Below are 57,671 nucleotides of genomic sequence, written 5' to 3'. Positions count from 1 at the left end.
GTATCACTGCACGTCACATTCGTCAGTTAGAAAAAGAAGAAGTGAATAGCATCGAAGTTCCTGTTGAATATATCGCAGGTAAAGTCGTTGCTAGAGACTATATTGATGAAAGTACTGGTGAGCTGATTTGTGCAGCGAACATGGAACTTTCTTTAGATATGTTGGCACGTCTGAGCCAGTCTGGTCATAAAACAATCGAAACATTGTTTACCAATGACTTAGACCACGGTGCTTACATTTCTGAAACCGTTCGTGTCGACCCAACTAACGATCGTCTGAGTGCATTGGTAGAAATCTACCGCATGATGCGTCCTGGTGAGCCGCCAACCCGTGAAGCCGCTGAAAACCTGTTCGATAACTTATTCTTCTCTGAAGATCGTTACGACTTGTCTGCAGTAGGTCGCATGAAGTTCAACCGTTCACTGAACCGCGAAGAAATCGAAGGTTCAGGTATCCTGAGTGAAGAAGACATCATTGATGTTATGCGTAAACTCATCGATATCCGTAATGGTAAAGGCGAAGTGGATGATATCGACCACTTAGGTAACCGTCGTATTCGTTCCGTTGGTGAAATGGCAGAGAACCAATTCCGTGTCGGTCTGGTTCGTGTTGAGCGTGCAGTGAAAGAGCGTCTTTCTCTGGGCGACCTCGATGCATTAATGCCACAAGATATGATCAACGCGAAACCAATTTCAGCCGCAGTTAAAGAGTTCTTTGGTTCCAGCCAGCTGTCCCAATTTATGGACCAGAACAACCCGCTGTCTGAAATTACGCACAAGCGTCGTATCTCTGCGTTAGGCCCAGGTGGTCTGACTCGTGAGCGTGCGGGCTTCGAAGTACGTGACGTTCACCCAACTCACTACGGTCGCGTTTGTCCAATCGAAACGCCTGAAGGTCCAAACATCGGTCTGATCAACTCATTATCTGTTTATGCACAGACCAATGAGTACGGTTTCTTAGAAACCCCATACCGTTTAGTCCGCGATGGCTTAGTAACAGACGAAATCCATTATTTGTCTGCAATTGAAGAAGGTAACTTCATCATTGCTCAGGCGAATACCGTTTTAGGTGATGATGGTAGCTTTGTTGAAGAACTGATTACTTGCCGTAACAAAGGTGAATCAAGCTTATTCAGCCGTGAACAGGTTGAATATATGGACGTTTCGACTCAACAGGTTGTTTCTGTTGGTGCGTCACTGATCCCATTCCTTGAACACGATGACGCCAACCGTGCATTGATGGGTGCGAACATGCAACGTCAAGCGGTTCCTACTTTACGTGCCGACAAACCATTAGTTGGTACAGGTATGGAACGTGCAGTAGCGGTTGACTCTGGTGTTACTGCTGTTGCAAGACGTGGTGGTTCGGTTCAGTACGTTGATGCTTCTCGTATCGTTATCAAAGTTAACGAAGATGAGATGTACCCAGGCGAAGCTGGAATCGATATTTATAACCTGACTAAATATACCCGTTCTAACCAGAACACCTGTATTAGCCAGATGCCTTGTGTATCTTTAGGTGAACCTGTTGAACGTGGTGACGTGTTAGCGGATGGTCCTTCAACAGACCTCGGCGAATTAGCACTTGGTCAAAACATGCGCGTGGCATTCATGCCATGGAATGGTTATAACTTCGAAGACTCCATCTTAGTTTCTGAGCGTGTTGTTCAAGAAGACCGTTTTACAACTATTCATATTCAAGAGCTCTCTTGTGTGTCTCGTGACACTAAATTAGGGCCTGAAGAAATCACTGCAGATATTCCAAACGTCGGTGAAGCTGCTCTGTCTAAACTTGACGAATCCGGTATCGTGTATATTGGTGCGGAAGTGAAAGGCGGCGACATTCTGGTTGGTAAAGTAACACCTAAAGGTGAAACTCAACTGACTCCAGAAGAGAAACTGTTACGTGCTATCTTCGGTGAAAAAGCATCAGACGTTAAAGACTCTTCTTTACGTGTTCCTAACGGTGTATCTGGTACGGTTATTGATGTACAAGTATTTACCCGTGACGGTGTAGAGAAAGACAAACGTGCATTAGAGATCGAAGAAACTCAGTTACGTGATGCGAAGAAAGACTTAACAGAAGAGCTGCGTATTTTCGAAGCTGGCCTGTTTGCACGTATCCGTTCTGTACTGGTTAACGGCGGAATTGAAGCTGAAAAACTGGACAAACTGCCTCGCGACCGTTGGTTAGAGTTATCTTTAGCAGACGAAGAGAAGCAAAACCAGTTAGAGCAATTAGCTGAACAGTATGACGAACTGAAATCTGAGTTCGAGAAAAAACTCGATGCAAAACGTCGTAAAATTACTCAAGGTGATGACTTAGCACCGGGTGTACTGAAAATTGTTAAGGTTTATCTGGCTGTTAAACGTCAGATCCAACCGGGTGATAAAATGGCGGGTCGCCATGGTAACAAAGGTGTTATCTCAAAAATCAACCCAGTTGAAGACATGCCTTACGATGAAAACGGTAACCCAGTTGATATCGTTCTGAACCCGCTGGGCGTACCATCACGTATGAACATCGGTCAGATTTTGGAAACCCACTTAGGGATGGCAGCGAAAGGTATTGGTGAGAAAATCAATGCTATGCTTAAACAGCAAGAAGAAGTTGCCAAACTGCGTGAGTTTATCCAAAAAGCATACGATTTAGGTGATGATCCACGCCAGAAAGTTGATTTGAACACTTTCACTGACGAAGAAGTTATGCGTTTGGCTGAGAACCTGAAAAAAGGTATGCCAATTGCAACACCAGTATTTGATGGTGCGAAAGAGAAAGAAATCAAAGAACTGCTGAAACTGGGCGGTCTGCCGACTTCAGGTCAGATTACATTATTCGATGGTCGTACTGGCGAGCGTTTTGAGCGTCAAGTTACTGTCGGCTACATGTACATGCTGAAACTGAACCACTTGGTTGACGATAAGATGCATGCCCGTTCAACAGGTTCTTACAGCTTGGTTACTCAGCAACCGCTGGGTGGTAAAGCGCAGTTCGGTGGTCAGCGTTTCGGGGAGATGGAAGTGTGGGCACTGGAAGCATACGGTGCAGCCTATACTCTTCAAGAAATGCTTACAGTTAAATCGGATGACGTTAACGGCCGTACGAAGATGTATAAAAACATCGTCGATGGTAGCCATCAGATGGAACCTGGTATGCCGGAATCTTTCAACGTATTGCTGAAAGAAATCCGTTCACTGGGTATCAACATCGAGCTGGAAGACGAGTAATTCGTTTTATGCCGGAAAGCTTGCTTTCCGGCACATGTAAGCACTGGGATTTGGGGAGAGTGTCTTTGAATACTCACCTGACAGGTCTAACTCCGACAGGAGCATTTTGTGAAAGACTTAATAAAGTTTCTGAAAGCGCAAACCAAGACCGAAGAGTTTGATGCTATCAAGATTGCTCTGGCATCACCTGATATGATCCGTTCATGGTCATTCGGTGAAGTTAAAAAGCCAGAAACCATTAACTACCGTACGTTCAAACCTGAGCGTGACGGTCTTTTCTGTGCGCGTATTTTCGGGCCAGTAAAAGACTATGAATGTCTGTGCGGTAAGTACAAACGTTTAAAACACCGCGGTGTGATTTGTGAGAAGTGTGGCGTAGAAGTTACACAGACCAAAGTCCGTCGTGAGCGCATGGGTCACATTGAACTTGCATCTCCGACTGCACACATTTGGTTCTTAAAATCACTGCCATCCCGTATCGGTTTGCTGCTTGATATGCCACTGCGTGATATCGAACGCGTTCTGTACTTTGAATCATATGTGGTTGTTGAAGGCGGTATGACTAGCCTTGAGCGTGCACAGATTCTGACAGAAGAGCAATATTTAGATGCGTTGGAAGAGTTCGGTGACGAATTTGATGCGAAAATGGGTGCGGAAGCAATCCAAGGCCTGCTGAAAAACCTCGATCTTGAGAACGAGTGTGAAACGCTGCGTGAAGAGTTAAACGAAACTAATTCTGAGACTAAGCGTAAGAAGCTGACTAAGCGTATCAAACTGCTGGAAGCATTTATTCAATCTGGTAACAAACCAGAGTGGATGATCTTAAACGTATTACCAGTATTACCACCGGATCTGCGTCCATTAGTTCCACTGGATGGTGGTCGTTTCGCAACATCAGATCTGAACGATCTGTATCGTCGCGTAATCAACCGTAATAACCGTCTGAAACGTCTTCTGGATCTGGCTGCGCCAGACATCATCGTACGTAACGAAAAACGTATGCTGCAAGAAGCGGTTGACGCCCTGTTAGATAACGGTCGTCGTGGTCGCGCAATCACTGGTTCTAACAAACGTCCTCTGAAATCTTTGGCCGATATGATCAAAGGTAAACAAGGTCGTTTCCGTCAGAACTTACTTGGTAAGCGTGTTGACTACTCAGGTCGTTCTGTTATCACCGTAGGTCCATACCTGCGCCTGCATCAGTGCGGTCTGCCGAAGAAAATGGCTCTTGAGTTATTCAAACCATTTATCTATGGCAAATTAGAATTACGTGGTCTGGCTACAACCATTAAAGCTGCGAAGAAAATGGTTGAGCGCGAAGAAGCGGTTGTTTGGGATATCTTGGATGAAGTCATCCGTGAACACCCAGTCATGTTGAACCGTGCACCAACACTTCACCGTCTGGGTATCCAAGCTTTCGAACCTATTCTTATCGAAGGTAAAGCTATCCAATTGCACCCACTCGTTTGTGCGGCATATAACGCCGACTTCGATGGAGACCAAATGGCGGTACACGTTCCTCTGACTCTGGAAGCTCAGTTAGAAGCACGTGCGTTGATGATGTCGACTAACAACATCCTGTCACCTGCAAGTGGTGAGCCGATCATCGTTCCTTCTCAGGACGTTGTATTGGGTCTTTACTACATGACACGTGACTGCGTAAACGCGAAAGGCGAGGGCATGGTATTAGCCGGTCCTAAAGAAGCTGAGCGTGTTTACCGTTCAGGTCATGCGTCACTGCATGCCCGCGTTAAAGTCCGTATCACTGAAGAAGTAAAAGATTCGGAAGGTAACATTACAATCAACACTGGTTTAGTTGACACTACTGTTGGTCGTGCAATTTTATGGATGATCGTACCGAAAGGTCTGCCTTATGCTCTGGTAAACCAAGCGTTAGGTAAGAAAGCTATCTCCAAAATGCTGAACACCTGTTACCGTGTTCTGGGCCTGAAGCCTACTGTTATTTTTGCTGACCAAATCATGTATACCGGTTTTGCCTATGCGGCACGTTCTGGTGCATCAGTTGGTATCGACGATATGGTTATTCCAGAGAAAAAAGCTGGGATCATCGCCGAAGCAGAAGCCGAAGTTGCAGAAATTCAGGAACAGTTCCAGTCTGGTCTGGTTACAGCAGGCGAACGTTACAACAAAGTTATCGATATCTGGGCAGCAGCAAACGAACGTGTTGCTAAAGCGATGATGGAAAACTTGTCGACTGAAGCGGTTATTAACCGTGATGGCGTCGAAGAACAACAAGTTTCTTTCAACAGTATCTTTATGATGGCCGACTCCGGTGCTCGTGGTTCTGCAGCTCAGATTCGTCAGCTAGCAGGTATGCGTGGTCTGATGGCTAAGCCAGATGGCTCCATCATCGAAACACCAATCACGGCAAACTTCCGTGAAGGTCTGAACGTTCTCCAGTACTTTATTTCTACGCACGGTGCGCGTAAAGGTCTTGCCGATACCGCATTGAAAACAGCGAACTCCGGTTATCTGACTCGTCGTTTAGTTGACGTTGCACAGGACTTGGTTGTGACTGAAGACGACTGTGGAACTCACGAAGGTATCCTGATGACTCCGGTTATCGAGGGTGGCGACGTTAAAGAACCACTGCGTGAGCGTGTATTGGGTCGTGTGACTGCAGAAGATATCCTGATCCCAGGAACGGCAGACATTCTGGTTCCACGTAATACATTACTGCACGAAAAACTGTGTGACCTGTTAGAAGCTAACTCAGTCGACAGCGTTAAAGTTCGTTCAGTTGTAAGTTGTGAAACTGACTTCGGTGTGTGTGCTCACTGTTATGGTCGTGACCTTGCTCGTGGTCATATCATCAATAAAGGTGAAGCTATCGGGGTTATCGCGGCACAGTCAATCGGTGAGCCGGGTACACAGTTAACGATGCGTACGTTCCACATCGGGGGTGCGGCATCTCGTGCGGCGGCAGAATCTAGCATTCAAGTCCGTAACACAGGTACCCTGAAACTGGTTAACGCTAAATTCGTTACGAACTCAGAAGGCAAACTGGTTATTACTTCACGTAATACAGAACTGCGTCTGATTGATGAATTCGGTCGTACGAAAGAAAGCTATAAAGTCCCTTACGGTGCGCACTTGACGAAAGGCGATGGCGATGCAGTAACGGGCGGTGAAACTGTTGCGAACTGGGATCCACATACAATGCCAGTTGTCAGTGAAGTATCGGGTATTATCAGCTTCTCTGACATGCTTGATGGCCAAACAATGACGCGTCAGACTGACGAATTAACCGGTCTGTCTTCAATCGTTGTTCTGGATACTGCGGAACGTACCAGTGGTGGTAAAGACCTGCGTCCTGCACTACGTGTTATTGACGCAAATGGTAACGATGTTCTTATTCCTAACACGGACATGCCTGCTCAGTACTTCTTACCGGGTAAAGCAATTGTTCAGTTAGATGATGGCATCGCAATCAACGTCGGTGATACCTTAGCGCGTATTCCACAAGAATCTGTGGGTACTAAAGATATCACGGGTGGTCTACCACGCGTAGCTGACTTGTTCGAAGCACGTCGTCCGAAAGAGCCTGCAATCTTGGCTGAAATCAGCGGTATTATCTCGTTTGGTAAAGAAACCAAAGGGAAACGTCGTCTGGTTATCACACCATTAGATGGTAGCGATCCGTACGAAGAGATGATCCCTAAATGGCGTCAACTCAACGTGTTCGAAGGTGAGATCGTTGAACGCGGTGACGTGGTTTCCGATGGTCCAGAATCTCCACACGATATTCTGCGTCTGCGTGGTGTCCATGCTGTTACGCGTTATATCACTAACGAGGTTCAGGAAGTTTACCGCTTACAAGGCGTTAAGATTAACGATAAACACATTGAAGTTATCGTTCGTCAGATGCTGCGTAAAGTGACTATCGCGGATGCAGGAAGTTCTGAATTCCTCGAAGGTGAACAAGTCGAGTACTCACGTGTTAAAGTTTCTAACCGTAAACTGGAACAAGAAGGCAAAATTCCAGCGAACTTTGCTCGTGACCTGTTGGGTATTACTAAGGCATCTCTGGCAACAGAATCCTTTATCTCAGCAGCATCGTTCCAAGAAACGACACGCGTACTGACTGAAGCCGCAGTTGCGGGTAAACGTGACGAATTACGTGGTCTGAAAGAAAACGTAATTGTTGGACGCCTGATCCCAGCAGGTACTGGTTTTGCGTATCACCAAGACCGTATCCGCCGCCGTCATCTGAACGACGTTGTGGATGCACCACAAGTCAGTGCAGACGAAGCAACAGCAAACTTAGCTGAGCTGTTAAATGCAGGTTTTAGCAGTGACAACCAGAACTAATTTCTGATTTCACTGTAAAACGCCTGACAAAAGCCAGTGCCGAAAGGTACTGGCTTTTTTTATGTCTTAGGTTTATCTGAATATGTAACGCGTATTTCTATTTTTAAAATATATCCAGCAGTAAAAAAAATGAATAATAAATTGCTTGGCTAAAAATAAACGGTAATAAAAATTATTTTTAAATTATTTAATAGGAATATGCGATGGATAAAAAAAAGACAAATGAACAGGTTGATGTGAATCAAGCTAATCTCTCGGCTTATCATGGAATATTATCAGACTCATTAGGGGCCATAAATACATCTCAGATAGTGACGGGAAACGGGCAAATTGCATTAGATTTAGTTGTTGTTATTGATACTAGTGGCTCAATGTCTGATGAGGCAGGGGATTTAAGTAAACAGATTGATGCGACGATTGAGGCGGCATCAGCAAAGTGTCCATCTCACCTTCGGGCGACATTTTTAGGTATCGAAGGGACTTGGGCAAATACGAAGTTTGATCAATCTGCCAGTGAATATTTAATTAAGATCGGTGCGAACGAAAGGGATCTACAAGCAAGATTGCCGTTTAAAGAATCCGATGGACGAGATCATGCTGGAAATAAAGAAGATTTATGTCGCGCGGTTATTGATATTAGTAAACATTTTGATTGGCGTGATGATGCGCGTAGGGCTATTTTTGTGTTGGGTGATGAAGGGATGGAAGGTGGCGGCGGAATTCTTACTCGTGCTGCGATTGCAAAAAATAATGAAGCCATATCTGTCGCTCAAGAAAGAGGAATTAAGGTGTATACCTACCAAGGTACACCGGATGATAGCCCAACAAATCTAGATCGTTTTCCGACTCTTGCTGATAGAGATAACGTGACGAGGGAGTATGAACGACTAGCCAAAGAAACCGACGGACGTGCGTACATTTACACCACAGGGATTGCAAATTTCTCGTTGGTTTTACAGGAAATATTATGTGATAGCTTAATACCACCAGCCAAACCAGATCGAAGGCTTTCAGAGTGTGATTCTGTCTGTGAAAACTTGCCACTCATTATAAATACTGTGAATACATTGTCTGATATTATAAAAAAGACCATAGATTCTTGCTGCCCTGATCCCAAGCATGATGACCACTCAGATTGTCAGTGTAAACATTAGAATTGGTTAGCTAGAAAAAGTAAAAGCGGGAATATTTCCCGCTTTAATTATGTGAATGATAAATATAGTAATTAGTAAAAAATACCAATGATCGCACAGTGAGCCACAAAACCTACCATCAGCGGCACGGCGGTTCGTTTTACCACATCAAATGGCTGCAGTTTTGCACCACTGGATACGGCAATGATTACCCCCGCGACTGGGGACATACCTCGGCCCATGTGTGAGGCTTGTTGCATTGGTAAAATCATTGCAATAGGGTTAACGCCCATACTATGTGCAATTTGTGGAATTAACTCAACGAACGCGAGGAATGGCGCATTACCTGAACCCATAATAATAGCAGCGGCAAGTGTGACGAGTGCGAACACAATCGCCATGGCAAATGGTGGCAAGCCGACGGATTCAGCACCTAAAATCAGTTGGTCAATTGCTCCACTGACTTTAATACCATGAGCGAACACTCCAGCGGCAACCAATAAGCCGACCACATTACTGAATGCATGACCCATACCATTTAGAAATGTTTGGAAGCCATTACAAACCGCTTTAAAATTACGTACGCGAAGTGTTTCAATCACCATGCAAATGGCCATCGCAATCAGCACGATAGTCACAACATCTAAGTGAATACCGGAAAAGAACAAATTGGACGTTCCTACTGCCATAATAATGGGGAGCATAGGAAGAAGTGCATAATATCCAGGAACTGACTTAGTAATTTCTTCTTTTTCATGTGACTGAACGGCTTTACCAATTTCAGGTACGAAACCTTGTTTTCGGTCACAGTGACGTTGCCAGAAAATATGGGTAATACCGACGACCAATACAGTGGCTAATGCCGCTGGCCCTTGATAGTAAAGCACATACTCAACGACAGACATATCGACCGCTTTCGCACCACGAATGGCATCAATCGCGGTTGGTGTATAAGCCACCCCAAGAGAAGTTGCGATAACCCCAGCCGCAGAAGCAGGTGATAATCCCAAACCAATCATAATTGGGAACATGGTTCCCATTAATAATACGGCTAAGCCTGTTGCTGATGGGATAGCTAATTGCAAGATACTTGCCAGCAAGAAAGAGAAAAATAGCAGTACATAAGGTGAACGCATATTTTTCAGTGGTTTAGTTGCAACACGTACTACCGCTTCATTGGCACCGATATGGTCCATATAGTGCGCAAAGCCCATCAATGCCATGATCATTAAACCGAGATCCGCTGCGCGGCTACTGAATAAATCTCGCATGACTTCAAATGGGTCGAGCCAAGTGATACCGGTGGTGGCGACATTTTTAGGGAGGATAGGACCCCAGCCAAGGGCTAGGGTGAATATCATCAATACTAAGCCAGCGATTAATAGTACTGGCTCAGCTTTGTACCCCTTCAAAATAAATCGCGCAACCAAAACAACGATAATCAGAACCGTTAGAATTGGGATCATGCTTTAGCTCCTGGTTTGAAGCGTTCTGCGGTGATTTGTACCACTTGTTTTAATACATCGCTGGCGGCATGTAGGGATTTAACGGGTAAATATTCATAGATTGAATGGAAGTTATGTGCGCCTGTGAAGATATTAGGGCAAGGCAATCCATTTTGCGATAATGCAGCTCCATCATAACCCCCACGCATAGGAATGACTTTTGGAGTGATACCACAAGCTTGGTAGGCATCAACGGCAATATCAATAGGGTAACGGTTATCACCTTGTAGGCTATTGTAAACGTTAGAGTAGCGGTCTGATAGCTTACAAACAACACTTTCGCTTCCCCAAAGGCTTTCGCAGCTCTCTGCTAATTGTTTTAAGAAAGCCATACGTTTGCGATAGCCGTCTTCGGTAAAATCACGCACATCCATTTTTAAAACAGTACGGGCGCTGTTACCTGACATTTGTTTCACCCAATAATAGCCTTCGCGTCCATCGGTATACTCAGGAGCTTCACCACCCGGTAACATGGCAATAAATTTTTGTGCCATTAATAATGAGTTAACCAGTTTGCCTTTTGCGGACATTGGATGAGCCGATTTACCCGTAAAGATGATTTCGGCATCACCTGCGTTCCAGTTTTCATACACCAGTTCACCGATACCGCAGCAGTCCAAAGTATAGGCAAAATCAGCACCAAACTCTTTAACATCAAAGACTTTTGCGCCACGGAGGCCTTGCTCTTCATCTGGAACGAAACCAATTTTAATGGTGCCGTGCTTAATTTCTTGATTTTGCTTAAAGTATTGCAGCATATCCATGATAGAGGCAATTGCCGCTTTATCGTCAGCACCTAATAGGCTAGTTCCATCAGTGACAATTATGTCATCACCAATGTAATTCACTAATTCAGGGAACTCACTCTTACGTAGATAAATATTAAGTTCTTTATTCATGCATAAATCTTCACCGGTGTATGGCAAAATTTGTGCTTTAGTATCATTGGTTTGTTCTGCGCTAGTGTCTAAATGGCCGAAGAAAGCGACGGTTGGGACATCATAATCAAGATTGGAAGGCAAAGTTGCGGTGACAATAGCTGTGTCACGCAGCTTAATATCTTCAACGCCCAGAGCTTCTAACTCTTGGACCAGCTGTTTCGCAAGGACGCGTTGTCCTTCTGAGGAAGGCATAATTCCTGCCGCACCCTTTTCCCTATCAGTGGTGGTGTTAATTTTGGTATAAGAAATAAACCGCTCAACAATATTCATTCTTTTTATTCCCCAGCATCTTATAGAATGCGTTTTACATTAGTTATATCTGTGGCTGTAATTTCATTTCACAGTATTATTCTTGTATCACAATTAAAGATATTCTGAATATCAGACCTGTTGAATTTTTCTAAGAAATGTTAGTGAGAATATAAAATTGATAATTAATAGTGGCATTATTCGAATAATGAATTAAAATGGACGACTTTACTCCTGCCTTATTTTTCGTCTTAAATAATATTGTTAAATTATTGATATTAAATCGTAAGAATATTCTTTCGTGATGTGTTTTTGATTTAACACCTTATTTTAAGCTTATCCTATCCTATCCTATCCTATCCTATCCTATCCTATCCTATCTTAAATTTAATTAATATATATTGCTGTTAGATGTTCAAAAGATAATTTTTCCTAGAAATAAAAAATTTTAATTAGCAAAATTAATAGAAAATTAGATGGAATGAATGCTTAAAATCATATTTTGATATTTTATTTCTTTGCCTTTCATGTAGATAATTGAGTCAATTTTATAATGACTCTTATACTGACTGTTTTTTGCAGTATAGTGATAAAAATTTTCTTTTGTCTTGTTTCGTATCATCTCTACTTTTTTGCATTGAAAGCAAATGAAGATTTACTGGCAGGTATTTCTTCATCATTTGATATGTAATTTTCAAACAAAATTTTACTTCTGTGCTTAGCATCTCTGAATTATTTATTTTTATTAAAAATCAGTATGTTACTTTTGATTATCATAAGTTTGCATCATATCTTTATTGTGGGGCAATTGACTTGTTTTCTACGAATTGATTACTTTTTGTGATCTCCACTTGAATTTTGATATTTTCGATCACTTACTTTTTGATATTATGCAAAAGTATAAATAATATGTTCTAATCAGAAACGAAAGAAAACGTAAACAAAAGAGGATGAAGCAATGACTGTTTCGCGCAGAACCTTTATAAAAGGATTAGCAGCCAGCGGTGCAGCAATGTCGGTTTCTAGTCCCATTTTAGCCAATGATGGAAAACCTTCAAATATTAAGCCTTACCGACCCGATAACGCTCCTAACTTATTGATAGTATTCCCTGATGAGATGCGTGCCCACGCATTACAATTTATGGGAGAAGATCCGTCAATTACCCCTAATTTAAATAAGTTTGCCAAACAAGCGAAAGTCATGACGCAGATGGCATCCAATTACCCATTATGTTCCCCATTCCGTGGCATGTTTATGACTGGGCAATATCCTGTTCGTAACGGTATTACAGGCAACGCACATGATTATGGTGGAAAGGTAGGGATTGATTTATCACCTTATGCCAATTGTTGGTCTGATGTTTTGAAATCATTGGATTACAGCACGGGGTATATTGGTAAATGGCATTTAGATGCGCCATATGCACCTTTTATTGAAAGCTATAATAACCCAATGGAAGGTCGTTATTGGAATGAATGGGCAGCTCCAAACCGCCGCCATGGCTTTGATTTTTGGTACTCCTACGGCACATATGATCTGCATATGAAACCGATGTATTGGGCCAATAATACACCACGGGAAAAACCGATTTATGTAGACCAATGGGGACCAGAGCACGAAGCGGATATAGCCATAAAATTCTTACAAAATAAAAATGGGCAGTACCGTGATAATACCAAGCCATTTGCGCTGGTTGTTTCTATGAACCCTCCGCATTCACCGTATGACCAAGTTCCACAAAAGTATCTCGATGCCTATAAAGGAAAAACCTCGCAAGAGTTAAATACTCGGCCAAATGTTAAATGGGATGTGGAATACCAAGAAGGCTATGGACCTCAATATTTCAAAGAATATCTGGCGATGGTAAACGGCGTTGATGAACAATTTGGTCGCATCGTTGATGAGCTTGAAAAACAAGGGCTTGCGGATAATACATTGGTTGTTTTTTTCTCTGATCATGGTAGTTGTCTTGGCGCAAATGGCCAGCCGACAAAAAATAACCCTTATGATGAGTCGATGCGTGTTCCGATGATGTTTCGGTTACCGGGTAAAATTCAACCAGGGCAAGATGATGCATTAATGTCAGCGCCGGATATCTACCCAACGATTCTAGGTTTATTGGGGTTAGAGCAATGGATCCCTGGCTCAGTTGAAGGAAGTAATTTAGCTGAACGTGTAGTCACTGGTGAGGGGGAAGTCGCTAACTCTCAACTTTATTTATTTATTCCGTATGGTGAACCTTCGTTTGGTAAACGTGGCGTGAGAACGAAAACACATACATTGGTTATTGACCGTCAGGATGGGCAACCACTGAAATATACGCTTTATGATAATGTAAATGATCCTTATCAAATGAAAAATGTGGCAGATGAGAACAAACCCATTATTGATAAATTAATTAAAGAAGAGCTTATACCGTGGTTAGAAAAAACCGGTGATTCTTGGAGACCAACAGAGTTTATTACAGCAACAACAAATAAATTAAATAAAAAAGTTTCAGCTTGTGAAGTTAAATAAATCATTTTTTGCCACCTAATAAACTAGGTGGCATTAATTAAAAAAATGAAAATATTATTCTCTAATAAAACAGGGAATCACTATCCTCGTGCTTAAATAGTACACAGCTTTGGAATAAAGATAATGAAAAAATTAATTATTGCTAGTGCAGTGTTATTTTCAATTTCATCACAATATGCTCTCGCAAATAACTATAAAACAACAATTGAATATCGTCATCAATATTTAGATGCATCAGGGAAAAGCGGAGATAGAATTAAAGCTTTTTTGGATACAGGGAAAAATATTGGATTTGAGTTAGATGCACGCTATGGAAATAAAGATGGTGCTTATGACGCAATGAAAATTGATGGTTCGGAATTTTCAGCTTTTTATTATACAAAATTGAATCCAAATTTAGTGGGGCTTGTCGGTGCTTCTCTTGATTTCGATAAATTAGGTTTAGTTTATGTTCCTTATGTTCGTTTAAATTATACATTCGATAATGGTATTCGTTTACAAGGCCGTTATAAATGGAAAGTGTGGGATTATGGTCAAGTAGGAGAAAATGGCAGTAATTATCACTCTAAAATCCAAGAGTTTGATAGCTGGATAGGTTACAAATGGGGTAACTTAGATTTACAGTATCAATTGGATTTAATGTGGGAAATGGCTGACAACGCTCAACCTCTTTACAATGATAAAAAATTCGATTATCAACACAACGTTCGCCTTCGTTATGATATTAAAGCAGATGATGGTGCTTTATGGCGCCCATTTGTTGAAGTGGGCAATGTGAAAGAAAATAGGTTTTCAAGTGACCGTCAAACACGATTCCGTGTGGGTATTCAATATACTTGGTAATATCATTTGTCATATAAATATATATTTGCCCACGAGTGATCGTGGGTTTTTTATTGCCGGTTTGCAAAGAAGAGAAAAGAATAAATACTGAAAAACAAGAAAAATGGCCAATAAATTGGCCAAAAGAAAGTAATGAAATGACAACTTGAGCAATGGTAAATCGGGTTGTAATGAATTAAATTTTGAGTTTAATAACTTCACTTGCTGCTAATAAATAGGCTCCAGCTCCATAATCCATATTATGGTCATATTTGACATCTCGTGGGTTGAACGCCGGAAGCTGTACCCAACCTAGCATTCCATTGGGGTGAATACAGCTTTGTAGTGCACACCATGATTTTTCGAGCAAAGGCAAGTAGCGTGCTTCTTCCAGTAAACCTTGGTTTAAGCCCCACGCTAATCCATAGCAAAATAATGCAGCGGCACTACTTTCAGGGGCAGGGAAGCTTTGGGGATCAAGTAAACTAGTGCGCCAGAAACCGTCTTCTTGTTGGTATTGAATGACAGTTTCCATTAGCTCGGTAAATAAATTTACATATTGCTGGCGGGCAGGGAACTCTTTAGGTAACGATTGTAAAATACGTGGGATAGACGCAATGACCCAACCAATACCTCGGCTCCAAAATACTTTTTCACCATTTTTTTCACGTAATTCACCACCCTTGCCATCAGGAATGTAGCGATAATCGCGATAAATTAAGCCAGTTTCAGGATCACGCAAATGTTCTATCGCATCCCAATAAGCGGTATGCATGTAGTCTAAGTAGCGATTGTCATTTGTTTTAGCTGATAACGCGGCAAAAGCAGGGGGAGCCATGAAGAGTGCATCACACCACCACCAGTCTTCTCGACCTGGTTTTGGCTCTGCTAACATAAGGTTGAATGCATTAATAGTGGGTTCAAGGACTTCTGGATGATCAAATTGCGAACTTACAGCTAAATAGGCTTGAGTACAGACATGGTCATCGGCAAAACGTGGGTTAGGTCCTGTACGAAATCCAGTATGTAATGTGTAATCCAATACACCAGCGAGATATTCGTTATCCTGTGTTGCTTGCCATGCAGCAGCAACACAAGACCACAGAACACCACGTTCCCAGTCCGTATCTTTAATAAAACGGGTTTTGCCACTACGACGAAGTACACTGCGTACTTGGTTTTTTGATTGATAACGGTAAACCCGTTTCATATCATCTAAAACCGTATTACGTTGTAATGGTTTTGGTAATGATGATTGTTCCATTATTTTCTCCAGATGGGTTAGCGAGCTAACCAGCCACCATCAACAGCAATGGTATAACCATTAATATAGTCACTTGCTTTGGAGGCTAAAAAGATGGCTGGCCCTGCTAAATCCTCAGGAGTTCCCCAACGGCCCGCAGGAATGCGCTCTAAGATAGCTGCGTTGCGATCTGCATCAGCGCGCAGTGCTGCCGTGTTGTCTGTTGCCATGTAACCTGGGGCAATCGCATTCACATTAATGTTGTATTGGGAAAGCTCGGTAGCGAGAGCACGAGTGAGCCCCATGACGGCTGACTTACTTGCAGTGTAAGATGGAACCCGAATACCACCTTGGAACGAGAGCATTGAGGCAATATTAATAATTTTCCCACCATTACCTTGCTTCACGAATTGGCGTGCAACACGTTGAGATAAAAAGAATAAGGTTTTTTGATTAATATTAATCACATCGTCCCAATCTTTTTCACTAAACTCTAATAAATCTTCTCGGCGAATAATACCTGCATTATTAACAAGAATATCGATATGACCCATGGCGGATACCGCATCATCAACCAAAGTTTGTAACCCGTCTTGTTCCATTAAATTCATAATAATGTAGTGAAACTTACGGCCTAAAGCTTCGACTTGAGCGCGTGTATCAGGAGCATCTTGGATGCCAACTCCAACAATATCTGCGCCTGCTTGTGCTAAACCAATTGCCATTCCTTGACCTAAACCGGTATTACATCCAGTGACAATCGCAACTTTTCCTGTTAAATCAAATAAGTTCATCTGTACCTCACTTACGATGTGACAGTACTGCCACATCGTTTTTTATTATGTTAAAAAAGATAAAAGGGTTATTTCAGATCTTTCATGGCGACATGATCCATATCGTGGAACACCTGATTTTCCCCAACCATTCCCCAAATAAATGTATAAGCAGCAGTTCCCACGCCTGAGTGAATAGACCAACTTGGGCTAATGACGGCTTGTTCATTACGAACAACAATGTGGCGTGTTTCCGAAGGCTCACCCATATAATGGAAAACAACGTTGTCTTCTTTCATATTGAAATATAGATACACTTCCATGCGACGTTCATGGGTATGGCATGGCATGGTATTCCATAAGCTACCGGGCTCGAGTACTGTCATGCCCATTGATAATTGGCAGGTTGGTAAAATAGATGGGTGTAAGAATTTATAGATGGTACGAACGTTACAATTCTCTACATTACCTAATTTTTCTGGTGAAGCTTGTTCGATAGTAATTTTGCGTGTTGGGTAGGTATGGTGTGCAGGTGCACAGTTCATATAAAAACGTGCAGGGGTAGTCGTATCAGTACTGATAAACTCGACAGATTTGGCTCCCATACCAATATAAATAGCTTCTTTTGGTGCGATATCATAGGATTGGCCATCAACGATAACTTGACCTGCGCCCCCAATATTAATTGCACCCAGCTCACGACGCTCAAGAAAGAACTCAACGCCTAATGCTTTTCCTGCCATTAGAGCGAGTGGTTTTTGTGTTGGAACAATGCCACCCACAATAATGCGGTCGATATGGCTATAAGTGAGATTCATTTCCCCTTCACGGAACAAATTCTCGATCAGGAACTGTTTGCGTAAGCCTTCAGTATCAAGTGTTTTTGCATGCTCACTGTGAATTGGTTGACGAATTTCCATTATAAATACCTCATGATTTACTGATAGGTAACCGACTTTAATGGTCGGTATCCCCGAATACAGAGTGAACGTGTTCACCTCTGATGAATGTGTCTGTTAGATAAAAATTGTTATCAACAACGGCAAAATTAGCTTGACCCCCAACTCGGATGTAACCAAATTGGTCATCGATTCCAAGGTATTGAGCGGGAACCGAAGTAGCCATTTGTACGGCTTCCCATTCAGGAACATGCGCGAGTTGCACCATGTTGCGCAATGCTTTATCAAGGCTACATGTACTACCCGCAAGAGAGCCATCAGCTGTACGAGCTTGCCCTTGAGTGACCTTCACCGTCTGTGCCCCAAGGAGATAATCGCCATCCGGTAAGCCCCCAGCTCGCATACAATCTGTAATTAAAGCGAGCTGCTGATAACCTTTCATTCGATAAGCTAGCTGCATCATGACGGGGTGAACATGAATGCCATCGGCAATCAGCTCCGCAAGGACATCGTGGTACAACACTGAACCACAGCAACCGGGCTCTCTATGATGTAAACCCGTCATGCCGTTATAAAGATGTACGCCACAATCTGCACCATGTGAAAATGCGAGACTGGTTTGTATGAAATCAGCGGCAGTATGTGCAACACTGGTCTTAATATTGTGTTGTACTAACCAATCAATAGCCTCAATGGCACCTTCTGCTTCAGGTGCAACAGCAACTCGCAAAAGTGTGTGATTAGCACATTGCACAAGGTCTTCCAATTCATGAATGGTAGGCGATTTTAAGTACTTAACAGGATGTGAGCCTCGATGACGTTCAGTGAAGTAAGGGCCTTCTAAAAAACTGCCGACTAACTGGGCTCCTGATGTTTGCGGCTTGGCGATAAAGTCACTCACTTGGGTGAGTGCGCGTTTGATATCATCCATTGGTGCGGTGACGGTGGTTCCCACCCAAGCCACAACACCGGTTTTGACTAATGCATCAGCGATGGTTTGCAACCCTTGTTGGCTTGCATCCATGACGTCTGCGCCAGCACGACCATGAATATGGATATCAACAAACCCCGGTAGTAAGGAGCGCCCTTCAAGACGGATGACTGGGCAGTGTTCGGGGGCGGTATCCGTAATTTCCTGTATAACACCGTTGCACACTCGAACATACTGTTGATAGCGAATTCCCTCAGGTGTAAAGGTACGATCCGCTAAAATGGCATATTGCTGTTTCATAGGCCATCTTCTTCACATTCAGGCTCTGACATCATAGCCAGTTGTTGACGTAGATCTTGAATACTACTTGTGCCAATATCGTGTAAGATAGAAAGAAGTTCTTTTGCATCAACCCCTTCACGTTCCAATGCCGCATTGACAATCATCGGTAGATTAACGCCAGCTAAAACTTCAACGGATTTATCTTCCATCATAATTGCCATAGCGCGGTTACAAGGGGTTCCACCAGGAAGGTCGGTGAGAAAAAGTATTTGTTCACAATTCATGGCACTCATTGCTGCTCGCATTTGTTGTTCCAATTCGTCGGGAGAAAGGGTTTCAACAAAATCAATAAACACCATATTTTCCTGTTCACCTGCGATGGCTTTGACAGCGGAAGCCATACCGCTCGCAAAATTAATGTGCCCAGAAACAATCAAACCAATCATTGATAACTCCTTGCTGGTGGGTAACTTGGCTACCCACCTAAAAACAATTTAATACGATTCTGTTACATCACACCGAGTACATGGCCAATAACACCGAAGGCCAAGACAGAGAAGATAAGCACCGGCGGTTTTGCCCAGAAACCTGTCCCTTTCACCATTTTGAACATCAAAAAGACAAGGCACAGAGGGAGTAAGTTAGGCATGATTTTGTCGAACAAGGCGGTTTGTAGTTCGACCACCTTGCCACCTACCTCAACAGCAGCGGTGGTTTGTACTTTTATGAAAGTGGCGGAAAGTGCCCCAATCACAAAAATCCCCATGATGTTGGCGGCTTTCGCTAATTTTTCTGTTGCGTCGCTCATGTTAACCATCGCCGCAGTACCTGCGCGATATCCCATGAACATCAAGCCAAAATAGACAAAAAAGTGAACAATTTGGTACAAAAAGAAGAAAACAAATGGGCCGGCAATTGAGCCTTCCATTGCGATAGATGCACCTAATGCTAAAGTCAGTGGCATCAATGTCATATGGTCGATAGCATCGCCAATTCCACCTGTTGGCCCCATACCTGCCACTTTCATTACGTTGACAGTAGAAGGCTTCTCTTTGTTCTCTTCCATGGCAACGGCAGTACCAAGTAAGAAAGTAAATAATTTTGGACTCGCATTGAAAAACTGTAAGTGATTTTTCAGTGCAGTTGCATAATCGCGTTTGTTATTACCATGAATTTTGCGTAGGGCTGGGATGATGGAGAATGCAAAGCCTCCCCCCTGCATACGTTCAAAGTTAAAGTTACCTTCCATAAATAGCCCGCGAAATGCACAACGCCATAGATCGCCTTTCGTGATGACTTTGCGGACAGTGGTATCTTGGTACTCATCAATGCCATCAACGTAGGATTCCACTGGTAAGTTTTTGGTTTCTACTGCTGTCTTGTTATCAGATACCATCTTCAAAATCCTCATTTTGTTGTGAGTTATTCTTGTTGTTGTTACCGCTGAAGAAGTAATACAGGGCTGCCGCAGATGCGCCGAGTATTGCTACTGCCATAATTGGCAGTTTGAGATAAGTGGTCATAACGAAACCAACAAAGAACACACCAGCCACTTCTTTTGACCACATGATTTTCAACAACATCGCGAAGCCAATTGCTGGAACCATTTTGGCGCCAATACCTAAGCCTTCGAGGAGTACTTTTGGTGTATTTTCATCAATCCACTGTGCCGCGTGTTCACCGAAGTAAACCGTTACAAAGGCGACGATCGCGTAGAGTAAAGAACGAACGGTAATTGTGGCGATTAATAACCGGGAGATCCCCGCCGCATCGGCTTTTTCAGCGTAGCGATCAGCTTTCCCCATAGTGAATGCGGTGATCGCAAAAAAGCCAATAATGATCATTTGCATGAGAACGGCAATTGGCATACCAATTCCCATCGCTACCGCTGGTGATTGATTGGTCATAATGGCGAATGCAACGGCGGCGATAGTGCCTAAGGTAACATCAGGTGGCTGAGCCCCTGCATTTGGAACAAGCCCCAGCCAAGCTAATTCTAATGTTGCACCCGCAATTAAACCGACTTGCATATCACCCATAATCAGGCCGACAACAGGCCCTGTGATCAGTGGACGATGGATATTGAGTGCAACGTCATACTTATCTATACCGCAAAAGAAGGCCCATAAAGCCACGAGAGAAGCTTCATAAATCATAATAGTTTTCCTTAAACGCCTTAGTGTTAAGTTGTTATCTCAATCTGCTTATGCTGTTGCGAGAGTAAGAACATTAACGGGGGTTTGGTCTGGAGTATTTTGAATTGTGCAAGCTACTCCTTTGTCGACAAGCCGACGAAATGCTTCTAAGTCGCGCTCATCCACAGACACTGTTTTGGCAATTTGGCGTTTTCCTTCATGGAAGTGCATATTGCCAACGTTGCAGTGAGTGATAGGAACTCCACCTTCGACAAGGCGAGCAACATCTGTTGGGTTATTGCAAAGAATAAAGATTTTTTGACGAGGAGACGCTTTGTGAATGACATCGATAGTTTTTTCGATAGAGAAAAATCGGACAGCATATTCTCCACCTGCGGACGCTTTCATCCCTGCTTGCATAAAAGCAGAATTAGGACCTTCCGCAGCATCATCATTAGCGACAAGAATTAAATTTGCTTCAGTGTGTTTACCCCAAGTGATTCGAATTTGCCCATGTAATAAACGCTCATCGATTCGGGTCCAGACAATATTTGGTGCGTGCATATAATTGCTCTCTTATTATTAGCTATATTTATCATTAAGAAGGCATGAAGCCATCTTCTTGATATGAGAACGGGTAAATAGTGACACCTTGAACAACCCGATTAATTTCTCCAGTTGGAGATGGGTTATCTGGTGTATTCCCCAGTGCAATGGAACTATGGAATGCAAAGGCCTGCGCTAACATTAAATAAGGAAAAAATAGGGCTGAGTCTGAGCACTGCTCCATTTTTTTAATATAAACGAAACTTTCCTCTATTTGTGTGTCATCAGAAGAGGAGGTGACCGCGATCACTTTTGCTGAAGCATTATCGTGAATTACCTCTCTTAATAAGTCAGTCTCATACTGTCTGGTGTATTTATCGTTTGACAGAAACAGCACGACTAACGTTTCTTTATTGACGATAGATTTCGGTCCATGGCGAAACCCTAAAGGCGTGTCAAAGTTAGCAACGACCTTACCAGCCGTTAATTCCAACATTTTTAGGGCAGCTTCTTGTGCAAGACCCTGTAGGCCACCACTACCTAAATAAATGACTCGTTTAAATTTACCTGCATAATCTTCACGGATACGGCGGTTAAACTGAGTGTAACTGTCGTGATAATCTTGGAAATAGGGTTTAATTTCATTCAAATAGAAGGATTCGGTTAAGAAAATACACAGCGCAGCCATCATCATGGATGAAAAGCTTGACGTCATTGCTAATGAACGGTCATTTGATTCTTCTGGCATTAAAATGGCTAATGCATTGGTATTATTTTGGCAATAACGATATAGCTGCCCTTGCTCGTTGCAGGTTAAAACTAAGTGGTAACACTGGGTTAGGCATTTTTCTGCCACATTAAGAGCAGCAACACTCTCGGGACTATTGCCAGAGCGAGCAAAAGAAATTAGTAACGTTGGTACGTTTTCCGCTAAATATTCTTTTGGGTCGGCGACTAGATCCGTGGTGGCAATGGCATCAATACGGCGTTTTAAATGGCCTGTTAGAACGGGGGCAAGGGCGCGGCCTGCGAAAGCCGATGTTCCAGCTCCCGTCATGATAATGCGTGCGTCTGGTGCCTGAAGCACTTTAGCTAAAAATGTATCAATTTCAGCACGTTGTTCTTGTATTAGCTGGTTTGTTTTTTCCCAGCATTCAGGTTGTTGCTCAATTTCTTTTGCTGTCCAGAATGCGTTTAGCTTTTCGAGTTCAGGTGTTTGATAGCTTAAATATTCCATGTCAAACCTCAGTGACTAAATTTACATGCATCGGCATATACCGAAAGTACGTCGCGAATTTTTGCAAAAATAAAGGATTTCGCTGAGCCATCGATCATGCCTTCTCTTAATTGTTGGAATTGATGTGGCATGTATTGGCTTAAAAGTGGTAACGGGATCGGTTTTGAAGATAAGTTAGCCATCAGCGTTTCTATGGCTTGGTTAATTTCTTTATCAGGCCAGTAATAACGAATACGGTCACTAAAACTATAAACGCGTGCAAAAGCTTGCTGCTGGGCATCACCATGGTAGTATTTTTGCCAAAATTCGGGCTCACGGCACATCAACTGTTCCATTTTCTCTTTTAAGTGAGAACACTGTTCTGCTGGGAACATTTCATTCTCAATTTCACACAGAGAATAGAGGGCTTCTCGCATAGCAAATGTTAAAGCCGGGCCCACTTTTAAAATAGCAAAGTGGTCTTGAACGAGTTGCTTATAAGCATCTGGTGTTTGGTAATCGGTTGAGTGTGCTTCAAAAACAAGATGAGGGTAGTCATCAACAACTTTACTTAATGCTTGTGCTTTTTCGGGTTGATAATCAATAACACCGGTATGGTCAAATTCCACGCCAGGTTGGACGACGAGGCCAATAACACGTGTCCAGCAGTCACCGACACCTGCTTTTTCGAACGCTTTCGCATGGCAGTCTAAGGTTTTTCTCGCAGCTTGTGGGTCTGTGACTTCAACACCTTCAAGCGCTTCAGTTGCTCCACCTGGTACGGGAACTTCCGTACCAATAACATAAACGATATCGCTGTAGCCAAATTTTTCTTTGGCGGTTTTTTCTGCAATAACTGCGAGTCGGGCGGCACGTTGTGCAACGATTTCATCCGTGAGTGGAACAGGGTCATCTGCACAGGACATACTGCAATCAAGGTGGATTTTTTTGAACCCTGCGGCAACGTAATGTTCAATTAGGATATCGGCATTATCCATGGCGTCAGCGGCATTAAGCCCTTGCCAACGGTTAGGACCTAAATGGTCACCACCAAGAATTAGCTTATTTAGAGGAAAATTGATTTTTTCTGCTTTCTCAACCACATAATTGAAAAAGTCAGCCGGAGTCATACCCGTATAGCCACCAAATTGGTCAACTTGATTGGATGTGGCTTCAATTAAAAGAAAGGAATCATTATCCAGCGCTTGGTGCAATGAAGCTTCAATAACAAATGGGTTGGCTGAGCAAACAGAATAAATGCCATTCTGTTTACCAAGTTTATTTTGCTGAACAATCTTTTCTAAAGGATGCATTAATACTAACTCCACAATCAACACGGTTGTATTGTTAATGGAGTTAGCGAATTATTGCTCTTTATCGACGATGATTACTTCAATTTTATGGTTTTTCAACTCTTGGACATATTCATCAGGGATCCCAGAGTCTGTCACCAAAACATCAATATCAGCGAATTCACGGATCATATGACAGCTGCGCTTACCAAATTTCGTAGAATCAGCAACCGCAATAACAGTTTCCGAGATTTCACACATTAACCGGTTAAGGCTAGCTTCCTGTTCATTGTGTGTCGTGATACCAACGCGTAAATCGAACCCATCAACCCCAAGAAAAACCTTGTCAAAACGATAATTTCTGAGGCTATTTTCTGCTTGTGAGCCAGAAAACGATAAAGCATTTTTGCGCAATGCGCCGCCAGTCATTAGTACATCAACGCCAGCGGCTGTTGCTAACTCCATTGCGACATCTAAACCGTTAGTCATGACAACGACGCTATCCCGCGACTTTAAGTGTGTCGCAATTTCTCGTGTCGTTGTCCCCGAGTCTAAAATGATCGTATCGCCATCATTAATGAGCGCGGCGGCTGCTTTCCCTATTAATGTTTTTGTGCCCGCATTCTGCCCACGTTTTTCATGGATGCTAAGTTCAGCAATAAACCCAGTATTTGGAATTGCTGCCCCATGGGAGCGGACCACATAACCATTCTTTTCAAGAAAGCTTAAATCGCTACGGATGGTGACACTTGAAACTTTAAATATTTCGGCTAAATCTTCGACTCGTGCTTTACCTTGTTGGTTAATCATGTCGAGGATTTCCATGCGCCGTTCAACTGCCGCTTTCACTTTCATCTCCTTACGAAACCAAATGATTTTCTTTCATTTGATTTCGAATTAAGTTTACTACGCTAAAAAATACCGACAACGAAAAAAAACAAAACTTTTGATCTCTTTCACAAAGTTTCGATTCGTGTGTTGTTTGCTTACGGATATTTTCAAATTTTAAATATCATATCTTCGAATAAGAAAGTATCCAATCAATAAAGTAGCAATAATTGTACTTTTACTAAGCAACCCCTGTGTTTTGCATAAATATTAGCAATATTTGCAAAAAATTCGCTAAATATAAGCTCAAAAATTGGCATAAAGTGCGATGGTGGTAATTGAAGTTCGAAAGGAATAGAAGTTTCTTTAAAGCAAAAACAAAAGTTACTGGGCTACTGTGTGTTATTTATATGTTCTTCAACGTTTCTAACTCAAACTATCAGCTTTCAAATTCTTTCATTTATTGATTTTGTGATTTCAATCTCTTTTGATTTTTCGTGTTTTGCGTAATGCTATAAAAATAACCTGACTGTTTCGGATTAATTTAAATGCCTGCAAACCAACCCACTTATTTTCATATGATGGCGAAACCCACCAGTTATCGCTGCAATATTAAATGCGAATACTGTTTTTATCTTGAAAAAGAAAATGTGTTTCACGAGCAACCAAAGGAAGACCAGCATGACGTTATGCCTGATAACGTACTACGTCGTTATATCAAAGACTATATCCAGTCCCATGCTGGTGAACAGGTAGACTTTTCATGGCAAGGTGGGGAGCCAACCCTTGCAGGGCTCGAATTTTTTGAGCGTGTTGTTAAGTACCAAAAGCAATATGCCCAAGGAAAAATCATCACGAATAGTGTGCAAACTAACGCTATTGCGATTAACCGACAATGGGCGCAGTTTTTTGCAGACCACGGTTTTTTAATCGGTGTATCTATTGATGGCTTAGAAGCTGTTCATGATAAATATCGAATTTCCGTTAATGGTAACCCAACTTTTGAGCGTGTGAAGAAAGCGATTCAGCTCCTGATTGAATATGGTGTTGAATTTAATACCTTAACCGTTGTTAATGACCAAAATTGGCGAAAAGGAAAAGAAACGTATCGAGCTTTGAAAGCATTGGGTTCCACTTTTTTTCAGTTCATCCCCATTGTTGAGGTGGATAGGCGCTTTCCACATACTCAAGGTGGCCATTATGCCCCTGGGCCAAATGCCGCGATGGCACCATTTTCAGTACCCGCTGAGGGATATGGGCAGTTTATGGCTGATGTTTTTGATGAATGGATCCACCAAGGAGACATTGGCAAAATTTATATTCGTCTATTTGATAGCTTATTAGGCACTTGGATGGGCTATCCGGCATCAACCTGTGTGCAATCTAAAACGTGTGGGCAAGCGCTGATTATTGAATCTAATGGGGATGTCTACTCCTGTGATCACTATGTGTACCCTGCCAATCGGTTAGGTAACGTACAACAACACTCCCTTTCTCGTATTGTCTCCTCTAAACAGCAAGTCCGTTTTGGACAAAATAAATATGACAAGCTAACGAGTCTTTGCCAGCGCTGTGAGGTTCAAAGCCTTTGTTATGGCGGCTGCCCTAAGCACCGGATCACGGCGATAGAAGGTGAAAAATATCGCCATAACTATTTATGTCGTTCATATAAAAAGATTTTTCATCATACCGCTTTAGGTATGCAGTTAATGCGTCAAGCGATATCTGGTGGTGCTTTAGCTAGTGATGCACTTGGCGCAATACAGCGTGCTTATAAGCAATAATAATATTATCTGGAGATATTTTTGTGAGATTACCTTCTATGAAGAAAAGCCTATTAGCAGGGCTGATAGCAGCAAGTAGCTTAGTACCTCCCATTGCAGCGAATGCAGGTGGTACACCGGAAAAGCCGAATGTTTTACTGATTATTATGGATGACTTAGGAACAGGGCAGCTCGATTTTGTGCTTGATAGCCTTGATGTCAAAGAGCTTGCGCAGCGCCCATCACCACAGCGTTATCAAGGTGATATTAATAAGATGGTGGAAGCGGCCAGAACGGCGATGCCAAATGTTGCGGACATGGCTGCAGGCGGAATTAAGATGACCAATGCATTTGTGGCTCATCCTGTTTGTGGCCCATCACGAGCGGGTATTTTTACTGGGCGCTCTCCTGCAAGTTTTGGTACTTACAGTAACGATGATGCGATGTTAGGTATTCCTCAAGATATCAAACTATTACCCGCATTATTCCAAGAAAATGGCTATGCCACCGCCAGTATTGGAAAATGGCATAATGCGAAGGTATTGAAAAAACCTAAAATTGCACCAGAAAAGCAAACTCGCGATTATCACGATAATATGATTTCGACACCGGAGCCAGGTTTCGCTCCTCATGAAAGAGGTTTCGATTATGCATATAGTTTCTATGCATCAGGGGCGGCACTTTGGAACTCCCCCGCAATGTGGCGAAATGGTGAAAATGTGCCAGCTCCTGGCTATACCACGCATTTGTTAACGGATGAAGCCATTAATTTCATTGATGGGCACAAAGACAAACCTTTCTTTATCAATCTTTCATACAGCGTACCACACATCCCATTAGAAGAAGCTTCACCAGCGAAATACATGGATAAATTCAATACTGGTAATGTTGAAGCCGATAAATATTTTGCTGCGCTAAATGCGGCCGATGAGGGAATTGGTAAAATTATCAATACACTAAAGGAAAATGGTGAATTAGATAATACGCTAATTTTCTTTATTTCTGACAATGGTGCGGTGCATGAGTCGCCAATGCCAATGAATGCGATGGATAAAGGCTTTAAAGGGCAAATGTTTAATGGTGGCGTACGCGTTCCATTTGTTGCTTATTGGCCGGGGCATATTCCCGCAGGTAAACACAGTGATGCGATGGTTTCTGCGATTGATATCTTACCAACTGCATTACAAAGTGCAGGGATCACCATACCCGATAGCATGAAAGTAGAAGGCAAAAATATTATGCCACTATTAACGGGTAAAACAGAAAAGTCACCACATGACTATCTGTATTGGACAGGTCCAGGGACGAAACATTACAGCGAAGAAAACCAAGATTTTTGGCATGGCTACCATGAATGGATCACTTATCAACGCAAAGAAATTCCAAACAACCCTAATTTAGAAAAACTATCGAAAGGCTCATGGGCTATCCGTGATGGGGAATGGGCGCTTTATTTTTATGATGATGGTTCTAACCAGCTCCAATTATTCAATGATAAACAAAATCCAGCCGAATCGAATAATTTAGCAGCTCAATACCCAGAAAAAGTAAAAGAGTTGAAATCTGCTTATTATCAATGGATTAAGGATAAACCAAAACCTGTCGTATGGGGACAAGACCGTTACCAAGTCCTGATTGAATCAGCAAAATAAATACAAACTTTTGTTCTAATCTGCGCGCAAGGATGCGCCAGTTTGCATCATAGAGAAACACGTATGACAATACCGACTGAACGCCCAAAGCTGCCTTATGAGCACCCAGATATAAAAATTTATCAGAAGTTATTCAAAGAGAATATTATTCGAAGATTAATTAGAAAGTCAGCCTATCAATGTAACGATAACCACATCATCAAAGCCTTTCAAGATGAAAATCAACCACTTTCAGTTCTTTGCGAATTATTAGTGCGCTATACCACGGAAGCTTTTGTTCATTATCAAACATGGGGTTACTCTCACGCATACTATCCTGGCAGCCCAGGCCAGCAAACGGTGCGGACAGATGCCCTAGAAGGGGTTAGTAGGGTACTGCCTTTACTTGCTTCATGGCTAGTTCACAGCCAAAAAGCAACATTGAATGGGTTAAATTTAGCATCAATTGACCTTTCTGAAATCATCAAAAATGCATTTTTACATGGTACAGACCCTGCTCATAAAGGCTATTGGGGAAGGCTTGAAAATTATGACCAAAAAATTTGTGAATCTGCAGATTTAGCGCTGACTCTCTGGTTGAGTCGTGAGTGGGTATGGGATAAATTGGATAACTCTGAGCAACAACGCATTATTGAGTGGTTCGAACAGGTTAATCATTGCGATATAGTTGATAACAACTGGCACCTTTTCCCTCTTACCGTGCAATTTGTGATCCGAGCTCTCACAGGTCGAGATACCATTGCAATGTGGCGGTATGAAAGAGTGAAACAATTTTACGTGGGTGATGGCTGGTTTCGGGATGGCGCGAAAGGTAACTTTGATTACTATAATGCATGGGGCTTTTACTATTCATTATATTGGCTGAACCAAATTTGCCCCCACTTCGATGATGAATTCATTCGTAGTTCATTAAATCAGTTTAACCATCATTATCGTTATTTTATGACACCGCAAGGGATTCCATTTTTTGGCCGCAGTGCATGTTATCGCCTCGCGGTGTCCGCGCCTTTATTAGCCGGTGTTGATTTAGGAGGGGATGCTGTGAGTGTGGGGGAGGCTAAAAACGCACTAGAAAGTACTTTGCGTTATTTTATTGGTCATGGTGCCTTAAAAGCGGGAGCGCCAACTCAAGGTTTATTTAGCTATGATGCCCGCCTAGTCGATAATTACAGTGGTCCTGCGAGTAGTTTTTGGTCATTACGTGCTGTAATTATTGCTTTGTATTGTGGCAATCGAATTCAACTTTGGGATAGCCCTTGTAGCCCACTGCCAGTTGAAAGCTCAGACTTTCATTTCGAAATACCATCAATTGCGGTAACGGTTATTGGTGTGAAAGAAACACAAGAGGTCACCGTGATATTTCGTGAAGATTACCTCAAACAGCAATCCCCATTGACGCGCCGCTTAGAGAAACAATTATGCTCTCAGAAAGTAATTGAAACGCTACTAGGCCAATCAAAACGACCTAAAAACAACTTGTTACGTAAAGGAGTGACAAGTTATAGCTCTAAAATGACTCACTACTTCTAATCTTCCTTTCATTTGCTTTCAGTACGAAAGGAATAGAAATGTGATTTAGATCTTTTACCTTTCTGTTTCTTTCGTTTAATATTATTCGAAATCAATCGAAAGGTGAGAGGCGATTATGTACTTGGTATCTACCCGTAATATGTTGAACAGAGCCCAACTGGGAGGCTATGCAGTTCCCGCATTTAATATTCATAATTTAGAAACCATTCAAGTTGTTATGGAAACTGCTGCAGAAATGGCATCTCCGGTTATTTTAGCAGGCACACCGAGTACGTTTTCTTATGCAGGAAGTGACTACTTGATAGCTATTTGCCAGCAAGCGGCTGAGCGCTATAAAGTCCCAGTGGCTTTGCATCTAGATCATCATGAAGATATTCCAGATATTTTCCAGAAAGTCTCCGCGGGTGTGCGTTCTGCGATGATTGACGCTTCTCATTTTCCGTTTGAAGAAAATATTCAAATAGTTAAACGGGTTGTTGATTTTTGCCATCAATGGGACTGCACAGTTGAGGCTGAGCTGGGGCGTCTAGGGGGGCAAGAAGATGACTTAGTTGTTGATGCCGCAGATGCACTTTTCACCGACCCTGACGCTGCAATTACTTTTATTCAAAGAACTGGTATTGATTCCTTAGCTGTTGCAATTGGAACCGCTCATGGCATGTATAAAAGTGAGCCACATTTGGATTTTGCTAGGCTGGACGCAATCCGTAAGAAAACGAATTTGCCTTTAGTTCTTCATGGTGCTTCGGGGATCCCTGATGCAGATGTCAGGCATTGTATTGAGCTTGGAATTTGTAAAGTCAATGTCGCGACAGAGCTAAAAATCGCGTTTTCTGATGCAATCAAGCAGTATTTCATTGAGAACCCAGAAGCTACTGACCCTCGCCATTATCTGGTTCCAGGAAAGGCAGCGATGAAAGCGGTGGTGATGGATAAAATTCGTGTTTGCAAAAGTGATGGAACACTTTAACAAGTAAAAATCATCTAGATTTGCTGGGGTATAACCCAAATTTATTGTTGATAGTCCGCAATAAATCGTTTTGAAAATAAAAGGAATATTATGAAACAAGTTGCTGTTTTGCTCGCAGATGGCTTCGAGGAAGGGGAAGCGGTCGTTTTCATTGATATCATGCGTCGGTTAGATATTCATGTCGATGTCTTATCTTGCATGGATTCGCTTATTTTAAATACGTATTTTGGTACTAAAATTAGTGCAGATTATCTGTTAGTCGAAAAGTTATCCCATACTTATGATGCAGTTATGATGCCTGGTGGGCCAAAAGGAACTGACCGTTTGTATGCGAATGAAAAAGTAGTTGATTTCCTTCGGCGGCATATACATGAGGATAAGTATATTTGTGCGCTATGTTCTTCTGGTGCGAAAGTATTAGCAGCTCATGGGTTACTGGAAGGTAGGCATTATAGTACAGGGGACAAGTTGGCTGAGAAATTTGGTGATGGCATTTATGTTGACCAAGATGTTGTTGTTGATGGAAAATTTATCAGTGCAAAAGGGCTTGGTGTAAGCTTTGAATTTGCATTTACCGTCGCAAAACATTTGCTGGCTGACAATGTTGATAAAGTGGATTGGCAAGCTAAGCATATATATTTTAAGCATTGGCCACTTCCCTATCTATAACTTTTATTGGTGACTAAGCGTTTTTTATCGGTGATCAAGATAAAAAATAAAGCGGGAATGATATTTTTTCCCGCTTTATTAATATTAGATAGCAGAATAATGATCGAAAATCAGAGTTAATAGTGTATGAAGCTAGTTCTCATCATGATAAGAATTAATTGTAATTTATCAGTATTATAACAGCTGGATTTAAATTAGAAATTTTCCGTTATAAACATTAAGCTGGTCAGATACATAATCGCCGGTAAGGAATGAATATGCGGAATATTGCTATTACAAAAAATAATATTATTTCTGGTTTTCAATGGTTCTTTTTTATCTTTTGTAATACGGTTGTTATTCCTCCGACTTTACAATCTGCGTTTCATTTATCACCACAAACCACGTTTGTAATAACCCAATATGCTTTTTTATTAACGGCTCTGGCTTGCTTGTTGCAAGCGTTTATAGGCCATAAACGCTCTGTGATGGAAGGGCCAACTGGGCTGTGGTGGGCAACAATTTTAACCGTAACCTTGTCAGAATCTATGCAAGGAACTTCTCTTGAGACGATAGGATGGAGCTTGGCTATAGGGATTTTTCTATCTGGGATTATTACCATTTTTATTGGTTTAAGCGGTCTTGGTGGTTGGTTAGCTGGTTTGTTCAAGCCGGGAGTGCTTGTGGTGTTTATGTTTTTACTTGGTGCTCAACTGGTCACTATTTTTTTAAAAGGGATGTTAGGACTACCATTTGGTGTTGGCAGTGAAAATATTACAGTTAATTATCCTGTCTTCTTTTTAGCCCTCGCAGTACTGATATTTGTCATCGCGATGATCATTTATTTACCTATGAGTATCAGTAAATATGCATTATTGATTGGAACAATTACCGGATGGCTTGCTTATAGTGGGTTATTTGGCAGCACGATATCACCTGTTTCATCAGGGCAATGGGTGTTATTTCCATTAGGTAGATCCGATGAAATCAATATAAGTATTGTGCTGACAGCGATTTTGGCTGGAATATTAAACACATCCAATACGTTTGGAGCGATGCGAGGAACTGATGTTTTTTATCCCAATTCATTACCCGTTAAATCCTTATATCGGCGTAGTTTTATGATGTCAGGGGTTGTAACAATATTAGCAGCGCCGATAGGCGTAGTGCCTTTTTCACCGTTTGTCTCATCTATTGGTCTAATTACTCAAACAAAAGACAGTTCACGTATCTCTTTTACTATTGGCAGCCTTATTTTCTTATGTGTGGGGGGCATTGCGGTATTGACTCAATTTTTCCGCTCTTTGCCGTTAGCCATTGGTAGCGCGGTTATGTTAGCGACTTATTTGCCGCTGCTATTTTCTTCATTTTCATTTCTTGCGGATATGAAACTGAATGCACGTAATATTTATCGCCTCGCATTACCTATTTTTATTGGCATCTTTTTGATGTCAGCACCTGCTGCGGTATTAAATTCTTTGCCAACAATGTTTAGTTCTTTATTAGGTAATGGGTTACTCATGGGCATTATATTGGCACTTATTTTAGAAAATACGATCAAGTGGGATAACATTGCTTAATGTTTTGATAAAAAAAGCAAAGATGAAGGAAAATCTTTGCTAGAAAAGAAATTAAAAGGGATGTGATTTCATTTGGGCGTTTATTTTTTAGTATAAACCCAATTTTTTATATCAATAGGCTTAGTGATAATTTTGTTATCAATCAAAAATTGTTGAGTTTGCTTTAACTTACGGATGTCATTATCAGTAATATTAACGGAATAGCGTTTAGAAAAACTATCTATACTATGAAAATCATGTATTTTTTTTATGATTTCAATATTAGTATCGCTTTCTTTAGCAAGTAAAATTTCTGCCTGATCGGGGTTATTTTGCGCATATTTACTTGCTTTTAATAAAGCAATATTCATTGCTTTAATCACCTTCTCATTTTGATTTATGAATGCTTCTCGCCCTACGATAACAGAAATACCTGAGAGTTCAGGTTCAGTACGGGTTGAATAAAGTGTTGTAATCGTCGGAGATTTATTTTCTAAACGGGCGGTACTTTGCTCAGTCCATACCATCGCATCAATTGCTCTGTTTAATAATGCGGATTCAGCATCATTTGTCATTTGAATAATATTGAAGTCAGATAATTTATATCCTTGTTGTTCAATAAATAGCGTGAAATACCGTTGCATATACGTTCCTCGTGGTAATGCAACTTTCTTGCCTTTAAGGTCAGCTAACGAGTGAATATTGCTCTCTTTTCTTACTGCGATATTAGCATTGATGGAAGAATCCTCTGACATGATTAATTTTAAGGGAACACCTCTCGATGTGGCTATAATTCCCGGAAAATCAGCATAAACAGCAATATCAATAGCATTTGTCGCTAGGCCTTCATTGACGGCTGGACCTGCTCCTGCAAAACCAGAAATGGAATATTGGTAATCAACTTTTTGTAGCTCTTCTTCAAGATATCCTAGCTGTTTTGCTAAACCGAGCAAACCACTTAAACGACCATTATTATCTGCTGTACCAATACGAACAATTTTTTCATTATTTTTACTGTCAGGTAGCCTTTCATCCCCACAACCAACTAAAATGAAGGAAATTAATACTATGATAGGAAATTTGATATAATTTAATAATGTCATGGTATGTTCCTTCTAGATTTCATATTCACTTGAAAAAAGTTCTGCAGAATTATCAAAAAATTCTTGAAGAATAATTCTCTTATAATATGCAAAATCAGAACTACCTCGATTTCGTGGATAAGGAAGATTAATATCAATTATTTTTTTTATGTTTCCAGGGCGGGATGACATTATAATTACTCGATTTCCCAAATATATTGCCTCTTCAATATCATGGGTAACTAAAATCATCGTCAGTTGCTTTTCTTGTTTGATAGATAAAATCTCTCGTTGCATTTCAATTTTGGTTAAAGCATCAAGTGCGCCAAGCGGTTCATCCAATAACAATAGTTCAGGTTGGGTGATTATTGTACGGGCAATTGCTGCACGTTGTGCCATTCCTCCTGAGAGTTGTTTAGGATAAGCATTAGCAAACTCAGTCAAGTTTACGAGTTTTAAATAATTTTCAACTAAAATTTTCTTCGTTTTTTTATCTATATGGTCTAATCCGAAAGCGATATTATCAGCAATTGTTAACCAAGGTAGAAGCCTATTTTCTTGAAAAACCATTCCTCTTTCTATATTTGGTTCGGTTATCTCTTTATTTTTAAATAGTACACTTCCACTATTGAATTGGTTTAAGCCTGCAATTATGCGTAGTAAAGTACTTTTCCCACAACCACTATGGCCAACGATAGCAATAAATTCACCTTGTTGAACTTGAAGGTTAATATCTTCTAAAACAGGAAGTAACTTATTATTGATAGTAAAGTTTTTAAATCCATTTTTGATTGACAGCATATTTATTTCCTTTCTGTTCTTAACCATGGCAGCAGGTAATAAGATATAATTAATAAAATCTTATCTAATAATAAACCGACTATACCGATAACAAGAATACCCACTATAACGACTGGGGAATCTAGCATAATTCGGGCATCATTGATGCGATAGCCAATACCTGAGTTAGCTGCGATCATTTCTGCTGCAACGACTGTTGCCCAAGATAACCCCATTGCAAGCCTTAAACCTGTAAATAGGTTGGGAAGTAGTGATGGAATATAAATTTTTCGTAATTTTTGCCAGATATTGAATTGATAAAGATTACCTAATTCAATATAAGTCATAGGTGTCGTTTGTATTCCATTGATGGTACTTAGTAATATAGGGAAAAAGGCACTTTTTATAATAAGAATAATTTTAGTTACTTCACCAATCCCAAACCATAAAATTAATAATGGTATCCATGCTAGTGGAGGAATTTGACGTATAGCATTTAATGTCAGGTTGAAAATTTGGTTTGTTCGTAGCGACAATGCCATGATAATACCAAGAAAAAAAGCAAAAATAGCAGCGATAGCAAAGGCTATTAATACTCGGGATAAACTAATTGATAAATCTTGCCATAATTGCCCAGAATATAATTGGAAATTCAAAGAATGCCATGCTTGCGGAATAGATGGAAAAATAACAGGAGAAACACCTCCAATTGTTGTTGTAATATACCAAATTGTAAAAATAATGACTGGAAGTAGAAGTAAATAAAAACTGTTTTTCAACATGATATATAAACCTCAACTTATTTTATCGAAATATTGATTGAGGAAGCTCACATATGTTTTTGTATCCTGTAATCCAACGAGTTTATCCACTAATTTCCCATTATTTGAGACTGCAATAATAGGTATACTTCTAAGTGAATACTTTTGAAGAATTTCAACAGAATTATCTACAGAGAGATAATTGATTTTATTTATTGAGTAAAGTTTCACTAATGAAGGTAATAACTCATTCAATACTTTACATTTATTGCACCAATTAGCACCGAAGAAAATCAAATTATTTTTATTTTCATTAATAATTGAATAGAATGTTTCACTATCTATTTCATATATTTTATCGGAAAAGAAAAATATGTCAGATTTTTTGGAGGAATGATTATCTCCAGTGCGAGCAATACATAAGATATCATCATCTGGAATTTTATGTTTTATTATCCCTTCGATATACACTCCTGTAATTGTATCTTTAGGGGCTGCATTTGGTAATCGAAATTGAGAGACATCCAGAGGTGCTATGCTATTTTCTTCAGGTATATCTAATTGAGGGATCCAATCATAAGGGATTCTATAGGCACGATAGATCATATTATTGCGTTTTTTTCCTTCTCGCCAGTAAGGTGAGACATATTCCCACACAATCTCATGTTCAGCTGTTATTTCAATCAATCGCCCATTTGAGCCTTCGGTAATTAAAGTATTACCATTTGGTAGACGCTGAGCGCTACTTACATATGGGCTATAGAATCGACTCGAATCCATGGGAGATGCAAAACCTAGTTTTTCTGCATCATGTTGCCAAATAATTTCGAGAGTAACTGGGTTTATTTCTAATACTCGAGAACTATCTCTCCATGCATTTTTTAAGCCATATACAGATGAAGGGTTTGGTGCTCCATAACCAGCCCAACCTCCATTATCAAAAATTAACATATTTCCTGCACCTGGGAGGCCATGAGGTATAATATGAGCATGATGAGGTCCGATAATCCAACCAAGATGATGAACTTGTTTGTCGTTATAATCTGGTCCTAATTGCCAAACTATTTTTCCAGTTTTTCGACTAGTTATTCCGATTATATTTGCTTCTCTAGAATCCCAAATAATGTTATCAGGATGAAAACGTTCGTCTCCATTATCATAATGTAGATTTGGCCCTATACGAGACATGGTATTAATATGTAGATAATCTCCCATGCCTCCACCAGCACTACGCATATTTGGATCACGATATAAAACATTTCTAGCTTCTTCGCTGAAATTTAATTCTGAAAAGTGATCGCTAAATGCCCATTGCCAGATAATATTACCTTGCCAATCTACTTCGATAAAAATATCATCAAGTAGCCATTTATCTGATATTTCAGGTTTGTAAATATTTTGATGGCATAGTATTAGAGTATTTCCGCTATGGGTTTGTGATGTTAATGTAGGAGAATAATAACCAACAGGGTTTCCATCACGTTGAAAATCATGATGTTGTCTTGCCATCCATATTATTTCTTGATTAGGATCTTGTATTTTTTCTAATTTATTGAATGACCATATAATGTTACCATCCCAATCAAATTGAACTAAATCAACTTGATCTTGAACACCATATTTAGGTGATCGCAAACCATGACTACCAAATAAATATCCACCAGGTAAAATTTTATTAGGGAAACCATCAACTCCTTGCCATAAATGCACTTCTCGACCATTCATATCAATTAATAGCGCACCTTTTCCTGGTGCGTTAAAAAGGGTATAACCTCTAAATGTTTTTTCTTTATTGAAAATAGTAGTTCCTGAAGGATAAATACTTGGATGCCCCATATTAAATATTCCTATAGTAAATTTTTTCTATGTGGAATAATGGTGTAAAGGTAATGGCTTTTGAAATATTTTTTATTATGGTGTTATAACTTAATAGAACAATACAGTAATGTTCTATTAAGTGCTTATATTTATAATATTAAGTGATAAGAATATAATATGTAATTAATACAAAAAGTTAAAAATATAATTGATTTTTTCCTAGTGATGGTATGAGTATTGTTCATATCTTATGATCAGTAACACAGTATGAATGATATTAAACTATACATTATGTTAATTCATTTACTGATCGTTATTTACGGGCTAACATTGCGTTAGCCCGTAAAATTTAACGGCCTAAATAACTATCCCAATCTTTCCAAACGGGCTGTAAACCGGCTTGCACAAGGGCATGTGCGACTTGAGCGGCACTGCGGTTATCATTTGGGGAAAACTGTTCTAGCTCTTCTTTGGTATCTGCATAGCCACCCGGTTGGGTTTTTGAGCCGGCACTGACGTTGTTAATTGCCAATGGCACCACGTGATCACGGAAATAAGGTGATTCACGGGTTGAGAGTGAAAGCTCGACATTCGGCGCCAGAAGGCGAAAAGCACAAATCAATTGCACTAATTCGGCTTCATTCATCAGTGATGCTGGTTCAACGCCACCTGCACAAGGGCGCAAGCGAGGAAAAGAGATAGAATAACGACTTTGCCAGTAGTATTGCTGTAAGTACAACAAATGTTCTGCAACCATATAGCAATCGGTACGCCAACTGTTTGATAAACCAATTAACGCGCCAAGGCCGATTTTATCTATACCTGCTTCTCCTAAACGTTCTGGAGTGGCTAGGCGCCAGTGAAAATCCTGCTTTTTACCTTTGAGATGATGTAGTTGATACGTGGGCTCATGGTAGGTTTCTTGATAAACCATCACACCGTCTAACCCCAAAGTTTTCAACTCCTTATATTCATCTGTGCTTAGTGGCTGCACTTCCATCATTAACGAACTGAAATAAGGGCGAATGATGGGGAATGTGTGGCGGAAGTAGTCCATACCCACTTTACTTTGGTGCTCCCCTGTAACCAGTAATAAGCTATCAAAACCAATTTTGCGAATGGTTTCGCACTCATTGATGATTTCAGCGTCATTTAGCGTTTTTCGCTTAATTTTATTACTCATCGAGAAACCGCAATAAGTACAATCGTTTGCGCATAGGTTCGATAAATAAAGTGGCACGTAAAAACCAACAGCATGGCCAAAGCGTTGGCGGGTGAGTTTCTGGGCTTTTTGTGCCATCAGCTCAATATAGGGACGGGCAGCAGGGGAAAGCAGCGCCATAAAATCATCGAGTGTGAGTATATCTGCCGCCAAAGCGTGTTCCACATCGACAGGTGTTTTACTGTTTATCCGCAGTGTCGTATCGTCCCAATCCAGTGCTTGTAAGCGTTCTTGGAAACTTGGGATCATGATAAGGCTCCTAAAAAACGGGTCAATGGGCTGGACGCTTGCGCCTGTTGCTTCGGTGCAGCTAACCCGCTTTGATAAGCTAACTCAGCGGCTTCGACCGCGAGTTTAAACGCTTTTGCCATAAGTGCAGGTTGCTTCGCTACCGCGATTGCGGTATTGACTAAAACGGCATCGGCACCCATTTCGATGGCTTCTGCCGCATGGCTTGGCGCACCAATTCCGGCATCTACGACGACAGGCACAGAAGCTTGTTCAATAATGATACGGAGCATTTCTTTAGTTGCTAAGCCTTTGTTTGTGCCAATCGGTGAGCCTAATGGCATCACAGCGGCACAGCCTACTTCTTCCAAACGACGACAGAGTACTGGATCTGCGCTGCAATAAGGCAATACAACAAATCCCTCTTTAACGAGCTGCTCTGCGGCGAGTAATGTCTCGATGGGATCGGGTAGCAAATAACGCATATCTGGATGGATCTCAAGTTTGACCCAATTGGTACCGAGGGCTTCTCGAGCTAGGTGCGCTGCAAATACCGCCTCTTGGGCATTTTTCGCACCGGAGGTATTCGGTAATAGCTTCACACCCAATTCTTGCAGTGGCTGTAAAATACCATCATCTTGCCCACGTAAGTCAATACGTTTCATTGCCATTGTCACCAATTGACTGCCGGATGCTTCAATGGCGTCTTGCATTAGGTTGGCGCTGGCAAATTTACCTGTTCCAGTAAACAGGCGTGAGTGAAAAGTTAAATCTGCGATTTTTAACATTATTAGCCCCCAGCGATAGCTTGAAATAACAAGATATTGTCTTGGTCATTAATGAGATGTGAATCCCACTGACTCTTCGGAATGATCACTTGGTTGATAGCAAGTGCAGTTCCCACTATTGGCCGGTTGAGAGTGGAAAATAATTGATTAACCGTCAGTGGGGCGTCGAATTCCATAGGTTGGTCGTTAATTATGATATGCATGTTTCTTCCCGACAGATTGGACATTGCAATGACGACGTTAATTGCAATGTATTCCATTGTTGCTGTTTCCCATCAAATAAACGCAATTTACCGCTCAGTGAAGAGGGAAGGCCGACAAGTAATTTAATGGCTTCTAGTGCTTGCAACGTGCCGATAATTCCAACTACAGGCCCTAATACCCCGGCAGTGCGGCAGTTGCGCTCGGGTTCATCTTGGTCTGGATATAAACAGGCATAGCAACCAGTACTAAATGGCGGCTCAAGTACCATTAATTGGCCGCCAAACCCAACCGCACTACCGCTAACTAAGGTTGTATTGGTCATGACACAAGCGGTATTGACCGCATGGCGAGTGGCCATGTTATCGCAGCAATCAAGCACTAAATCGACTTGTTCAGCTAAAGGAATTAAAGTCTCAACATCCAACTTCTGTGCGACAACATGGGTTCTTACCAATGGATTGAGCCGATGCAGCCTATCTGCGGCAAGCTGGGCTTTTGGCTGGCCGATATCATCGGTATCGTAAAGTACCTGCCGTTGTAAGTTAGAAACGTGCAAGTCATCGTGGTCAGCTAGCCACAATTCGCCGACACCAGCCCCCGTTAAATAAAGGGACGCGGGGGAGCCTAACCCCCCTAAGCCGACAATGAGGACTTTGCTATTTTTGAGTTTTTGTTGCCCCTCGGGACTAATGTCTTCGAGTAGTAGCTGACGGCTGTAACGCATGAATTCTTGGTCACTTAACATGATTGAATTCCTTAAATCATCACTCACCCTGTTTTATGATGATAAAGCAGGGCGAGTTATGTGATTAAAAATTGGCTAGTTGGCAGTATTTCGCTCAATTAAATCCAACAACGTTTCTGTTGCAGCGCGCCAATCATCGGCTTTGGTAATCGCACTGACCAGCGCAACACTACCTACCCCAGTTGCTAGCACTGCAGGGACTTTATCAATAGAAATTCCACCAATGGCGACAGTTGGGTAATCAGGCGTTGCTTCCACCATGGCTTTAAGCGTTTCTAAACCCTGAGGCGAAGAAGGCATTTCTTTCGTTTGTGTTGGAAAGATATGCCCCATAGCAATGTAAGAAGGACGCACGGATTTCGCGATAGCCAGTTCGTGCTCATCGTGCGTTGATATTCCTAACCGTAAGCCCGCTTGGTGGATTGCTAATAAATCGGTAGTTTCCAAATCTTCTTGGCCCAAATGTACGCCATAAGCACCCAACTCGACCGCTAAGCGCCAGTAATCATTAATAAATAAACGTGCGTTATGTTTTTTTCCTAGCGCAATCGCTTGTTGAATATCATCACGAACATCGGCATCAGGTTTGTCTTTGATGCGCAATTGGATTGTGGAAACACCTGCATTAAGCAAGCGTTCAATCCATTCAACGGAATCCACAACGGGGTAAAGCCCAAGGCGTTGTTTGGTCGCAGGAAAAGGACTATTTGGGATAGATATAGTATTTGGAATAGATATAGCACTAGGCAATTTTGGCATTTTCATCCACCTCTGCGTTCACAATTTCAGCACCATGGTAGAGCTCGCTGCCATGAGCACGGAAGGCTTCTGACATCTGTTCCATACCGGCTTCTTTTTGTGCCGCGTAGTCACGAACTTCTTGGGAAATCTTCATTGAACAGAATTTCGGTCCGCACATAGAACAGAAATGGGCAATTTTCCCAGAGGCTTGTGGTAAGGTTTCATCGTGATATTTGCGAGCAGTTTCAGGGTCTAATGCCAAGTTAAATTGGTCTTCCCAGCGAAATTCAAAACGGGCTTTGGACATGGCGTTATCACGGATCTGTGCACCAGGGTGCCCTTTAGCAAGGTCAGCGGCGTGGGCTGCAATCTTATAAGTGATTAGCCCTTGCTTAACATCGTCTTTATTCGGCAATCCCAAGTGTTCTTTCGGGGTGACATAGCATAACATTGCACAGCCAAACCAGCCGATCATGGCGGCACCAATACCAGAAGTAAAGTGGTCATAACCCGGAGCAATATCGGTTGTGAGTGGGCCTAAGGTATAGAATGGCGCTTCGTGGCAATGTTCCAATTCTTCCGTCATATTACGGCGGATCATTTGCATTGGTACGTGGCCAGGGCCTTCGATCATGACTTGGACATCATATTCCCACGCAATTTTGGTTAACTCACCAAGGGTATGTAATTCGGCAAATTGTGCTTCATCGTTGGCGTCTTGGATTGAGCCTGGGCGCAGGCCATCCCCTAATGACAAGGAAACGTCGTAAGCGGCACAAATTTCACAGATTTCACGGAAGTGCTCATACAGGAAGTTTTCTTGGTGATGAGACAAGCACCATTTGGCCATGATGGAGCCACCGCGAGAGACGATCCCTGTTAGGCGCTTGGCGGTCATCGGTACATAGCGTAGTAATACGCCGGCATGGATAGTGAAGTAATCGACGCCTTGCTCTGCTTGTTCTAATAATGTGTCACGGAACATTTCCCACGTGAGATTTTCGGCGATACCGTTTACTTTTTCGAGCGCTTGGTAAATCGGAACCGTACCAATAGGCACTGGGCTGTTACGTAAAATCCATTCGCGAGTTTCGTGAATATAACGGCCAGTGGATAAATCCATGACGGTATCCGCCCCCCAACGTGTTGACCAAATCAGTTTTTCGACTTCTTCTTCAATAGATGAGGTGACCGATGAATTACCAATATTAGCATTAACCTTAACCAAGAAATTACGGCCAATAATCATTGGTTCTGATTCGGGATGGTTGATATTGGCTGGGATAATGGCGCGACCCGCCGCCACTTCTTGGCGAACAAATTCAGGGGTAATATTCTCCGGTAAATTTGCGCCAAAGCCTTGGCCTGGGTGTTGTTGCAATAAAACTTCGCCACGAATACGTTCACGCCCCATATTTTCGCGGATTGCAATAAACTCCATTTCAGGGGTTACGATGCCTTTACGTGCATAGTGTAATTGAGTAACACACTTGTTAGTTTGGGCTTTTAATGGGTGGGGGCGGTTGTTAAAGCGCAGATGATCAAGACCTGCATCAGCAAGGCGTTGTTGGGTAAAATCGGAACTTAAATTTTCGACAGGTACGGTATCAGCTCGTTCACTTATCCATGGCGCACGAATTTTTTTAAGGCCTTTATGGACATTCAATTCAGAAACTGGGTCGCCGTAAGGGCCAGATGTATCATAGATAGGAACAGGTTCGTTATCTTCAAATTGAGGGTTATCTTTATCGCCACCAATCAAGGTTTGAGAGAGTTGGATTTCTCGCATCGGGACTTGGATATCGTCTCTAGAACCTTGTAAATAAATGCGCTGTGAATTAGGAAACGAAACGCCAGAAACGGTATTAATAAAATTTTCAGCGGCATCACGTTGAGCTTTACGGGTGCGAGCGGGTGCTGCTTGTGGCGATAAATCAGCAGTAGGGATGATATTTTGTTCTGTATTATTGGACATAGCAATTTCCTGACATTGTCACGGCTATCACAGTTTTATGTGTAGCGGGTTTATCGAAAGAAAGTTGCTTGTCAGGAGTTCGGAGGAGTAATAAAAAGACGTTGCGGCTAATTTTTCACCAAATGTGAGGTGATAAACTAACGCTGAGTGATTACTCTTGTTCCCTTCGCGGGTATTAACCCGATCAGGTTCCGCGGATCCCGAATTAACGGTCTCAGCCTGATGCATTGCATACTAGGCACTCCGACAAGAGATTTCAGTATAAGCTTTCCTCGTTATTCTTCAAGCGATAAGTGCGTTGGCTGCTCTCGGCTACCCAAGTCACATACTTATGTATGCTCCTTGGGATATCCTCATTTGCCGCCTTCTTCTCACTTGAATAATTTAGAGGAAAGTAAAATGGAATAAGGTTATTTCCTTGTTATTTTTCAAGGGATAAGTGCTTCCTCGTCATTCTTCGCGCGATAGGTGAGTCGATTTCATAGATTTACCCGAGTCACATACTTATGTATGCTCATCGGGATAATTCTATTTATCTCCTTCCTCTAGCACGAATAATTTAGAGGAACCTTTGAAAAGATTAGTTAGTTAAAACTAAAATTAAAACCAAGTTTGAAATTAAAATTGGGCTTACAAACTCCAAGTATATTGTGGCCAATTGTGTTCGAGTGCGGCTTGCGTTAGGCGTTCGTCACCGTTGATAATAAATACTTCATCGGCGAATTGGCACATCGGGAGATCGTTGGCGGAGTCGGTGTAGAAATACACATAGGCGTCAGTGATCGGTTGGTGGCGGACCCAAGCTAATAGGCGTTTGACTTTACCTTCTTTAAAGGTTGGAATGCCGTCGATCTCTGTGGTGTAGCAACCATCTTGTTGTTTGATATCGATCCCCATCGCGACATCCGCACCTAGTTTCGCAGCAATTTTTTTCACAATAAATGAAACGGTTGCGGAGATCACAATAATTGGGATCCTTTTAGCTCGATAATTTGCGATCGTTCTAATGGCGTCAGGGTAGACTCGCGGTAAAATCACGTTTTGTACGAAATCATCCAACCAGATATCCACTTGCTCAGCTTTTACATTGGCGAGGGTTTGTAGGTTAAAATGCAGGTAAGTCGGCATATCCAAAGTGCCTGCATTATACTGCGCCATCATGGCTTTATCTGCCTCCACAAATTGTGGGTCGCTAATGATTTGCTTATCCCACAGATATTGTGTCCACAATACACTGCTATCACCTTGAATTAACGTATCATCTAAGTCAAAAATGGCCAGTCGGTTTTGCATTATATTCCTATCTACTTATTAACTAAGTGTGCGAATTTCATTTTTATTAAACATAAGTTCAAGGCGAGTTCCAGGTTCAAATAAACGCTCAGATGAGCGGTTAAGTAAATCCACCGTCATATCACCTGCAGGGGTATTCACACTATAACGAATAATATTGCCAAGCAACTGATGGTCCAATATCACGGCATCAACAGGGTGAGAAATATGGCTACCGTATTGGCGCCCCGCTTCTTTGACATATATAGACTCAGGGCGGATAGCAAGTGTACCTTGTAAATTAAGGCCTAACATCGTATTGGCCTTTTCGGAATCAACAAGGTTGTAATGGCCCATAAACCGAGCGACAAATTCTGTTGCTGGTTGGGTATAAATATTCTCTGCCGTATCACTTTGCACGATCTGCCCTTTATTCATCAAAAAGATCCTATCGGACATGATCATCGCTTCATCTTGATCATGAGTAACAAAAATGGTGGTTAAGCCTAATTCACGTTGAATTTGGCGAATTTGCTGGCGTAAGTGCTTGCGAATCCGTGCATCAAGAGCGGAAAGCGGCTCATCAAGTAACAAAATTTGCGGTTTCATCACTAATGCTCTTGCGAGTGCTACTCGTTGGCGTTGTCCCCCTGATAGTTGATGGGGAAATTGTTGTTCTTTTCCTTGTAATTCAACTAATTCAATCACTTCAGCGACTGCTTTAGATCTGGCTTGGCTATCAATTTTACGCATTTTTAAACCAAACGCGATATTGTCAACCACAGTCATATTGGGAAATAACGCATAACTTTGGAACACCATGCCAACGCCACGTTGCTGTGCGGCTTGGTGGGTTACATTCTGGCGATTAATATAAAGTTCGCCATCATTAAGTTGTTCAAGCCCTGCGATACAGCGTAATAAAGTCGATTTTCCGCAACCACTTGGCCCAAGTAGGGTAATAAATTCGCCTTTTTCGATAGTAAATTGAATATCAGCAAATACCTGATTAGTGCCAAAAGACTTGGCTAAATTTTCCGCAATAACATAACTCATCATTCATCTCCTGAACGATTTAATCGCATTGCTAACCATGTCAGCAATAAGGTAAACAGAAAATATGACATCACCAGAGCAGAAGTGAAATGCCCGCTGGTTTGTCGCATATTGAAAAGATAGATTTGCAAGGTTTCATAACGTGTTCCCACAAGGATATTGGCAAACACAAATTCACCCATTAAAAATGAAAATGAAATTAATAATGAGACCAACATACCTTTGCGAATATTGGGTAACACAATCATCATAAAGGCTTGGAAGGTACTGGCACCGAGTAAATGCGCGGCATCCATTAAGTCATGTAAATTAATGCCTTGAAAGCTATTCGCAAGAGCACGATACATAAAAGGTAACGTGATGGTGAAATAAGTACCAATCAGGATCCAAGGTGTACCAACCAACATGAATGGTTCATCAGCAAATATTTGCAGCAAGCCCACCGATGAGACCACAGGCGGGATCGCAAAAGGCAAAATAATGAGTAAATCCATCATCCCTTTGAGTTTGGGGAACCGATAAAATACCGCAAACGTCATGGGTAAAATAATTAATGTGCTAACCAGTAACGTACCAAAGCAAATTATTAATGAACGACCAAATGCCATGAGAAAACGCGGGTCTTGCCACAATTGTAGATACCATTTAATCGACAAGGCATCAGGTAGCACAGTGGCTCCCCAAGAGCTGGCGATGGAATACAAAAATGTGGCAATAATAGGTAGCGCTAATAGGCTAGCAACACTGATTAGAACTAACTTATGAAGCAATAATCCAGAGGGTTTATTGCTATTGGTTATAACTGGACTAATCGCATTATTATTTTGCATGGTAGCTCCGCTTGATTAACCAATGATGGATAGCCGTGATAAAAGCTAAGATAGCGATAAGTAGCATTGATAAAGCCGCAGCCATATTCGGCTCGAGAAATAAATCACCGGAAACTAAACTGGCAATTCGGATAGTCACAAGGTTGTAATTACCACTTGTTAACGCATAGGTACTGGCGTATGCGCCCATTGCATTAGCAATTAGGATAATAAAGGTGCCAAGTAGAGCAGGGGAAAGCACCGGAATAGCAACTTTTAGCCAATAGGTTAGTTTGCTTGCTCCCATCGTTTTTGCTGCGTCTTCCCATTCAGGTTTTAGTGCGTCAAAGGCGGGATAAAGCAACAGAACACCTAATGGGATCTGAAAATATACATACAACAGCATTAACCCGCTGGCGCTATATATATTGAAATCTTCGATAATCCCCCATGACTTGAGTTGCAAGGTAATCGCCCCATTGAAGCCCAAAATAATAATGAATGCGAAAGCAAGAGGAACACCGCTGAAATTACTGGCCATGGTGGTGAAGGAAATCATTATCCGGCGAATTTTCCCTTGCATTTTATAAATGGAAAATGCCGTGATACTCGAAATGAATAAGCCAATTACACTGCAAATAATGGAAAGCCATAAGGTATTTTCAAACGCTTGCAAGTAAAAATCATTATTGAATACTTCAAGATAGTTACCTAATGACCATGCTTCTTCGTAGATAAAGCTATTAATAAGCACCCAAATCATTGGGGCGATTTGGAATAAACTAAACAGCACAAAGAATGGTAGCAGTAGCAGTGCAGCGCGCCAATGAAAACGAGCAAAGCGTTTTTTTAACATGGCAATTTTTCCCTGTGGTTGGAATGTCTGCTCACAGGGGGCAGGGATATCAGCCATTACAAACCTCCTCGTAATAGCGCATCACAAACAGGTTTATCGAGAGAGTTGGCACCAAGTAAACGACAAATGGTTCCACAAATTGCGGTTTGCTCAATATCGCAGGGTTGATGAGAAAATTGCGAACCGACGACAAATAATGGGACTAAACACTCTTCAGGAAGTGTCCCGCCGTGGCTACGATCATTATTCATCCCATGATCACTAGTGATCAGGATTTGATAACCTTGCTCAATCCATGTAGGAATATAATTCGACAGGATGATATCTGCATGGCGTGCTGCATTACGATATTGCGGCGAATCAAAACCGAACTTGTGCCCGGTGTCGTCTATATTCATAGGGTGAATCAATAAAAAATCAGGGTTAAATTGAGTGCGTAAATATTCCGCATCGACAAATAAGTGATCATCAGGGTAATGGTCTGCTTGATAAAAGCAGCCATGCTGGATAGCTAGCGATTCATCGTGAGTAAAACGGTCTCTTGTTGCGACGAAAGGCGCTCGGTTATACAGCTCACTCACCCAATAATAAGCGGCGGCGGCGGTCGTTTTGCCGGCAAGGCGCGCAAGAGAGAATATGCTGTCAAAATGGGATAAACGGATAATTTGGTTATTCACAATACCGCTTTTGACAGGAGGGACTCCCGTTAGTATGCACTCATATAAAGGGCGAGACATCGAAGGAAGCTCGCACTCTAATTGGTAAAGTGTTGCACTGTCGGCTTTGATTAAGCCGTTGAGATAGCCCATACAATGATGGGCTACTGAATAACTTAAACCGTCTAGGACAACAAGTATGACTTTCTCAGACATTAACTTTTCCTAAAATCAATACATTAAATTACTGCTGGTGGATCAAAACTTGTTGCTGCCACATTTTAGGGAGATTACGGGACGATTTTTCCCAGCCTTCTGCATTTTTAATGGGTTGAACATTTTTATATTGTTCTTCGGGTAGTAATTTGGCTTTAATATCGTCAGGTAATGTTAGATATTGTGCACGAATTGGCCGAGCGTAGCCTTCAGCAAGGTTTAATTGGCCTTTGTCACTGAAAATAAATTCACGAGCTAATTTTGCTGCATTTGGGTTTTTGGCAAATTTATTGATGATAGTGGTGTAACCTGAAATGACAGAACCGTCAGATGGGATCACAACCGTAAAGCGATCGCGGTTGATCTGATCTCGGTAATTCAGTGCGTTAAAGTCCCATAAGATGCCAACTTCGACTTCACCTTTTTCGATATTTGCGACAGTTGGGTCATTAACGGATAGGCGTTTTTGTTTGGCGAGTTCAGCAAAAAATTCAATGGCAGGTTTTAGGTTATTTTCGTCACCACCACGGGCAAATGCGGCGGCCAGTACAGCATTATTGGCTTGTGCAGCGATTCCAACATCCCCAACGGTGACTTTATATTTTCCTTTTAATAGGTCATCCCAGCTTTTCGGCGCATCTTTCACTAGATCATTATTAATCATAAAAGCAATTGACCCTGTATAGGCTAAAGCCCAATGGCCGTCTTTGTCTTTTGCCCAATCAGGAATTTGTGCCCAAGTTGTTGGTTTATAAGGTTGAGTCACACCTTTTTGCACGGCAACAGGCCCAAAAGAGGCACCTACATCACCAATATCTGCGGTCGCATTATTTTTTTCTGCGGCAAATTTGGCAATTTCTTGGGCGGAGCTCATATCGGTATCTTGATGCTTCAACCCATATTGCGTCGCTAAGTCTTGCCAAGTTCCTTTCCAATTAGCCCAAGAATCAGGCATTCCAACGCTGTAAACTTGCCCTTCTTTTTTCGCTGCATCGATTAACTCTGCTAAATTAGCATCAGCAGCTAATGTCACACTGGATGCAGTCAATGATAGTAAAATCGCAGGAACGATAGTTTTCATTATTTTCTCACTTTTGAAGAACGGTGAACCGTATTGGTTACTTAGCATCCTAATTTTAAGAGGTGACAGTTAGTTGACCCTTTTATGACAGTTTTTAGACATTTTATGGAATGGAACGTCTAAAAAGTGTCAAAATTGATAATGAAAAATAATGAAACAAACGTTTGAATGACATTGCGCCAAAGAAGTGTATTGTGTCATTAATAGATTTATTTTTTCGACAATAAAAACTAACAAAAGATATGAAAAATGAATAAGTTAAAATTATCAGGAACTGAAAGTGGTTGGTGGTTTATCTGTTTTTCCGGGCGTTTGTGGCTACCTCATGGAGATATTCCTCGAGGCATGGCAAAGGACTATTTGTTAGAAGGAAAAATAGCGACACCAATTGGTGAGTGGCAAGGGGAAATTGTCTGGTTGATAGCCGAAAAAATGCCATCAGATATGGCATCTCCCCGTATTGTTGCTGCGCAAGATGAGGGTTTATTTCGTCTCGCTGGGCGAGGCGTGCAATTGGCGGAATTTTATCGTTCTCATCGTTATTGCGGCTATTGTGGTACTGCAATGCGCCATAGTGAAACAGAATGGGCGTGTTTGTGTGACCATTGCCATGAGCGCTATTACCCGCAGATTGCCCCTTGTATTATCGTGGGGATCCGCCGTGATGACCATATTCTATTAGCTCAGCACCGGCGCCATTCGCAAAATCCATTATTTACCGTATTAGCGGGCTTTGTTGAAGTGGGTGAAACACTAGAAGAGGCTGTTATGCGCGAAGTCATGGAAGAGAGCAATATAAAAGTGAAAAATATTCGCTACGTATCTTCACAGCCATGGCCTTTTCCTCATTCTTTAATGATGGGCTTTCTCGCGGATTATGAGAGTGGTGATATTAAAGTAGACCCGAAGGAGTTGGTGAGCGCAAATTGGTATCATTACAATGAACTGCCTTTGATCCCACCCGCGGACACCATAGCTAGGCGTTTGATTGAAGATACGGTCGCATTGTGTCGTCAAAGTGATTATGAAACGGGAAAATAGCACAGCGCTGATATTGTTATCATTAACATGATACAATAATGAACTTCGCTCTTAGCCATTTGCGGCGGCCACTTATAATAATGGAGTAAATAATGACTGAGTTAAAAAATGACCGCTATCTACGTGCTTTGCTACGTCAGCCTGTAGATGTGACCCCTGTATGGATGATGCGTCAAGCAGGGCGTTACCTGCCTGAATATAAAGCAACTCGCGCTGAAGCTGGTGATTTTATTGCTCTGTGCAAAAACACTGAATTGGCTTGTGAAGTGACATTACAGCCATTACGTCGTTTTCCATTAGACGCTGCAATTTTATTTTCTGATATTCTCACTATCCCCGATGCAATGGGGCTTGGGTTATATTTCGAAACGGGTGAAGGCCCACGTTTTCATAAACCGATTATGAGCGCGGCAGATGTAAAAAACATCCCTATTCCTGATCCTGAAATGGAACTTGGTTATGTAATGGATGCAGTTCGTGCCATCCGTAAAGCCCTTGAAGGTAATGTGCCACTGATTGGTTTCTCTGGTAGCCCGTGGACACTGGCGACTTATATGGTGGAAGGTGGCAGTAGCAAAGCATTCACTAAAATCAAAAAGATGATGTACGAAGACCCGAACACATTACATTTGTTATTGGATAAACTGGCGGACAGTGTCATTTTATACTTGAATGCTCAAATTCGTGCAGGCGCACAGTCCGTGATGATTTTTGATACATGGGGTGGGGTGTTAACTAAGCGTGATTATTTACAGTTTTCACTGAATTATATGCATAAAATTATTGATGGCTTAATTCGTGAAAATGATGGTCGCCGTGTTCCTGTCACCTTATTTACTAAAGGTGGAGGCCAGTGGTTAGAGGAAATGGCGGCAACGGGTTGCGATGCATTAGGCCTTGATTGGACGACTGAAATTGCTGATGCTCGTCGTCGTGTTGGTGATAAAGTCGCTTTACAAGGTAATATGGATCCATCCATGTTATATGCACCACCTGCGCGTATAGAAGAAGAAGTGCAAAATATTCTATCTGGCTTCGGCCAAGGTGAAGGGCACGTATTCAATTTAGGCCATGGTATTCATCAGGATGTTCCACCTGAGCATGCAGGTGCATTTGTGGATGCAGTTCACCGTTTATCCCGCCAATATCATCAATAATTATCGTTTATTGATCTTCTAGGTTTGTGGTGTATTTATAGAATCTTGTAAGTACACCATTATCATCTATGATTAAGAATAATTTAATCTCATAAGCAATGGACGCATGATGGTTTTAGATACTCAATTGTTACGAAAAGAACAAACTAGGCAAGCTTCAAAAATCATTTTGCATGATGAACTTCCACCACTCAAACTGATTGGTGGAGCGGATGTGGGCTTTGAACAGCAAGGCGCTATTACGCGTGCAGTGGTAGCTGTATTATCTTGGCCACAGTTAGAACTTGTTGAGTATCAAATAGCACGAATACCGACTCAATTGCCTTATATACCGGGGTTACTTTCTTTTCGTGAAGTCCCTGGGTTAATGGCGGCGTGGGAAAAAATACAAAATAAACCTGAATTAGTACTCGTAGATGGACAAGGGATTGCACACCCACGGCGCTTTGGTGTTGCCTGCCATTTTGGGTTACAAGCTAATATAGCCACAATTGGCGTTGCAAAAAGCCGTTTATGTGGTGATGCGGTTGAGTTAAGTGAAGAACCCGAAAGTGTTCAGCCATTAATGGCAGGTGAAAATCAACTCGGTTGGGTATTGCGGAGCAAAAAACGCTGCAAACCATTATATGTTTCACCTGGTCATAAAGTAGGTTTTTCCTCTTCCTTAGAGTGGGTAAAGCAGAGTCTAAAAGGTTATCGGTTGCCAGAACCGACGCGTTTTGCTGACGGAATTGCATCAAATCGAACGTTTTTTAAGCGAATGAATGAGAAAATCAGCTAATTATCAGCAAAATATGTGGCATTGACAGATTTTCAGGTAAACTGCGAAGTATTAAGATTGATGAGTCAGAAATTATGTTAAGAAATCCCATTCATTTGAGGTTGGAAAAATTAGAAAGCTGGCAACATACAACTTTCATGGCAAGCCTATGTGAAAGAATGTATCCGAACTTTCAAATGTTTTGTCAGCAAACTGAATTTGCCGATGCAAAAGTTTATCGTTCCATCCTTGATTTAGTTTGGGAAACTTTGGTCATTAAAGATAGCAAAGTCAATTTCGACAGTCAGTTAGAAAAATTAGAAGAAATTATCCCATCAGCAGATGATTTCGATATGTATGGTGTGTATCCAGCTATTGATGCCTGTATTGCGTTAGGTGAAATTATCCATTCGAAATTGAGTGGTGAAACCCTCGAACACGCAATATTGGTTAGCGAAGCATCCATTCGTACGGTTGCCATGCTCGAAATGACTCAAGCAGGGCGGGAAATGACAGAAGAAGAACTCAAAGAAATCCCGGCCGTTGAAGAGGAATGGGATATCCAGTGGGACATTTTCCGGTTACTGGCAGCTTGTGAAGAGCGCGACTTAGAGTTAATTAAAGGATTAAAATCTGACCTCCGCGAAGCGGGGGTGAGCAATATAGGTATTACTTTAAGCTGATTTTTGCATTTTCATTATCGAAAACGTGACTTGACGCAGTAATGCTGAGTACTAAGACTTCACATTTGCCCCTACTCTGGTCTACATTTAGGGGCGAGAAGAAGTGGCTATCGGGGGCGTGTATCAGGGGCTGTCAATTTGGCATATCCGACGCACTCGATGCTTTGCAAACGATAAACACACTGTGTAAGGATAATTTATGAATAAGACTGAATTAGTTGATGCTATCGCAGAATCAGCGGACCTGACCAAAGTTCAGGCAAAAGCAGCATTAGAATCTACTCTGAATGCTATTTCTGAAACGCTGAAAAAAGGCGAACAAGTCCAACTGGTCGGTTTCGGTACTTTTAAAGTTAGCCATCGTGCTGCGCGTACTGGTCGTAACCCACAAACTAAAGCAGAAATCCAGATTCCTGCTACAACTGTGCCTGCTTTCTCTGCCGGTAAAGCACTGAAAGAAGCTGTAAAATAAGAACATTGTACAGCCGAATCACCAGAGGGGGTAAAAAACTACCCCTTTTGTTTATTCAAAAAGGGTTGCTGGTGTTGGGAACTATCTCAATGCTAAGCGCCTGTTCTTCTAATGCACCAAAGCTCCCTGAGTTTAGTGCAAGTGGTTTTATTGCCGATGATGGCGTCATTCGTATGTGGCGACTTAATAATGCAAAAAGCCAGCCTCTGGTCTTAATGGTGGTTTATAGCCCCTATAAAGGTACAGACACTTCCGTTAATTTCTTTGAATATCGTTCAGGCAATCTGTGGCAAATTCGCAGCCAAATCTTGAATCAAAAAAACGGTGATATCACCGAACAATTACGCTTCGATAAAAATAATGAGGTTATTTTTATGCAGCGTACTCAAGACGGCTATAAAACACCTCTTTCAACGGATGAAATTACGCGTTGGCGCTTTGAAGCTGAACGCATACTCGAGACAAACACCGCACTTATTGTTGGCGGCGTCAAACTCTATCAAGGTCGCTGGCAGCAAGGTAAAGTGACGACTTGTGAAGGTGATGTACGCGAAGTGACTTTTGAGCCCTATGCTGAAAATTGGTTACAGAGCCGTGCGAAAGTGTGGCATTCCCAGCTAAATTTAGCGTGGTTGGAGTCTTCTGAGGGGAATCAGCTTTTGATGGTGGCTGACACGGATTTTTGCCGCTGGCAACCTTCTAAAGATTCGTTGTAATATCTCCGCTCGTCGTCTTTCGACCCACCGCTCGTCGTCTTTCAATCCATAGCGTTGTTGGCTGCTCTCAGCTACTTAGGTCACATACTTATGTATGCTCCCTAAGATATCTTCGTTTGCCGCCTAGCTCTGAATTGAAATACTTAGAGCCGATATTTTTGCTCGTCAACTCGTAGCCTTTCGACCTTCAGCATTGTTGGCCGCGGTGACTTAGCCTAGTCACCTTGCCGTCTAGCTACGAACAGAAATCCTTAGAGTGCTTGTTTGATAGTACAAACAACAATAAAAAAGCTGATAAAAGTTTCCTCTTATCAGCTCAGTAAATGGTTTGGTGCTTTGTATTATTTTATGCGAGCAATAGCGCGGTAACCGATGTCGTTGCGGTAGAAGCTATCATTCCAGTGAATGGTTTTTGCCACTTCATAAGCTTTGGCTTGCGCTTTAGCGATATCATTACCTAATGCTGTTACACATAGGACGCGACCACCGGCAGTCACGACTTCTCCATCTTTCATGCGAGTACCCGCATGGAAAACTTTGCTATCAGCCGCTTCGGTGGTTGGTAAACCCGAAATTACATCGCCATTGTGGTAGTCGCCTGGGTAACCACCTGCAGCAATTACTACCCCTAAAGCAGGGCGCTCATCCCATAATGAATCTTTACCTGCCAGCTCACCTTTCGCCCCCGCTAAACATAAAGCGACTAAATCTGATTGCAAGCGCATCATGATAGGTTGAGTTTCAGGATCACCAAAACGGCAGTTGAATTCGATAACTTTTGGGTTACCTGCTTTATCAATCATTAATCCAGCGTATAAGAAGCCTTGATAGCGGTTTCCTTCTTGGTCCATGCCTTTAACAGTTGGATAAATAACTTGTTCCATCACGCGCTGGTGTATTTCATCTGTCACAACAGGAGCTGGGGAGTAAGCGCCCATTCCACCTGTATTTAGACCTGTATCACCATCACCGACACGTTTATGGTCTTGGCTAGTTGCCATTGGAATGACATTTTCACCATCTACCATAACGATAAAACTTGCTTCTTCACCATCAAGAAACTCTTCGATCACGATACGATGTCCTGCATCACCAAAGGCATTCCCCGCTAACATGTCATGAACAGCTTCTTTTGCTTCTTGCAGAGTCATGGCTACGATAACACCTTTTCCCGCTGCAAGGCCATCTGCTTTGATCACGATTGGCGCACCGACTTTATCTAAGTAAGCTAAAGCAGGTTCAATCTCAGTAAAATTTTCATAGGCCGCGGTAGGAATATGATGGCGAGCTAAAAAGTCCTTAGTAAATGCTTTAGAGCCTTCAAGCTGAGCAGCACCTTTGGTTGGACCAAAAATAGTTAAGCCAGCAGCCTTAAATGCATCTACAACACCAATAACTAATGGTGCTTCAGGGCCGACAATCGTTAAACCAATTTGCTTTTCTTTAGCGAATTGCAGCAGCCCATCAATATCGGTTGCAGAAATATTAACGTTCTCAAGGGATGGTTCTAATGCTGTGCCTGCATTGCCCGGGGCAACATACACTTTATCTGCTAAAGGGGATTGAGCCGCTTTCCACGCTAAGGCATGTTCACGGCCACCGCCACCAATAATCAAAATATTCATTACTAGGCTCCTAATAATTAGTGACGGAAATGACGCATATTAGTGAAAAGCATTGCAATACCATGTTCATTTGCAGCAGCAATCACTTCTTCATCGCGGATAGAACCACCTGGTTGGATCACACAAGTTACTCCAACAGCAGCTGCGGCATCAATACCATCGCGGAATGGGAAAAAGGCATCTGAGGCCATTGCACAGCCAGCGACTTCTAAGCCTTCATCTGCGGCTTTAATACCTGCAATTTTTGCAGAATATACACGGCTCATTTGCCCTGCGCCAATACCGATAGTCATATCATTTTTGGCATAAACGATAGCATTGGATTTCACAAATTTTGCGACTTTCCAACAGAATAACGCATCTTTTAGCTCGCGTTCAGTTGGTTGGCGCTTAGTCACAACGCGAAGTTCTTCTTTTTCAACCATTCCTAAGTCACGGTCTTGCACTAATAAACCGCCATTCACGCGTTTAAAGTCTAAACTTGCAACTGGTTTGCTCCATTCACCACATTCAAGTACGCGAACGTTTTGTTTAGTCTCAAGAATAGGCAATGCATCTTTAGCAACAGAAGGCGCGATAATGACTTCTACAAATTGGCGGTCAATGATCGCTTGAGCGGTTTCTTTATCTAATTGACGGTTAAACGCGATAATGCCACCAAAAGCAGACGTTGGGTCAGTTTTGAATGCGTTATCATAAGCTGTATGAATAGAATCACCGATAGCGACACCACAAGGGTTAGCATGTTTGACAATTACACAAGCAGGTTCTTCGAATGATTTAACACACTCAAGAGCCGCATCGGTATCAGCGATATTATTATAAGACAGGGCTTTACCTTGAATTTGTTGTGCAGTTGCAATAGAAGCTTCTTTTGGGTTTTCTTCTATATAAAAAGCAGCATCTTGGTGGCTGTTCTCTCCATAACGCATGTCTTGTTTTTTTATAAAATTTAAATTCAAGGTGCGAGGGAAACGGCCAGAAGGTTGGGTCGTATCACCATAATAAGGGGCAACTAATTCACCAAAGTAATTCGCAATCATGCTGTCATAAGCAGCTGTGTGTTCGAAAGCTTTTATTGCGAGGTCAAACCGAGTTGACCAATTTAGCGAGTTTTCGTGGTTATCCATCTCATCAATGATGGTTTGATAGTCATTACTATTCACCACAATTGCTACATCTTTATGATTTTTAGCCGCGGAGCGCACCATGGTTGGGCCGCCGATATCAATATTTTCTACAGCATCTTCAAGAGTGCAATTTGGTTTTGCCACTGTTTGGGCAAAAGGGTACAGATTAACAACGACCATATCGATAGGGGCAATATCATGCTGTTGCATAATGGCATCATCCGTACCGCGACGACCTAAAATTCCGCCATGCACTTTCGGGTGCAATGTTTTCACTCGACCATCCATCATTTCAGGAAACCCAGTGTAATCTGAAACTTCAGTTACGTTTAGTCCTGACTCAGCAAGTAACTTTGCAGTACCGCCAGTAGATAGAAGCTCAACACCACGTTGAGATAACGCCTTAGCGAATTCAACAACCCCTGTTTTATCAGACACACTAAGCAGGGCACGACGAATAGGACGAAGCAGTTGCATGAGATAGATCCCTTGGATTTGAATAAATAAGGCAATAACGAATATCAGTCAGTAAAAACTCAAAGAGCTTTTCTTATATACCTATTATATCTATTGATGAAAGCAAAGCGGAATTGGCCAGCTTTCCCTATAACAATATATAAGTCACTAACAATTTCAGAACATAAAAACAAAATCAATGCCGAAATTTCGAGCCAATTGTAACGCAAACGTTTGCGTAATGCGCGATAATTTTTAAATTATTTTCATGTTGTGGATAACTTCGTGTATAAGTCGGTATAAGTAGGGGTTTTGCTGTGTAATGCAGCAGTTGAATAAAAAAATGC

General features: G+C 41.8%; 48 protein-coding genes and 1 riboswitch (1 of these 49 running past the window's edge). Of the genes, 17 read left to right on the top strand and 31 right to left on the bottom strand.

Annotation, left to right across the window (positions count from 1 at the left end; translation table 11 throughout):
- From rpoB to PR834_RS19740, 3 genes are all read left to right on the top strand, one after another.
- Window positions 1–3,227, top strand: partial view of a DNA-directed RNA polymerase subunit beta gene (rpoB, locus tag PR834_RS19750; RefSeq protein ID WP_004264386.1) — the 3' portion only. It extends 802 nt beyond the left edge of the window; 3,227 of the gene's 4,029 nt are visible here — the last part of the coding sequence; the start codon falls outside the window, past its left edge; its stop codon occupies window positions 3,225–3,227.
- A 108-nt stretch (window positions 3,228–3,335) separates the two neighbouring features.
- The gene (gene rpoC, locus PR834_RS19745; RefSeq protein ID WP_004264390.1) at window positions 3,336–7,559 is read left to right on the top strand and encodes a DNA-directed RNA polymerase subunit beta'; all 4,224 of its coding nucleotides are present in this window, start codon (window positions 3,336–3,338) and stop codon (window positions 7,557–7,559) included.
- 203 nt (window positions 7,560–7,762) lie between these two features.
- A complete protein-coding gene (locus tag PR834_RS19740) occupies window positions 7,763–8,713 on the top strand; it encodes a hypothetical protein (RefSeq protein ID WP_004264394.1) in 951 nt (316 codons plus the stop codon).
- Window positions 8,714–8,784: 71 nt separating this feature from the next.
- Here the strand turns inward: PR834_RS19740 and dcuC are convergent, their stop codons facing one another.
- The gene (gene dcuC, locus PR834_RS19735) at window positions 8,785–10,158 is read right to left on the bottom strand and encodes a C4-dicarboxylate transporter DcuC (protein WP_004264398.1); all 1,374 of its coding nucleotides are present in this window, start codon (window positions 10,156–10,158) and stop codon (window positions 8,785–8,787) included.
- Complete coding sequence (gene pepT / locus PR834_RS19730; protein ID WP_196725485.1) at window positions 10,155–11,408, bottom strand: peptidase T; 1,254 nt, start codon at window positions 11,406–11,408, stop codon at window positions 10,155–10,157. Before pepT ends, dcuC begins: the two co-directional genes overlap by 4 nt.
- Before the next feature lie 937 nt (window positions 11,409–12,345).
- Here pepT and PR834_RS19725 point away from each other — a divergent pair.
- A complete protein-coding gene (locus PR834_RS19725) occupies window positions 12,346–13,905 on the top strand; it encodes a sulfatase-like hydrolase/transferase (protein WP_180312309.1) in 1,560 nt (519 codons plus the stop codon).
- A 123-nt stretch (window positions 13,906–14,028) separates the two neighbouring features.
- Window positions 14,029–14,748: an oligogalacturonate-specific porin KdgM family protein gene (locus PR834_RS19720; protein ID WP_004264412.1), complete on the top strand. Its 720-nt coding sequence runs from the start codon at window positions 14,029–14,031 to the stop codon at window positions 14,746–14,748.
- Between the two features lie 175 nt (window positions 14,749–14,923).
- Here PR834_RS19720 and PR834_RS19715 read toward each other — a convergent pair whose 3' ends face one another.
- The 11 genes from PR834_RS19715 to agaR all read right to left on the bottom strand — a co-directional run bounded on the left by PR834_RS19715 (window position 14,924) and on the right by agaR (window position 24,893).
- Window positions 14,924–15,991: a glycoside hydrolase family 88/105 protein gene (locus PR834_RS19715; protein ID WP_096865043.1), complete on the bottom strand. Its 1,068-nt coding sequence runs from the start codon at window positions 15,989–15,991 to the stop codon at window positions 14,924–14,926.
- A gap of 17 nt (window positions 15,992–16,008) precedes the next feature.
- Entirely contained in the window at window positions 16,009–16,764 is a 756-nt protein-coding gene (gene kduD, locus PR834_RS19710) for a 2-dehydro-3-deoxy-D-gluconate 5-dehydrogenase KduD (protein WP_036958862.1), read from the bottom strand.
- Window positions 16,765–16,832: 68 nt separating this feature from the next.
- Window positions 16,833–17,663 carry a 5-dehydro-4-deoxy-D-glucuronate isomerase gene (kduI, locus tag PR834_RS19705; RefSeq protein WP_004264427.1) on the bottom strand — a complete coding sequence of 277 codons (831 nt, stop codon included), beginning with the start codon at window positions 17,661–17,663 and terminating at the stop codon, window positions 16,833–16,835.
- A gap of 37 nt (window positions 17,664–17,700) precedes the next feature.
- Window positions 17,701–18,873, bottom strand: a complete 1,173-nt coding sequence (gene nagA, locus PR834_RS19700; RefSeq protein ID WP_262961089.1) for an N-acetylglucosamine-6-phosphate deacetylase — start codon at window positions 18,871–18,873, stop codon at window positions 17,701–17,703.
- Entirely contained in the window at window positions 18,870–19,301 is a 432-nt protein-coding gene (gene agaF, locus PR834_RS19695) for a PTS galactosamine/N-acetylgalactosamine transporter subunit IIA (RefSeq protein ID WP_094962834.1), read from the bottom strand. The genes nagA and agaF overlap by 4 nt, the downstream gene beginning before the upstream one ends.
- A gap of 62 nt (window positions 19,302–19,363) precedes the next feature.
- On the bottom strand, window positions 19,364–20,251 hold the full coding sequence (locus tag PR834_RS19690) for a PTS system mannose/fructose/sorbose family transporter subunit IID (protein WP_036958865.1): 888 nt from the start codon (window positions 20,249–20,251) through the stop codon (window positions 19,364–19,366).
- Entirely contained in the window at window positions 20,241–21,011 is a 771-nt protein-coding gene (gene agaW / locus PR834_RS19685; protein WP_094962833.1) for a PTS N-acetylgalactosamine transporter subunit IIC, read from the bottom strand. Before agaW ends, PR834_RS19690 begins: the two co-directional genes overlap by 11 nt.
- A gap of 48 nt (window positions 21,012–21,059) precedes the next feature.
- Window positions 21,060–21,554 carry a PTS N-acetylgalactosamine transporter subunit IIB gene (gene agaV, locus PR834_RS19680; RefSeq protein WP_110592652.1) on the bottom strand — a complete coding sequence of 165 codons (495 nt, stop codon included), beginning with the start codon at window positions 21,552–21,554 and terminating at the stop codon, window positions 21,060–21,062.
- Window positions 21,555–21,588: 34 nt separating this feature from the next.
- Window positions 21,589–22,773 (bottom strand): SIS domain-containing protein, encoded by a 1,185-nt coding sequence (locus PR834_RS19675; protein ID WP_004264442.1) that lies wholly within the window; start codon window positions 22,771–22,773, stop codon window positions 21,589–21,591.
- Window positions 22,774–22,781: 8 nt separating this feature from the next.
- Window positions 22,782–24,065, bottom strand: a complete 1,284-nt coding sequence (kbaZ, locus tag PR834_RS19670; RefSeq protein WP_196732774.1) for a tagatose-bisphosphate aldolase subunit KbaZ — start codon at window positions 24,063–24,065, stop codon at window positions 22,782–22,784.
- Window positions 24,066–24,116: 51 nt separating this feature from the next.
- A complete protein-coding gene (gene agaR / locus PR834_RS19665; protein ID WP_036958927.1) occupies window positions 24,117–24,893 on the bottom strand; it encodes a transcriptional repressor AgaR in 777 nt (258 codons plus the stop codon).
- A 527-nt stretch (window positions 24,894–25,420) separates the two neighbouring features.
- On the opposite strand from agaR, the gene PR834_RS19660 reads away from it, so the two are divergent.
- The 6 genes from PR834_RS19660 (at window position 25,421) to PR834_RS19635 (ending at window position 33,015) form a co-directional block, all read left to right on the top strand.
- Window positions 25,421–26,656 carry an anaerobic sulfatase maturase gene (locus PR834_RS19660; RefSeq protein WP_112307478.1) on the top strand — a complete coding sequence of 412 codons (1,236 nt, stop codon included), beginning with the start codon at window positions 25,421–25,423 and terminating at the stop codon, window positions 26,654–26,656.
- Window positions 26,657–26,679: 23 nt separating this feature from the next.
- Complete coding sequence (locus PR834_RS19655; RefSeq protein WP_094962829.1) at window positions 26,680–28,287, top strand: sulfatase family protein; 1,608 nt, start codon at window positions 26,680–26,682, stop codon at window positions 28,285–28,287.
- A 63-nt stretch (window positions 28,288–28,350) separates the two neighbouring features.
- Window positions 28,351–29,817 (top strand): DUF2264 domain-containing protein, encoded by a 1,467-nt coding sequence (locus PR834_RS19650; protein WP_136135120.1) that lies wholly within the window; start codon window positions 28,351–28,353, stop codon window positions 29,815–29,817.
- 115 nt (window positions 29,818–29,932) lie between these two features.
- Window positions 29,933–30,787, top strand: coding sequence for a tagatose bisphosphate family class II aldolase (locus PR834_RS19645; RefSeq protein WP_036958871.1), 855 nt, complete (start codon window positions 29,933–29,935; stop codon window positions 30,785–30,787).
- Between the two features lie 87 nt (window positions 30,788–30,874).
- On the top strand, window positions 30,875–31,456 hold the full coding sequence (locus PR834_RS19640; RefSeq protein ID WP_112307479.1) for a DJ-1/PfpI family protein: 582 nt from the start codon (window positions 30,875–30,877) through the stop codon (window positions 31,454–31,456).
- A 257-nt stretch (window positions 31,457–31,713) separates the two neighbouring features.
- Entirely contained in the window at window positions 31,714–33,015 is a 1,302-nt protein-coding gene (locus tag PR834_RS19635) for a uracil/xanthine transporter (RefSeq protein ID WP_165880437.1), read from the top strand.
- Window positions 33,016–33,095: 80 nt separating this feature from the next.
- Here the strand turns inward: PR834_RS19635 and PR834_RS19630 are convergent, their stop codons facing one another.
- The 16 genes from PR834_RS19630 to PR834_RS19555 all read right to left on the bottom strand — a co-directional run bounded on the left by PR834_RS19630 (window position 33,096) and on the right by PR834_RS19555 (window position 49,284).
- On the bottom strand, window positions 33,096–34,097 hold the full coding sequence (locus tag PR834_RS19630; protein ID WP_272536875.1) for an ABC transporter substrate-binding protein: 1,002 nt from the start codon (window positions 34,095–34,097) through the stop codon (window positions 33,096–33,098).
- 12 nt (window positions 34,098–34,109) lie between these two features.
- Window positions 34,110–34,877 carry an ABC transporter ATP-binding protein gene (locus tag PR834_RS19625; protein WP_228677527.1) on the bottom strand — a complete coding sequence of 256 codons (768 nt, stop codon included), beginning with the start codon at window positions 34,875–34,877 and terminating at the stop codon, window positions 34,110–34,112.
- A gap of 2 nt (window positions 34,878–34,879) precedes the next feature.
- Complete coding sequence (locus tag PR834_RS19620; protein WP_112307480.1) at window positions 34,880–35,638, bottom strand: ABC transporter permease; 759 nt, start codon at window positions 35,636–35,638, stop codon at window positions 34,880–34,882.
- Between the two features lie 12 nt (window positions 35,639–35,650).
- Window positions 35,651–37,453, bottom strand: coding sequence for an arylsulfotransferase family protein (locus tag PR834_RS19615; protein WP_272536874.1), 1,803 nt, complete (start codon window positions 37,451–37,453; stop codon window positions 35,651–35,653).
- 331 nt (window positions 37,454–37,784) lie between these two features.
- Complete coding sequence (gene thiH / locus PR834_RS19610) at window positions 37,785–38,906, bottom strand: 2-iminoacetate synthase ThiH (protein ID WP_004264492.1); 1,122 nt, start codon at window positions 38,904–38,906, stop codon at window positions 37,785–37,787.
- On the bottom strand, window positions 38,903–39,673 hold the full coding sequence (locus PR834_RS19605) for a thiazole synthase (RefSeq protein ID WP_262961094.1): 771 nt from the start codon (window positions 39,671–39,673) through the stop codon (window positions 38,903–38,905). The genes thiH and PR834_RS19605 overlap by 4 nt, the downstream gene beginning before the upstream one ends.
- A gap of 2 nt (window positions 39,674–39,675) precedes the next feature.
- A complete protein-coding gene (thiS, locus tag PR834_RS19600; protein ID WP_004264499.1) occupies window positions 39,676–39,876 on the bottom strand; it encodes a sulfur carrier protein ThiS in 201 nt (66 codons plus the stop codon).
- The gene (locus tag PR834_RS19595; RefSeq protein WP_262961095.1) at window positions 39,864–40,622 is read right to left on the bottom strand and encodes a HesA/MoeB/ThiF family protein; all 759 of its coding nucleotides are present in this window, start codon (window positions 40,620–40,622) and stop codon (window positions 39,864–39,866) included. Before PR834_RS19595 ends, thiS begins: the two co-directional genes overlap by 13 nt.
- Before the next feature lie 75 nt (window positions 40,623–40,697).
- Entirely contained in the window at window positions 40,698–41,381 is a 684-nt protein-coding gene (thiE, locus tag PR834_RS19590) for a thiamine phosphate synthase (protein WP_272525648.1), read from the bottom strand.
- Window positions 41,365–43,338, bottom strand: coding sequence for a phosphomethylpyrimidine synthase ThiC (thiC, locus tag PR834_RS19585; protein WP_262961096.1), 1,974 nt, complete (start codon window positions 43,336–43,338; stop codon window positions 41,365–41,367). The genes thiE and thiC overlap by 17 nt, the downstream gene beginning before the upstream one ends.
- A gap of 144 nt (window positions 43,339–43,482) precedes the next feature.
- Window positions 43,483–43,594, bottom strand: a riboswitch (TPP riboswitch).
- A gap of 374 nt (window positions 43,595–43,968) precedes the next feature.
- Entirely contained in the window at window positions 43,969–44,631 is a 663-nt protein-coding gene (locus tag PR834_RS19580) for an HAD family hydrolase (protein ID WP_096865028.1), read from the bottom strand.
- Between the two features lie 18 nt (window positions 44,632–44,649).
- Window positions 44,650–45,666 carry an ABC transporter ATP-binding protein gene (locus PR834_RS19575; protein ID WP_036958879.1) on the bottom strand — a complete coding sequence of 339 codons (1,017 nt, stop codon included), beginning with the start codon at window positions 45,664–45,666 and terminating at the stop codon, window positions 44,650–44,652.
- On the bottom strand, window positions 45,666–46,496 hold the full coding sequence (locus tag PR834_RS19570) for an ABC transporter permease (RefSeq protein WP_004264512.1): 831 nt from the start codon (window positions 46,494–46,496) through the stop codon (window positions 45,666–45,668). The genes PR834_RS19575 and PR834_RS19570 overlap by 1 nt, the downstream gene beginning before the upstream one ends.
- Window positions 46,486–47,388 carry an ABC transporter permease gene (locus tag PR834_RS19565; protein ID WP_180312312.1) on the bottom strand — a complete coding sequence of 301 codons (903 nt, stop codon included), beginning with the start codon at window positions 47,386–47,388 and terminating at the stop codon, window positions 46,486–46,488. The genes PR834_RS19570 and PR834_RS19565 overlap by 11 nt, the downstream gene beginning before the upstream one ends.
- The gene (locus PR834_RS19560) at window positions 47,388–48,203 is read right to left on the bottom strand and encodes an alkaline phosphatase family protein (protein ID WP_110592640.1); all 816 of its coding nucleotides are present in this window, start codon (window positions 48,201–48,203) and stop codon (window positions 47,388–47,390) included. The genes PR834_RS19565 and PR834_RS19560 overlap by 1 nt, the downstream gene beginning before the upstream one ends.
- A 28-nt stretch (window positions 48,204–48,231) precedes the next feature.
- Window positions 48,232–49,284, bottom strand: coding sequence for an ABC transporter substrate-binding protein (locus tag PR834_RS19555; RefSeq protein ID WP_110592639.1), 1,053 nt, complete (start codon window positions 49,282–49,284; stop codon window positions 48,232–48,234).
- A 249-nt stretch (window positions 49,285–49,533) separates the two neighbouring features.
- Between PR834_RS19555 and nudC the strand changes: the two genes are divergently transcribed.
- From nudC to PR834_RS19525, 6 genes are all read left to right on the top strand, one after another.
- Entirely contained in the window at window positions 49,534–50,325 is a 792-nt protein-coding gene (nudC, locus tag PR834_RS19550; protein WP_004264517.1) for an NAD(+) diphosphatase, read from the top strand.
- Window positions 50,326–50,417: 92 nt separating this feature from the next.
- A complete protein-coding gene (hemE, locus tag PR834_RS19545; protein WP_004264519.1) occupies window positions 50,418–51,482 on the top strand; it encodes a uroporphyrinogen decarboxylase in 1,065 nt (354 codons plus the stop codon).
- Between the two features lie 109 nt (window positions 51,483–51,591).
- On the top strand, window positions 51,592–52,263 hold the full coding sequence (gene nfi / locus PR834_RS19540) for a deoxyribonuclease V (RefSeq protein WP_272525656.1): 672 nt from the start codon (window positions 51,592–51,594) through the stop codon (window positions 52,261–52,263).
- A 74-nt stretch (window positions 52,264–52,337) separates the two neighbouring features.
- Entirely contained in the window at window positions 52,338–52,925 is a 588-nt protein-coding gene (locus PR834_RS19535; RefSeq protein ID WP_004264521.1) for a YjaG family protein, read from the top strand.
- Window positions 52,926–53,124: 199 nt separating this feature from the next.
- Entirely contained in the window at window positions 53,125–53,397 is a 273-nt protein-coding gene (locus PR834_RS19530) for an HU family DNA-binding protein (RefSeq protein ID WP_004264522.1), read from the top strand.
- Window positions 53,398–53,468: 71 nt separating this feature from the next.
- Entirely contained in the window at window positions 53,469–54,113 is a 645-nt protein-coding gene (locus PR834_RS19525; protein ID WP_310889357.1) for a DUF1481 domain-containing protein, read from the top strand.
- A gap of 341 nt (window positions 54,114–54,454) precedes the next feature.
- Here the strand turns inward: PR834_RS19525 and purD are convergent, their stop codons facing one another.
- Window positions 54,455–55,738, bottom strand: coding sequence for a phosphoribosylamine--glycine ligase (gene purD / locus PR834_RS19520; protein WP_164454914.1), 1,284 nt, complete (start codon window positions 55,736–55,738; stop codon window positions 54,455–54,457).
- A gap of 17 nt (window positions 55,739–55,755) precedes the next feature.
- On the bottom strand, window positions 55,756–57,345 hold the full coding sequence (purH, locus tag PR834_RS19515; RefSeq protein WP_004264527.1) for a bifunctional phosphoribosylaminoimidazolecarboxamide formyltransferase/IMP cyclohydrolase: 1,590 nt from the start codon (window positions 57,343–57,345) through the stop codon (window positions 55,756–55,758).
- Window positions 57,346–57,671: the final 326 nt, after the last annotated feature.

It is taken from the genome of Providencia sp. PROV182, assembly GCF_028480325.1.
Lineage (GTDB): Bacteria > Pseudomonadota > Gammaproteobacteria > Enterobacterales > Enterobacteriaceae > Providencia > Providencia hangzhouensis.
This window is presented reverse-complemented; position numbering and strand designations above follow the sequence as displayed.

Bases quoted from the DNA above. Each gene is read 5' to 3' on its own strand.
- PR834_RS19740 (WP_004264394.1), top strand. From the start codon at position 7,763: ATGGATAAAAAAAAGACAAATGAACAGGTTGATGTGAATCAAGCTAAT.
- PR834_RS19535 (WP_004264521.1), top strand. From the start codon at position 52,338: ATGTTAAGAAATCCCATTCATTTGAGGTTGGAAAAATTAGAAAGCTGG.
- PR834_RS19575 (WP_036958879.1), bottom strand. From the start codon at position 45,666: ATGAGTTATGTTATTGCGGAAAATTTAGCCAAGTCTTTTGGCACTAAT.
- PR834_RS19605 (WP_262961094.1), bottom strand. From the start codon at position 39,673: ATGTTAAAAATCGCAGATTTAACTTTTCACTCACGCCTGTTTACTGGA.
- agaW (WP_094962833.1), bottom strand. From the start codon at position 21,011: ATGATTTATGAAGCTTCTCTCGTGGCTTTATGGGCCTTCTTTTGCGGT.
- PR834_RS19675 (WP_004264442.1), bottom strand. From the start codon at position 22,773: ATGGAATATTTAAGCTATCAAACACCTGAACTCGAAAAGCTAAACGCA.
- thiH (WP_004264492.1), bottom strand. From the start codon at position 38,906: ATGATCCCAAGTTTCCAAGAACGCTTACAAGCACTGGATTGGGACGAT.
- purD (WP_164454914.1), bottom strand. From the start codon at position 55,738: ATGAATATTTTGATTATTGGTGGCGGTGGCCGTGAACATGCCTTAGCG.
- PR834_RS19620 (WP_112307480.1), bottom strand. From the start codon at position 35,638: ATGTTGAAAAACAGTTTTTATTTACTTCTACTTCCAGTCATTATTTTT.
- thiC (WP_262961096.1), bottom strand. From the start codon at position 43,338: ATGTCCAATAATACAGAACAAAATATCATCCCTACTGCTGATTTATCG.
- kbaZ (WP_196732774.1), bottom strand. From the start codon at position 24,065: ATGCATCCTTTAGAAAAGATTGTTCAGCAAAATAAACTTGGTAAACAG.
- PR834_RS19555 (WP_110592639.1), bottom strand. From the start codon at position 49,284: ATGAAAACTATCGTTCCTGCGATTTTACTATCATTGACTGCATCCAGT.
- thiS (WP_004264499.1), bottom strand. From the start codon at position 39,876: ATGCATATCATAATTAACGACCAACCTATGGAATTCGACGCCCCACTG.
- PR834_RS19645 (WP_036958871.1), top strand. From the start codon at position 29,933: ATGTACTTGGTATCTACCCGTAATATGTTGAACAGAGCCCAACTGGGA.
- PR834_RS19690 (WP_036958865.1), bottom strand. From the start codon at position 20,251: ATGGTATCTGATAACAAGACAGCAGTAGAAACCAAAAACTTACCAGTG.
- PR834_RS19560 (WP_110592640.1), bottom strand. From the start codon at position 48,203: ATGTCTGAGAAAGTCATACTTGTTGTCCTAGACGGTTTAAGTTATTCA.
- purH (WP_004264527.1), bottom strand. From the start codon at position 57,345: ATGCAACTGCTTCGTCCTATTCGTCGTGCCCTGCTTAGTGTGTCTGAT.
- hemE (WP_004264519.1), top strand. From the start codon at position 50,418: ATGACTGAGTTAAAAAATGACCGCTATCTACGTGCTTTGCTACGTCAG.
- PR834_RS19720 (WP_004264412.1), top strand. From the start codon at position 14,029: ATGAAAAAATTAATTATTGCTAGTGCAGTGTTATTTTCAATTTCATCA.
- PR834_RS19530 (WP_004264522.1), top strand. From the start codon at position 53,125: ATGAATAAGACTGAATTAGTTGATGCTATCGCAGAATCAGCGGACCTG.
- thiE (WP_272525648.1), bottom strand. From the start codon at position 41,381: ATGCCAAAATTGCCTAGTGCTATATCTATTCCAAATACTATATCTATC.
- PR834_RS19630 (WP_272536875.1), bottom strand. From the start codon at position 34,097: ATGACATTATTAAATTATATCAAATTTCCTATCATAGTATTAATTTCC.
- nfi (WP_272525656.1), top strand. From the start codon at position 51,592: ATGGTTTTAGATACTCAATTGTTACGAAAAGAACAAACTAGGCAAGCT.
- PR834_RS19715 (WP_096865043.1), bottom strand. From the start codon at position 15,991: ATGGAACAATCATCATTACCAAAACCATTACAACGTAATACGGTTTTA.
- PR834_RS19725 (WP_180312309.1), top strand. From the start codon at position 12,346: ATGACTGTTTCGCGCAGAACCTTTATAAAAGGATTAGCAGCCAGCGGT.
- PR834_RS19625 (WP_228677527.1), bottom strand. From the start codon at position 34,877: ATGCTGTCAATCAAAAATGGATTTAAAAACTTTACTATCAATAATAAG.
- pepT (WP_196725485.1), bottom strand. From the start codon at position 11,408: ATGAATATTGTTGAGCGGTTTATTTCTTATACCAAAATTAACACCACC.
- PR834_RS19660 (WP_112307478.1), top strand. From the start codon at position 25,421: ATGCCTGCAAACCAACCCACTTATTTTCATATGATGGCGAAACCCACC.
- kduD (WP_036958862.1), bottom strand. From the start codon at position 16,764: ATGAACTTATTTGATTTAACAGGAAAAGTTGCGATTGTCACTGGATGT.
- agaV (WP_110592652.1), bottom strand. From the start codon at position 21,554: ATGCACGCACCAAATATTGTCTGGACCCGAATCGATGAGCGTTTATTA.
- PR834_RS19615 (WP_272536874.1), bottom strand. From the start codon at position 37,453: ATGGGGCATCCAAGTATTTATCCTTCAGGAACTACTATTTTCAATAAA.
- PR834_RS19595 (WP_262961095.1), bottom strand. From the start codon at position 40,622: ATGTTAAGTGACCAAGAATTCATGCGTTACAGCCGTCAGCTACTACTC.
- nudC (WP_004264517.1), top strand. From the start codon at position 49,534: ATGAATAAGTTAAAATTATCAGGAACTGAAAGTGGTTGGTGGTTTATC.
- PR834_RS19570 (WP_004264512.1), bottom strand. From the start codon at position 46,496: ATGCAAAATAATAATGCGATTAGTCCAGTTATAACCAATAGCAATAAA.
- PR834_RS19635 (WP_165880437.1), top strand. From the start codon at position 31,714: ATGCGGAATATTGCTATTACAAAAAATAATATTATTTCTGGTTTTCAA.
- PR834_RS19580 (WP_096865028.1), bottom strand. From the start codon at position 44,631: ATGCAAAACCGACTGGCCATTTTTGACTTAGATGATACGTTAATTCAA.
- agaF (WP_094962834.1), bottom strand. From the start codon at position 19,301: ATGATTGGTTTGATTGTTTCTGGGCACATTAATTTTGCGAGCGGTATG.
- PR834_RS19565 (WP_180312312.1), bottom strand. From the start codon at position 47,388: ATGGCTGATATCCCTGCCCCCTGTGAGCAGACATTCCAACCACAGGGA.
- dcuC (WP_004264398.1), bottom strand. From the start codon at position 10,158: ATGATCCCAATTCTAACGGTTCTGATTATCGTTGTTTTGGTTGCGCGA.
- PR834_RS19650 (WP_136135120.1), top strand. From the start codon at position 28,351: ATGACAATACCGACTGAACGCCCAAAGCTGCCTTATGAGCACCCAGAT.
- nagA (WP_262961089.1), bottom strand. From the start codon at position 18,873: ATGAAACAGCAATATGCCATTTTAGCGGATCGTACCTTTACACCTGAG.
- kduI (WP_004264427.1), bottom strand. From the start codon at position 17,663: ATGGAAATTCGTCAACCAATTCACAGTGAGCATGCAAAAACACTTGAT.